Source organism: Aeromonas rivuli (assembly GCF_000820045.1).
Lineage (GTDB): Bacteria > Pseudomonadota > Gammaproteobacteria > Enterobacterales > Aeromonadaceae > Aeromonas > Aeromonas rivuli.
The window spans coordinates 56458-114128 of sequence record NZ_CDBJ01000062.1; the positions used below are offsets into that span (position 1 = coordinate 56458).

A 57671-nucleotide genomic window follows, 5' to 3' on the forward strand; every position below is an offset into this window, starting at 1 on the left:
ACCCCGTCCGGCGACCTCTGTATAGTGCTCCTCCTTGCCTGATGTTCCCTCGTAGTTCAGTCGGTAGAACGGCGGACTGTTAATCCGTATGTCACTGGTTCAAGTCCAGTCGAGGGAGCCAATTCCTCACCATCTCGGTGCAAGTTATCCACTTTAGTGCCCCTCGCTACCAAATTTAATGCACAAGCTGCCACGGCTTGACAGCACTCCCCTTTATTCGCCCTCACTCCCCCTTCAGCACTTTGTGCTGTTGCTGCTAACCATTTGATTTTTATGCAAACAATTATTTGCCGGTATTTTTTGAACAGGCCTTGCAACCCAGTATTGGCAAGGCCTGGCGGCCTGTTTTCAATTTTCACACACAGGGTTATCCACAGAATCTGTGGGTAAGTCGCGCCAGCCCAGACCCAGCCTGGGTTTGGCTCATTCAGCCCCCATTTATCTTGGCCCCCCAGGGCAAACCCGATTTTATGCTGTTTTGCCACGTCTCCTTGAACCGGATTTTTTTGGCGTCTGAAGGATCTTTTTTAATACAGGATTCCCCACCCCAGATGCAGTGGGTCAGCGGTGCATTTGACACCAGTCCAGGATCCTGATGTTGGGAAGCGCCGTGCCAAACCGGCAGCAGCTTGCTCTGTAATCACCCCCATTTTTTACGGGGCACAGGATTCTATAAATGCCGAGGGGCATCCGGTTGTCTGCTGGGACAGACAGCATGAATCACTAATTGACAGCGGTTCACGCAGACAGAAAAACCCATCCTTTCCCCCCAGCGCGATGGGTCGCCTGGGCATTGCCGCCCAATATGCAGCTTTGTCCCAACCGGCGCTTCTTTATTGGCGGGGGATGCGGCACAATATCGGCCCCACTTTTTTCTCGGTTTGTCCGGGCATGACCATAGATTTCGTGACACTGCTACACCAAAGCGACTCCCTGCTGCTGTTCGTGGTACTGGCCTTCGGCCTGCTACTTGGCAAGGTGCGGGTCGGCAACTTCCAGATTGGCAACACCATCGGCGTGCTGTTCACCGCCCTGCTGTTCGGTCAGATGGGGTTTCAATTCTCCGCCACCACGGAAAACGTCGGCTTCATGCTGTTCATCTTCTGTGTCGGCATAGAGGCGGGACCGCATTTTTTCAGCGTCTTCCTGCGCGATGGCATCCACTACATCACCCTCACCCTGGTGATATTGCTCACGGCGCTGCTGTTGACGGTGGGCCTAGCCAAGTTCTTCAACCTGGGGCCCGGCATGGCGGCGGGCATACTGGCAGGCTCGCTCACCTCGACCCCGGCCCTGGTAGGTGCCCAGGATGCCCTGCGCAGCGGCCTGCTCAACCTGCCCCATGGCACCGACATGCAGCCCGTGCTCGACAACATGGGCATCGGCTATGCGCTCACCTATCTGGTGGGGCTGGTCGGCTTGATGCTGGTGGTGCGCTATCTGCCCGCCCTGGCCCGCCTCGATCTCAGCACAGAGGCCCAGAAGATAGCCCGCGAACGGGGCCTGTCTGACAATGAGAACCGCAAGACCTATCTGCCCATCATCCGCGCCTACCGGGTCGGCCCGGAGCTGGCCGCCTGGATAGGGGGCCGCACCCTGCGTGAGACCGGCATCTATCCCCACACCGGCTGCTATGTGGAGCGGATCCGCCGCAACGGCATACTGGCAAGCCCCGATGGTGACGCCGTCATTCAGGAAGGGGACGAGATCGCCCTGGTCGGGTATCCCGAGAGCCACGAGAAGCTGGATGTCAACTATCGCAACGGCAAGGAGGTGTTCGACAGAAACCTGCTTGATCTGCAGATCGTCACCGAAGAGATAGTGGTCAAGAATGATTCCGTGGTGGGCCGCCATCTGGTGGAGCTCAATCTCACCGAAAAAGGCTGCTTCTTGAACCGGGTGGTGCGCTCCCAGATAGAGATGCCGTTCGATCGCAACATCATGCTGCAAAAGGGTGATGTGCTGCAGATCAGCGGCGAGAAGATCAGGGTCAAGCATCTTGCCAACAAGATTGGCTTCATCAGCATTCACAGTCAGACCACGGATCTGGTGGCCTTCACCACCTTCTTCGTGCTCGGCTTGCTGATAGGCTCCGTCTCCCTGGTATTCGGTCAGCTCGAATTTGGCCTTGGCAACGCCGTCGGTCTGCTGCTGGCGGGGATCCTGATGGGTTACCTGCGCGCCAACCACCCGACGGTCGGCTATGTGCCGCCGGGTGCCCTGCGTCTGGCCAAGGATCTGGGCCTGGCCGTCTTCATGGTGAGCACAGGCCTCAAGGCCGGTGGCGGCATTCTGGATCATCTCAGCGAGGTGGGGGTGGTGGTGCTCTTCTCCGGCATGCTGGTCACCACCTTGCCGGTGCTGGTGGGCTACCTGTTCGGGGTCTGGGTGCTCAAGATGAACCCGGCCCTGCTGCTCGGCGCCATCACCGGGGCCCGGACCTGCGCCCCCGCCATGGACGTGGTCAACGAGGCGGCCAACAGCTCGATCCCGGCGCTCGGCTATGCGGGCACCTACGCGGTGGCCAACGTCATGCTCACCCTGGCCGGATCCTTTATCATCGGCTTCTGGTTCTAAGCCGCGTTTGAACAGGGGGCATCATCTGCCCCCTGTTCAATCCCCTCGGCCAGGGTGCAGCCTCTGCCCCCACTTTCTGACTTGCCTTTCTTGCGCTCTTCTCCCCGCCCCTCTGTCCGGCCCCTCGGCGCTCTTTTCGGGATATTTCCCTCGTAGCTGAACCCAGGCTGTCTGATCCCGGCAACTGCCATTGACAGTCATTCCCATCTCCACAAAGCTGGCCCGCGCTTTAATGTGACGCAATTCTCATTCTCTTTTTCTTTTTCTCAGCCGGAGGCCACCATGCTCCCTCACTCCTATTCTCGTCTCGCGATCGCCCTGACCCTCGGTATCCTGCTCGGCGGCTGTGGCCAAGCGGGGTCCGACGCCAAGACCATCGCCTCCCCCATATCAGTGCAGACCCTTACCCTGACTCCCCAGCCCCTGAGTCAGGATATCAGCCTGCCGGGACGCACCTCGGCCTCCCGGATCGCCGAGGTCCGCCCCCAGGTGTCCGGCATCATCCTCCACCGTCTGTTTGAAGAGGGGGCCAACGTCAAGGCGGGGGATCCCCTCTACCAGATAGACCCCGCCAGCTATCAAGCCGCCTTCAACAGTGCCAGTGCCCAGCTGGCCAAGAGCAAGGCCGATGCCGAGGTGGGCTACAAGACCTATGTTCGCTACCAGGCGCTCGTCAAGCGCGGCCTCATCAGCCGTGAACAGTTCGATCAGGCCGAAGCGACCTGGCAGCAGGCCAAGGCGCAGACAGGTATCGACCAGGCCAGCCTGGAACAGGCGAAGATCCAACTCGGCTATACCCAGGTACGAGCCCCCATCTCGGGGCGGATCGGCATCTCTCAAGTCACCGAGGGGGCGCTGGTCACCACCAATCAGACCAACAGCCTGGCCACCATACAGCAGCTGGATCCCATCTATCTGGACATGACCCAGGCGGTGAACACCCTGGGAGACGTGAGCGATAGCTTGCGCCCGGGGGCGGCGCCGAAAAAAGTCAGCCTGCAGACCCAGACCGGGAAATCCTATCCCCAGAGCGGCAGCCTCGCGTTTGCCGATGTGAGCGTCAATGAGTCCACCGGCAGCCTGACCCTACGCGCCATCATCCCCAATCCCCAGCAGAGCCTGCTGCCGGGCATGTTCCTGCGTGCCACCATTGCCGATGACAAGCCCGGCACCGGACTGCTACTACCCCAGACCAGCGTGACCCAGCTGCCTGGTGGCAAGGGCGCAGTGCTGCTGGTCAATGCCAACAACCAGGTAGAGCCGCGTCAGGTCAGTCTGGGCGCGAGTCGGGGGGATCAGTGGGTGATTGCAGGTGGCCTCAAGGCGGGGGAGAGGGTCATCGTCTCCGGCCAGGTCAAACTGCGTCCGGGCATGGCGGTCAGGGCCACGGCCGCCATGCCAGTTTCCACTCAGGCGGCGGGGTAAGTCATGTCACGTTTCTTCATCGATAGACCCGTCTTCGCCTGGGTGCTCGCCATCCTCGTCATGTTGGGCGGGGTACTTGCCATCATGGGCCTGCCCATCGCCCAATATCCGACCATAGCCCCCCCCGCCATCCAGGTGAACGCCGTCTACCCCGGGGCCTCGGCCTCGACCGTGGAAAACAGCGTGACCCAGATCCTCGAACAGAACATGAAAGGGCTCGACCACCTGCTCTATATGTCCGCCACCAGCGACTCTGCCGGCAACGTCTCCGTCACCCTCACCTTCCAGGCGGGTACGGATCCGGATATCGCCCAGGTCCAGGTGCAAAACCGCTTGCAGCAGGCCAATAGCCAGTTGCCCGCCGAGGTGCAGCAGCAAGGGATCAGCGTGCGCAAGAGCTCCTCGAGCTTTATGAGCCTCATCGCCTTCAAGTCCGACGATGGCAGCATGAACTCCCAGGACATCGCCGACTATGTCGGCTCCCACCTGCTCGATCCCATCAGCCGCCTGGAAGGGGTCGGTGACGTCACCCAGTTCGGTACCCAATACGCCATGCGCGTCTGGCTCGATCCCAGCAAGCTGACCAGCTACCAGCTCACCCCCCTGGACATCTCCAACGCCATCAAGGCCCAGAACAGCGAAGTGACCGTGGGGCAGATTGGCGGCACCCCGGCCATCCAGGGCCAGATGATCAATGCCACCATCACCGCCCGCAACCGCCTCGAAAGCCTGGCGCAGTTTCGCAACATCTTGCTCAAGGTCAACCAGGATGGATCCCAGGTTCGCTTGAGCGATGTGGCGCGCCTCGAACTTGGCGGCGAAAGCTATGACAAGATCGCCCGTCTCGATGGGGACAACGCCTCGGCCATGGGCATCAAGCTGGCCACCGGCGCCAATGCCCTGGATACCCAGAAGGCGGTCGATGCCAAGCTGGCCACGCTCTCGCAAAGCTTCCCGCCTGGCCTCAAGATGGTGAAGGCGATGGAGACGGTGCCTTTCATCAAGATCTCCATCGAGGAGGTGATCAAGACCCTGCTCGAGGCCATAGTGCTGGTCTTCCTGGTGATGTACCTCTTCTTGCAGAACCTGCGGGCGACCCTGATCCCCACCATCGCCGTGCCCGTGGTACTGCTGGGTACCTTCGGCATCATGTCGGCCCTGGGGTTCACCATCAATACCCTGACCATGTTCGGCCTGGTGCTCGCCATCGGTCTGCTGGTCGATGACGCCATCGTGGTGGTGGAGAACGTCGAGCGCATCATGCAAGAGGAGGGGCTGAGCCCCCTGGAGGCGACGCGCAAGTCCATGACCCAGATCAGCGGCGCCCTGATTGGCGTCGCCCTGGTGCTCTCGGCGGTGTTCGTGCCCATGGCCTTCATGCAAGGGTCAACCGGCGCCATTTATCGCCAGTTCTCCCTGACCATCGTCTCGGCCATGGCGCTCTCTGTGCTGACCGCGATGATTCTGACCCCGGCCCTGTGCGCCACCCTGCTCAAGGGGGATCACCAGCCTCACCAGCACGGCTTCTTCGCCTGGTTCAACCGCCGCTTCGAGTGGCTCGCCCATCGCTATGAAGGGGGCGTCAGCCGGATATTGCAGCGCTCGGGCCGCAGCCTGATCCTCTATGTGGCACTGCTGATCACCCTGGGCTGGATGTTCCATCTGCTCCCCTCCTCCTTCCTGCCGGAAGAGGATCAGGGCAACTTCATGGTGATGGTGCAGCTCCCCGCCGGCGCCAGTCAGCAGCGTACCGAGGCGACGGTGGCCAAGGTGCAGCACTATTTCGCCACCCATGAGCAAGCGACGGTGCAAACGGTGCTCGGCATCACCGGCTTTAGCTATTCGGGCAACGCCCAGAATGCGGGCATGGCTTTTGTCTCTCTCAAACCCTGGGATCAACGCCAACAACCGGGGCAGGATGTCAACGCCATCATAGGCCGCGCCATGAAGACCTTCAGCAAGATTGACGATGCCATGGTGTTCGCCGTCAACCCGCCCTCCATCCGTGAACTGGGCCACGCCACCGGCTTTGATTTCTATCTCGAAGACAATGGCGGTCTGGGGCATGAGCGGCTGATCGCCGCCCGCAACCAGCTGCTCAAGGCCGCGAGTCAGGATCCTGCTCTGCAGAAGGTGCGACCCAGCGGCCTCAATGACAACGCCCAGTTCTTCATCGACATCGACTACGAGAAAGCGATGGCCCTGGGGCTGAACGTCGATGAGATCAACCGCACCCTCTCCATCGCCTGGGGCTCCTCCTACGTCAACCAGTTCGTCGACCATGGTCGCACCAAGAAGGTCTATCTGCAGGCGGATGCCCCCGATCGGATGTCAGCCCAGGATCTCGACAAGTGGTTCGTGCGCAACACCAAGGGGGACATGGTGCCTTTCAACGCCTTCAGCAGCACCCATTGGGGTTATGGGGCGCCGCAGCTGGCGCGCTATAACGGCAACCCTGCCGTTGAGATAGTCGGTGAGGCGGCCCCGGGGCACAGCACGGGGGAAGCCATGGCCGCCATCGAGCGGATGGCCAGCACCCTGCCCCACGGGGTCAGCATCAGCTGGACCGGCATGTCCTACCAGGAGCGCCAGGCTGGCAACCAGGCGCCCATGCTCTATGGCATCTCCATCCTGATCGTCTTCCTCTGCCTGGCGGCGCTCTATGAGAGCTGGAGCGTGCCGCTCTCGGTGATCCTGGCCGTGCCGCTCGGGGTGCTGGGCGCCGTGCTGGCCACCAGTCTGCGGGGCCTGGAGAACGACGTCTACTTCCAGGTGGGCCTGCTCACCACCATGGGGCTCACCGCCAAGAATGCCATCCTCATCGTCGAGTTCGCCAAGGAGCTGCACGAACGAGGCATGGACTTGCTCGAGGCGACCATGACCGCCTGCCGCCAGCGGCTCAGGCCCATCATCATGACCTCCCTCGCCTTCATGCTCGGGGTCTTGCCCCTGGTGCTCAGCAGTGGCGCCGGGGCCAATGCCCGTCACGCCATCGGCACCTCGGTGCTGGGCGGCATGCTCAGCGCCACCCTGCTGGCGATCTTCTTCATTCCACTGTTCTTCTTGCTGGTGTTCAAGCTCAGCCATCGCAAGCCGACACTCTGACGCCGGGACAGCCATCACCACAAGGGGGAGCCTCAGCTCCCCCTTGTTCTCTTCATGATGTGAACGGCCAATCACCCACTGGCCTCAACTCTCGCGCACTATGTTGCGATCCTTGGGCCATTGATCCCCGAGCTCGGCATATTTTTGCTCGAGCAGATGACGACGGATCTTCATGGTCGGGGTCAGCACGCCGTTCTCGATATTCCAGGGGGCCTTGACCACCAAGATGCCCCGCAGCCTGGCATGGGATTCGAGCTTGTCGTTGACCCGCTGACGGGCGGCCTCCAGCTCGGCATCTATCTGGGCACTGTTCCCCTTCATGGCCTGCTCCGAGAGCTGCACCAGGGCGATGGGCTGCGGCATGCCATAACCGATCACGCACAGCTGCTCGATGATGGACTCCTGACCGAGCAGCCCCTCGATGGGCACAGGGGCCACATACTTGCCCTTGGCGGTCTTGAACACATCCTTCATCCGCCCCGTGATGGTGAGATAGCCTTCGCTGTCGAGCTTGCCCATGTCTCCGGTGCGCAGCCAGCCTTCGGTATCGATGGCTTCGCTGCTGTGTTCCGGATCCTTGTAGTAGCCCAGCATCATGCCCTCGCAGCGGCAGAGGATCTCCCCCTCCGGCGAGATCTGGATGCGCACCCCGGGCCCCGCCTTGCCGACCGTGCCTATCTTGTCGGCCCGGAAGGGGTAGTTGAGGGTGGCGTAAGCATGGTTCTCCGTCATGCCCCAGGCCTCGGTGATATTGAGGCCGATGCTGTGATACCAGGCGAGCAGCGCCGGAGCCACCGGGGCTGAGCCGCAGCCCAGCACCCGTGCCTGATCCAGCCCCAGACCCTGTTGCAGCTTGCGTTTGATAAGCGTGCTGACAAAGGGGATCTTGAGCAGCAGGGCCAGCTTCTTCTGGGGCAGTTTTTCGTGGATCTTGATGCGGAACATGGCCCAGAGCCGGGGCACAGAGATAAATACGGTAGGACGGCAGCGTTTGACGTCCTCGATAAAGGTATCCAGGGATTCGGGGAAGCTTATCTCGGCGCCGCTAAACAGGCTGCCACCATAGATGTAGACCCGCTCGGTGATGTGGGCGAGCGGCAGGTAGGAGAAGCCGCGATCGGCCTCCCGCAGCCCCACGGCCTCGACCAGCTTCTCGCAAGACCAGGCGTAACGCTCGACGCTGAGCATGGCTCCCTTCGGCTTGCCGGTGCTGCCGGAGGTGTAGACCAGGCTGAGCAGATCCTCGCCCCGTTGCGGGGCCAGATCCCGGGCCGGTTCGTGGCTGGCCAGCAGGGCATCCCACTGGTGCTGGGCCGGCATGGTGTCATAGGGCATGGCGATGCGGGGCAGCTCCGCGGGCAGACCCGCTTCCTGGCTATGCCAGTCATCGAGTTTGCCGACGAATACCGCCTTGGCCTCGCTGTGGCGCAGCACATACTCAATGGTGTCTATGTTGGCGGTGGGATAGATGGGGACGCTCACATATTGCCCCATCTGCAGCGCCAGATCGGCGATGAACCACTGGGCGCAGTTCTTGGAGAGCAGGGCTATCTTGTCCCCGGGCTCAAACCCCAGGGCGCGCAGGGCTGTCACCAGACGGCGCGCCTCGTCGGCGACCCTGGCCCAGCTGAAATCTTGATACTGACGATTGATGGTCTGACGAAGATAGACTCGATCCGGGCACTGTTGTTCCCACTGATAGAGCATCTCGAGCGGCAGCCGTTGGGCTATGGTAGAGGCGCTGGTCATGGTGCTTTCCCTGAAACAAATGAGGTAGTTTATTATTAACCTTTTGTTAACCTTCGGGAAAGCACAACCTTAAACTTGTGTTTGAAATGTGTCTGGGATCAAGCTTCTGCCTGCAGTTGCAGTCGCTTCCACATGGCCTGTACCAGGGTCTCATCCTGCTCCGACAACTCCCCCTGCAAGATGGCGTCGTTGAGGCTGCGCAGCACGTAGCTCTTCACATCCCGGATCAGCGTCTTGCCCTCCAGCTCGGCCCTGGCCACCGCCAGGGAGATATGGCCCCGCAGATAACCCCCGGCAAACAGCTCATCTTCGGTCGCCGTGGTCACCATGCTGTCTATCAGTGCCAACAATTTGTGTTCAAATTCATGAATCGTCATTTAACGCAGCCTCATTCGCCGGGATTGCCGGCAAGATAACTTGGGGTTGGAACCCTGATCCGGTTGATCGGGCTCCACAGGGCATGCCGCATCCTTGCAGTGCTATTGTGGGTTGGCCACCGGATAGATGACCTGATCCCTATATCCTGTCGTGATCCTTTGATAACCGCACAGCGCGCGATCCAGCGCCTCGTCACCGGTATCCACCAGCAGAGGGCGCCCTTCCAACGCCGCCAGTTTGCGCTTGCTCGCCACCACCAGGATGTTGTCCAGACCGACCGCCCGGATCACCTCCGGGCTGAGCTGCTGGTTGCCGCGACCAAACAGGTGCCCCTGTCCGCCTATCAGGGTAATGATCAGTCGGCAGTGGCGGCCACGAGTCCGGGTCAGGATCTCGTGAGCGCCCAGATCCTGCCCGATCAGCTGACCATTTTCCACCAGATCCACACCGAGCAGACTATTTTCCAGACCCAGCCGGTCCATGCAGGCCGCAACGGTCCCCCCCGATCCCATCAGGTAGAGGGTATCGGGCTCCATCTGCTCCATCACTTCGGCCGCTATCTCGTCGAGCACCAGCTCTTCACTCTCCCGGCCCCCCTGCTTGACCGACTGCACGTAGCGCAGATCGTTCGGAACCTTGAGCTGACCATAATGGCGGGCTCGCACCCGCCCCTCGCGAAAGGCGACCTCGTCGATGTCCATCACCTCCCCCTCCATCAGGCTGAGCAGCTCACCTGCGATCATCCGGGCCACAACCCGGCCGCTCGCCTGAGGGGTCACGCCATAGACCCCAGAGTGAATTTTGCAGCCAGCCGGGATACCGAGCACGTGCAGCTGCTCTCCCACCTCGGCGCAGATATCCCGGGCCGTGCCATCACCGCCGGCAAACAGCAGCAGATCGACGCCAGCGTGCATCATCAAACGTGCCGCGGCCCTGGTGTCTTCCGGTGTCGTCTGGAGCGAAACGGGGTCATAGATCACCCTATGGGGCAGGCCAAGCTCATCCGCCAGGCGCCCTCCCATCTCACCGGCCACCGTCACTATCTCAAAAGAGTGAGCCAACCCAATCAACGGTTGCAGCGCCTGGCGGGTACGCTCATTGGCCCTGGGCACGGCGCCCCGGGCCAGTGCCTCGTCCAGCATGCCGTCACTGCCCTTGAGGGCGACCTGGCCGCCTATGCCGGCGACCGGATTGATGATAAGTCCTAGCCGAAACATCGCTCTCCTCCCTGCATGCCTTCGCTATTGGCCGCTATTCTAACCGCCGCCCGCCGAGGGACAAGGGGCAGAGGCTGCATCATGGCCGGTTATCCATCCAGGATCTCACATTACGGCCCCCAGATAGGCCAGCGGCTGGTTCCCGATGACAAGAAGGGCGCCACAGGCGCCCTTCTCTTGCATCACACTCCCGCGCATCATGCGCTCACCGTCACCGGCTTACTGGTTGGGGATCACGATGGAGACCCGACGATTCTGGGCCCTGCCTTCACGGGTCTTGTTGTCGGCGATGGGTTCAACCTCGCCTCGCCCCTGAATGATCAGGTTGGCCGGAACCATGCCGGCCAGGACCATGACATCGGCCACCGACTGGGCACGGGTCAGAGAGAGCCGCTGGTTATAATCGGCCGGGCCGTTGGTGTCGGTATGACCTTCGATCCGCACCCGGTTCAAACCGACCAGTTGCAAATTGTCGGCCAATGTACGCACAGCCCCTTGAGTCTGCTCGCTGAGTCGGCCCACATCGTTGGCAAACAATACCCGATTGGAGAGATCCAGGGTCCAGCCCTCTTCGGTCAATCGGAATCCCTGCTCCTTGAGCATGGCGAGCTGTTCGGCGCTCAGGCCCGTCTGGGTGGCGCAGCCACCAAGCAGCGTCAGCAGCAGCCCGGTCAGGGCGACACGAATAACCATCTTCATTACCTACTTTCCTCTTTGGGTGTGTGAACCTCTGACTCCCTGGCCCGCTGCGCCTTGTCTTGCCGCTTGGCAAGATACATGGCGTGATCGGCGTGCTGCAACAGGGCCTCGGCGCTGTCGCCATCGGTGGGGAAATGGGCCGCCCCTATGCTGAGGGTGCAATCGAGCCGACTGCCATCGGCCAGGGCAATGGATTCGGCCATGGCCTTGCCGATGCGATTGATGATATCGACCACATCCCGATCGGCCGAGATGGGGCTGAGCAGTACCACGAACTCATCGCCCCCCAGGCGCGCCACCAAGTCTTGTGGCCTGAGCTGATGCTGGACACGCCGAGCGATGGCCACCAGCACCTCATCCCCGGTGCCATGGCCCAGGTTGTCGTTGATCTGCTTGAAGTTGTCACAATCGAGGTAGAGCAGGGAGAAGCGCTCGGCGCGGGCCCGGCCATTGTTCATCGCCTGTTGCAATCGAGCCTCAAACAGCGCCCGATTGGGCAATTCGGTGAGGTTGTCGTGGGTGGCCAGGTGCAGCAGGCTGGCATTTTCGCGCTCTTGATGAGCCTGCCAGGCCTCGAGTTCATCGAGCAGCGAATTGAAATCCTGGCCCAGGGTATTGAGTTCGGTGATGCTCGCTTCGGGCACCCGCAGTTTCAGGGAACGCTCGCGGCTGACCCCATGGGCCACCTGTGCCAGGGATCTCAGCGGTGTGGTGATGGATCGTTGCATCAGGCGGGCAATATAGAGCGCCCCCAGGGTACTGAGCAGCATGCAGACCAGCATGGCCGCCAGCACCTGTACCAGGAAGCTGAGCAGATACTGGCCATGACCAACCAGCTTGATGCGGGCAACCTCGTGGCCATTGTGGATCATGGGCAGTTCGATGGGCCCGGGCAGCACCAATTCGGCCAACTGCCGCTCCAGGGCGAACCAGGGCAAGGAGGCGGGTCTGGACCAATAGGCCAGCAACTTCCCCGAGGCGAGCACTATGCTCACCTCGGCCACATCCTCATGGGAGGCAATATTTTGCAGCGCCTCCCGGGCCGCCTCCCCATCCTGAAACACCACCGCGGCTTCCGTGGTATAGCCGATGGCGCGCGCCACCAGGTCAAGATTGTGATCCGTGTAAAAACGCAGCGAGAGCATGGCCATGGCGGTGAGCAAGCCCCCCACCAGGCAGACCGCCGTCAGGGAGACCATCAGGTGGGTGCGATCCAGGCTCTGCCGCAGGGTCAGCCGTTTTTTGCCAAGGCGGATGAAGGAGATCATGGTCGCGCCTCGTCAGCCCGGCCCAGCTTGAGCACGGCGGGATGCACCTTGACCCCGCTCAGGGCCAGGGCATCGAGATTGACGTTGAAGCGCACTCGCTCATCCCCCACCTGCAGGCAGAAGACACTGCTGGTGCTGCAAGGGCCATCCTTCTCACTGATGCTGAGTACGGCATGGCCTTGCAAATGGGCAAACAGCGCCAGCCGTTCGGCCTCGGTGACATCCCCCAGATAGATCACATCGCAATGCCCCGGGATCAGGGGATCGCCAACACTGTAGCGGCTGACCGTGACCCGGCGGCCATTGGCTTGCTGGCGAAGATGAAAGAGGCTATCGGCATACTCGGTCGGCCCCAGCACACAGAGTCGCAATACAGGGGGTTCCACAGGCCAGCGGGTATAGCTGAGGATATCGAGCACCGTCTGGCGCACGTGTTCCACGCGCAACTCGGCCTGGGTGCCAGAACGGCCAGGGGTCTGGATATCGGCCAGAGCCAGGGAGCTTGCCAGCAGGAAGAAACCAGCAAACAGATGAAGCAGATACGATAAGTGCATAGGTTTGATCATAGAGATAGCCGAACAGATCCTAACATGTCCCTGAACCACAGGGTTAGCCCGACAGTGCCGTGCCACGGCGCTTCCTGTCAACCGCCAGCGCCAGCATAACGCCGTTATCCACAGCGCTGGCCTCCAAGGCCATGATAGATCAAAACAGGTTCTGGCCTTTTTCCATAGAAAAAGAGGCCAAACGGCCCCTTTGCATCGGCTGAAGAGCGGGTCTGTTACTTCTTGCCGATGCCATATTCCCGCAGCTTGTTGGCGATGGCGGTGTGGGAGACCCCGAGGCGCTTGGCAAGCTGGCGGGTCGAGGGGAAGGCCGGGTAGAGACGCGCCAGCAAGCGGCTCTCGAAGCGCTTGACCGCCTCGTCCAGTGCCCCTTCGAACCACTCGTCGATGAGCGGCATGGCATCGGGGGCGACCGGCAGGTCTATCTGTTCGGGGCCAATCTCGTCCCCTTCCAGCAGCGTCATGGCGCGGTAGAGGCAGTTGCGCAGCTGACGCACGTTGCCCGGCCAGCGGTAGGCGGTCAGGTATTCGGCCATGTTACGGGTGAAGCGTGGGCGCGGGCGCTGCAACTCGCTGGCGAAACGGGCGACGAACTGCTGGGCCAGGGCCATGATATCCGCCTTGCGCTCGCGCAGGGGGGGCAGCGCCAGACTCAGCACGTTGAGACGGTAGTAGAGATCTTCGCGAAACTTGCCCTCGGCCACCAGATCCAGCAACTGCTTCTGGGTGGTGCAGATGAAGCGCACATTGACCTTCACCTCCTGCTCGTCGCCGACCCGGCGAAACACCCCGTCTTGCAGCACGCGCAGGAACTTGGTCTGCAGGTGCGCGGACATGTCCCCTATCTCATCGAGCATCAGGGTGCCACCGCTGGCGAGCTCGAGTACACCGCGCTTGCCCTCGGTGTTATTGCCAAAGGCGCCGGGGGCATAGCCAAACAGCTCGCTCTCGGCCACGTTGTCGGGCATGGCGGCACAGTTGAGGGCCATAAAGGGGTGGCTGGAGCGCAGGCTGGCCCCATGACAGGCGCGGGCCAGCAGCTCCTTGCCGGTGCCGGTTTCGCCGACGATGAGCAAGGGAGCATCCTGCATCGCCAACTTGCTGGCCTCAGTCAGAACCTGTCTCATCTTGGGGCTCTCTGCCTGCAGATGCTCGAAACCGCCCACCTCGATGGCATGCAGGGCGCTGAAATGCAGACCGACCCGGCGGGCAGACTTGAGCACCACCACGGCGCCCGCCAGAGCTTGCTTGCCCTTCTCTTCGGCCACGAACAGCGGCATCAGATCCGCCAGGTACTCCTCACCGCCCAGGCTCAGCTTGCAGGTCTGCGGCTTGATGTCGCTCGACTCGAGCCAACGGGTGAAGGCGAAGCCCTTGATCAGGGAGCCGAGGGCTACCCCCTTGACCTCCTCCTGTGGCAGGTTGAGGGTGGTCAGGGCCGACTGGTTGACCTGGGTGATGCGACCGCGACTGTCGAGGGAGAACACCAGATCCGGCAGCGCCTTGAGCAGGGCGCGGATCTCGTGATGCTCCCGCTCGGAGGGCAGGTAGGGGATGGTCTTGACGTCATGTACCCCGGGGATGCGGCGGATCTCGGGCATCAGGTGCTGGAAGTCGCGAAACTCCAGCTCGGGGAAATTGAGGTAGATGATGCCTGTGGTATCGATTTCGATGCCGCGCAGATCGATATTGTGCTCCACCAGACGATCGAGCAATTCCCGGGTCAGACCCAGGCGGTCTTCACAGCTGACTTCAAGACGCATTCGAGGCAGGCTTCCTGGCTAACTTCATGATGGGCGTGATAATAACGTCTCCCCCCCGCCAGTGCGAGACTTGCCCGGTAAAAATGAGGGCCCGCCCCGGTTTGCACCGGGCAGGCCCACGACGCCGTCACTACCGTCCCCCTAGAGAGGGCTGGCGTGCACTATTTGAACAAGCTGTCGGTGCGCGCCGCCATGATGAAGTCATTGCGGTGCAGGCCGTGGATCTTGTGGGTCCACCAGGTCACCGTCACCTTGCCCCACTCGGTCAGGATCCCCGGGTGATGAAACTCCGCCTCGGCCAGTTCGCCGAGCCGGTTGGTGAAGGCGAGCGCCTCCTTGAAGTTGCGAAAGGTGAATTCACGGCGCAGTTGCAGTGCGCCCTGTTCACTCACCGGCTGCCAGTCGGGAAGGGCGCGCATCAGCTCGGCCAATTCATGCTCGCTCACCCTGGGGGCATCGGCCCGGCAGGCCTCACAACGCTGGGTTGCCAGTTCAGACATGTTTTTCTCCTTCTCTAACGAAAGCGGGATGTCAGGCACCAGGCCTGGATGATCGGGTTCAACTTGCGGCCTGGATCTGCCTGGGGGGATAGAGGGGCTCGAACAGACCCAATTCCCTGGCCCTGGTCAATTGCGCCAGTATCTCCTCCCGGGTCAGGGTATAGAGGCTGTCCAGGCTCGGCAGCACATAATAGAGGGGCTGCATGATGTCGATGCGATAGGGGGTGCGCAGCACATCTTGCAGCGCGAAAGGGGCGCGGCGCGGCGTGTCGGACAGGGCATAGGCGGTCTCGCCGATGGAGGAGAGGATGCCGCCGCCATAGATGCGCAACCCCTGCTCGGTTTGCAGCAAACCAAACTCCACGGTGAACCAGTAGAGCCGGGCCAGGAAGACCCTCTCCTCCTTGTTGGCACTGAGTCCCAGCTGGCCATAGGTGTGGGTGAAATCGGCGAAGGCCGGATTGGTCAACATGGCGCAGTGGCCGAAGATCTCGTGGAAGATGTCCGGCTCTTGCAGATAATCGAGCTCATCACGGCGGCGGATGAAGGTGGCCACCGGGAACTGGCGATGGGCGAGCAATTCGAAGAAACGGTCGAAGGATATGAGCGCCGGCACCGCCACCACCGACCAGCCGGTGCAGGGCGCGAGCACGGCATTGATCTCCCCCAGCTGAGGAATGCGATCCCGGGGCAGCTCGAGCAGGTCCAGCCCGGCCTGATACTCGGCGCAGGCCCGCCCGGCCAGACAAGGCAACTGACGCTCGATCAATATCTGCCAGGTAGCATGTTCATCGTCGCTGTAGTCGATGAATCCCTGGCTATCCGCTTGGCGGGCACTGTAGTGATTTCCCATGCTGGCATCCTGCGACATCGGTGGCGATAGCGAGTCGGTCGCCATGTCCGTGAGCCACTCCCATTGGCTCAGAAGAGGTTATCTTGCCCAACCACTGACAGCAGGGCCTGATGGGATCACTGTAACGATTTCTCCCCTAAAAAAGCAGCCGACCCAGGGTCGGCTGCGCATTGATGAATGTAAAGAAAATGTGACAGGCGGGCTCATCCCCGACTACCCCTTGCTCAGGTAGCCCGCTATCTTGCGCACCAGCCCCTTGCGCATCTCGGAGAGTCTGGGCTTCTCGTCCGCGCACCAGGGCAGCGGGCGGCACGCCTCTATGGTGCGCAGGCCAAGCCGGGCAGTGAGCAGACCGGCCCCCACCCCTTGCGCCGCCCGGGCCGAGAGCTTGGCGGTCAATTCCGCCCCCAGCAGATCCATGCCCACCTCGGTCACCAGCTCGGTCGCGCCGGCATAGAGCATGTTGCGAAATACCTGACGGATCAGGTGAATGCGGCTCCAGTAGCCGAGCTCGATGGCATAGACATCGGCGATATCTTCAATCATGCGCAGGTTGCGCCACAGCATCAGCATCATGTCGACGGCGGCGAGGGGGCTCAGTGCCACCAGCACCGCCGCCTCCCCCGACCACTTGGCCACCCGGGCCTGGGCTAGCTTGTCGCGCTCGGTCAGCACCAGCTGGCTGTAGAGGGTCAGCACCTCGCGATCGCTGTGGCTCTCGTCGAGCTGGGCGAGCCAGTGCTGATAGCCCTCCCGCCCCTTGTCGCCACTTTTTACCGCCAGCCCTTCGCAAAAGGCTTGCCCCTGCCCCACCCCCTGATGGGCCAGCAGATCCTCGGCCTTGGAGCGTACATCCTGGCGCCGCTTGAGTTTGCGCAGCCGCAGCCACTCACGCCCGACCACGGTCGCGGTGCCGACCAGCACCAGGCCGGAGGCGACAAGCCAGGCTCCACCCCAGAATGGCGAGGCGAGGAAGCTCTCATAGAGAAAGCCGACAAACTGCCCCAGGGAGAGCAGACCGACCGCCCCCAGGCCCCAGGCCAGCAATCGGTGCCGGCGTCGGGGGCGCACCGTCAAGGCGGGTTCAACCTCGGTCAGTTCATCCAGGGCTTCCAGCCGCTCGAAGCTCTCATCCTCCAGCACCTGAGCCTTGGCAAGGGGGGCGGGCTCCGGGGGAGTGAGCGGCTCTTCCAGCACGACTCTGCCCTGCAACCTGGGCTCCTGTTTTAGCTCATTCATGCCGCTCTCCTCTCTCCCAACCTCTGAGCTGGGAGTTATTCAATGGATCCCTAGACCCGGGATCACAACACTGTGTGTCCCGAGCCGGGCCAATTTATTCCAACCGCTCCCCAGCAGACATGCCGGGGAGCATAGAGACATATCATGCAAGGCCATGGCGTTCTGCCCTGATGGACCCCAATGGCCGCTATTCCAGCTTGTCGCCCAGCAAGAACTCCAGGGCGGCATCGAGGCGAATATGGGGCATCGCCTGATGGGGGCTCATGGGCAGAGGACGGAAGGCCTGGAAGTCGAATTGCTGACCCTGCCACCAGGCGGCAGACGGGATCTGGGCCGGCACTTCCCCCGGGAATATCAGCAGTGGCTCACCGGCGAGACTGGTGCCCTTGATGGCCGGAAACTCGCGCCCGCCCGCCATGCCCTTGCCCGCGTCGGTCGCCTTGATGGAGGCCAGCGCCAGACACTCGGTCGCGATGCCTTCGAAGCGCGCCTGACCCCGTCCGCTCTGCACCAGATGCTGCAGCAAGGAGACCAGGGGAGCATGTTGATCCGGAGTGACGTGATCGGCCTTGCTCGCCACAAACAGCAGCTTGTCGATGCGCGGCGCAAACAAGCGGCGCCACCAGCTGCTCTTGCCATAGGCAAAGCTCTCCATGATGCGGGCGATGGATTGCTGCATGTCGCCGAAGCTCTCGGCCCCGGCGTTGAGGGGTTGCAGACAGTCCACCAGCACTATCTGGCGATCGAAACCGGCGAAATGTTGCTCGTAGAAGCCTTGCACCAGATGCTGCTTGTACTGCTCGAAGCGCCGCTTGAGGGTGAGATACAGGCTCTCTTCCCCCAGGGTTCCCGCGGGGCTCTCCCAGACCCAGGGCACGAACTGCAACATGGGGGCCCCCTGATATTCCCCCGGCAGCACGAAACGACCGGGTTGAATGAGGTGCAGCCCCAGCTCGCGCTTGCAGGCATGCAGATAGTCGGTGTAACGCTCGGCGAGACGCGCCACCTCCCCCTCATCAAATGCTTGTTCCGCTCGCCAAGGCTGACCCTGCTCGGTCAGCTGCCAGGACGCGGCCAGGGCTTGCAAGGCGGGGCGTTTGAGCTGCTCGCGCACCTGCTCGCTCCACTGCTCGTAGCTCAGTTCAAGCAGCGGCAGATCCAGCAACCACTCCCCCGGGTAATCCACCAAGTCCAGATAGAGGGTCGATACCTCCCCCAAGTGGCGACGCAGAGGGTGGCGGGTGCGATAACGCAGCTCGAGGCGAACCTCGGCCACGCCACGGGTCGCCTCGGGCCAGGCGGGGGGATCGGCGAAGAGGCTGCCCAGCCCCCGTTCATAGGGAAAGGTGGGAATGTGCAGATTCTGCTGAGGCACGCGGCGCGCGCCCAGCAGACGCCCCTGACGGGCGGCATCCCAGAGGGGCAGGCGGCCATCGATGGCGGCATGCTCGAGCTGATGGACCAGGGCGGTGATGAAGGCGGTCTTGCCGCTGCGCGACAAGCCGGTCACCGCCAGACGCAGGTGCCTGTCACGCACCCGATTCACCGCGTCCTCGGCCTTGTGCTGCAAGGCCGAGAGCTTTCTCTCCAGAGTGCGTATCAAAGTTTGTTGAATTCTCGCTGCAGGGTGAACTCCTTGGAGGTCACCAGTTTCTCGATCCGCTGCACCCTGGGCTCCAGGGCGGCCAGCTCGCGGCTCACCTTGTCCAGGGCCTGCAACGGCGTCATGCCCGCCTGCCAGCTATGGGCCTTCATCCGGCTCTCCGCAGGAGTCGGCGAGTCGGGCGTCAGCAACACCGGCTTCTTGTCGAGCAGGAACCAGGCCGCGATATAGGCGGTGAAGGTGATGAAACCGGCGAAGATGAGGCCACTGATGGCCAGCAATCGCACTATCCAGGTCTCGACCCCAAAGTACTCGGCGAGACCGGCACAGATACCGGCGATACGCCCCTTCTGGGGATCGCGGTAGAGATTGCGGCGGCTCTCTTGTCCAAAGGATTCACTCATGCCTTGTTCCTCCAGCCAGGTACCACGGCGTTCTGCCTGGATGCCGAGGCCCCGGACATACCCATCCAGGATTCATCGTTCAGGATAGAGAGGCTCATACCTTGTTCCTCCAGCCAGGTACCTCGGCGTCCTGCCTGGATACCGAGACTCCGAACATACCCATACGGGGCTCATCATTCAGGATAGAGAGGCTCATACCTTGTTCCTCCAGCCAGGTACCTCGGCGTCCAGAATGGACTCGAGGGCCCCGACCCGCTCCTGCATCTTGTCGGCTTTTTGCAAGAGGCCCTGCAACTGATCCCGTTCGTTATCGGCCAGACCGACCCCGATCCGCCCCTTGGCCCTGTAGTGCAGCACCAACCAGATGGGGGCGACCACCACCATGAAGACCATGATGGGTGCCACGAATATGCCAAGAATGTCTTCCATGCATTACTCTCCCTGTTTGCCGTCGCTGGCCTGACCCATCTTCTGGCGCAGGGCATCCAGCTCGCGGCTGATCTGATCGTCGACTTCCAGCTCGGCAAACTGGCTCGCCAGGGTCTTGTCGGACTGCCCCAGATCGGCGCGGGCCTCCATCTCGTCAATACGGCGCTCCATGCGTTCAAACTTGTCGACCACCCCTTGGCTGCCGCCACGGGCGACCTGGCTCTGCACATTCAAGCGGCTGCTGGCCGCCTCGGTGCGGATGACCATGGCCTTCTGACGGGCGCGAGCATCTTCGAGCTTGGCTTCGAGCTGGCGGATCTCGTCACCCAGCTTGTCGATGCCTGCGTCCACGGCCTGGCGCTCACGCGCCAGGTTATCGCCAAGCTCAGCCTGCTTCTTCTTCTCGATGAGGGCGGCGCGCGCCAAATCTTCACGCCCCTTGGAGAGGGCCAGCTCGGCCTTGCTCTGCCACTCGTCGACCCGCTCCTGATGGCGGGCGACCTGGCGACCAATCTCTTTCTGATCGGCCAGGAAGCGAGCCAGGTTGGAGCGCTCCTTGACCAACTCATCTTCCATCTCCTGAATGATCAGGCGCACCATTTTTTGCGGATCTTCCGCCTTGTCCAGCAGCGCCGTCAGGTTGGAGTTGATGATGTCGGCTAACCGGGAAAAAATGCTCATGATGAGACTCCTTTGATTGCATGAGTGATTTACCATTCGAGTATTGCAACCACCATGCCAAATATTTAAATATCGCTAACCCAATGATTTATCTAGGAACACCATGCCACATGACTCGAATGAAGAATAGTGGGGTGATAAAAATAACCAACTCTTGGTAATATTGACCAGCTTTTACCAACCACAGGGAACATCATGGCCACGGAAAGCCTGCTTGGCGTGTCGAACGCCTTCCTCGAGATAGTTGAACAGACCTCACGACTGGCGCCACTGCGCAAACCCGTGCTCATCATCGGCGAGCGGGGCACCGGCAAGGAGCTGATCGCCCATCGCCTACATTATCTCTCGCCGCGTTGGGATCAAAGCTTTGTCACCATCAACTGCGCCACCTTGAGTGAGAGCCTGCTGGAAACCGAGCTGTTTGGCCACGAGGCGGGATCCTTCACCGGCGCCGCCAAGCGCCATCAGGGCCGTTTCGAGCGCGCCGATGGGGGCACCCTCTTCCTCGACGAGCTGGCCACCACCAGCGCCCGGGTTCAGGAGAAGCTGCTGCGGGTCATCGAATACGGCGAGTTCGAACGGGTTGGCGGTGCCAAGGCGCTCTGCGTGGATGTGCGGCTGGTGTGCGCCACCAATGAAGACTTGCCTGCCCTGGCCGAACGTGGCGGCTTTCGCCATGACCTGCTCGACAGGCTGGCCTTCGATGTCATCACCCTGCCCCCCCTGCGTGAGCGGCGCGACGACATCCTGTTGCTGGCGGAGCATTTTGCCCACGGCATGACCCGAGAGCTGGGTTACGATCTGTTCGCCGGTTTCTCCCGGGAGGCGAAGGCGCTGTTGCACGACTACGACTGGCCCGGTAATGTGCGCGAACTCAAGAACGTGATTGAACGCAGCATCTATCGTCAGGCCAATCCCAGGCTGGCCCTCGGCGAACTGGTGATAAACCCCTTCGACTCTCCCTGGCGTCCCGGGGCGCGGCGCACCGCGTCCACCACCGGCATCGAGCCGGTCCGAGGATCCACGGGGCAAGAGGCGGATACAGCTGATACAAATGAGGCTTTTTCAATCTCTTTGCCGACCCTGCCTTGCGATCTGAAAACCCAGGTGGCGAGCGTCGAGATAGATTTACTCAAGCAAGCGATGCGACAATCCCAGTATAATCAGCGCAAAGCCGCCCAACTGCTGACCCTGAGTTACCACCAGTTTCGCGGGATGTTACGCAAATATCAGCTGCTGGACGGGGACAATGACCCCGTCTGAAAGGTGGAGCGTCCTGTGACAGGTCGCCACCGTGGGGGCCATCGGCTTCGCCAACTTGCTAACGACATGGTTTCATAATGAGAATGCTCACACCACTGCTGCTCGCCAGTCTCGTACTGCTTGGCGGCTGTCAGAAACAGACGGAAGCCTCCACAACGGGGCTCATCTACTGCAGCGAAGGGGCGCCCCAGACCTTCAATCCCCAGTTGGCCAATTCGGGGGCAACCCTGGATGCCAGCGCCCGCCCCCTCTACGATCGCCTGCTGGAATCGGATCCCTATACCCTGGCGCTGCACGGCAGTCTGGCCCGCGACTGGCAGGTGAGCGAGGATGGGCTCATCTACACCCTGAACCTGCGTCAGGATGTGTTGTTCCATCACACCGCCTGGTTCTCCCCCAGTCGCCCCCTCAACGCCGACGATGTGCTGTTCACCTGGCAGCGGCTGCTCGACAGCGCGAACCCCTATCACCATGTTTCTGGCGGCCACTACCCCTATTTCACCAGCCTGGGGCTGGATAATCTGCTGCACAGTGTGCGCAAGACGGGCCCCTATCAGGTGGTATTCGAGCTCAATCGCCCCGATGCCTCCTTCCTCGCCACCCTGGCGAGTGACTATGCGGTGGTGCTCTCCGCCGAGTATGGCCAGGCCATGCTGGCCGCCGGTACCCCCGCCCTGCTCGACAGCCACCCCATAGGGACTGGCCCTTTTCGCTTCAAGGAGTATCGCCACAACGAGTTCATCCGCTTCGAGCGCCATCCCGGTTACTGGCGCGGCCCGGCCCCCCTCGAACAGCTGGTCTATGACATCACCCCCAAATCCTCCAAGCGGCTCGCCAAGCTGCTCACCGGTGAATGTGACGTGATGAGCTACCCCTCCGCCAGTCAGCTGTCGGTGATCCAGCAGCATGATGATCTCACCCTGGCGGTGCAGCCCGGCATGAACGTGGCCTTCCTCGCCCTCAATACCCGCAAGGCGCCCTTCAACAAGGTGCAGGTACGCCAGGCCATCGCCAGTGCCATCAATGTGCCCAATCTGTTGCAAGCGGTCTATTTCGGGACTGGCCAGAGTGCCAACAGCCTGCTGCCGCCGCGCTCCTGGGGTTATGATCCCAGCTCGCCGAGTCGCAAGCAGGATCTCGACCGGGCGCGGGCGCAGCTCAAGGAGGCGGGACTGCCCCAGGGCTTCGAGATGCAGGTGCTGGTGCCGCCGGGTTCGCACCCCTACAACCCGGACGCCTTGAAGACGGCTCAGCTCATCCGCAACGATCTCGCCGAGGTGGGCATACGGCTGCGCATCGTGCAACAGGAGGCTCCCGTCATAGAGCAGCGTCTGAGCAAGGGGAATTACGACAGCCTGTTATCGGGCTGGATGGCCGACAACGCCGATCCGGACAACTTCTTCCGCCAGCTGCTGAGCTGCAACGCCGTAGCCCAGGGCAACAACGACAGCCGCTGGTGCAACCCGGCCTTCGATCAGTTGCTCGACGATGCGGTGGGCAGCGGCAAGCTCTCGTTCCGGCTGCGCAACTACTATTATGCCCAGCGCATGCTCAACGAGCAGCTGCCCCTGATCCCCCTGGCGCATGCCCTGCGTATCCAGGCCAGTCGCAAGGACGTGCTGGGGTTGGAGTTGATGCCCTTCGGTGGCACCTCCTTCAATCAGGTCCACCGCAAATGAGCATGCCAATCCGGACATCATCCCTGCCATCGCTAGCCTCCGACCAGCCTGCTGACAGCGCTGGCCTGCTCATTCGTCCCCAGGGGGACGCCCTCTTCATCCCGTCGCAGAGGCACTAGCATGCTGTTTTACATATTGCGTCGTATCAATCTGCTGCTCATCACCCTGCTGGCATTGACGGTGGTCGCGTATCTGCTCGATTACCGTCTGCTCGGCCAGCAACCGAGCTTCTGGAGCGGCTACCCCGATTTCCTGCGCCATATCTTCGAGGGAGACCTGGGGGTCTCCAGCGTCTCGGGGCGCCCCGTGCTCGATGAGATCCGCCACTACTTCCCGGCCACCTTGAGCCTGTGCGTCGCCGCCTTTGCCATCTCCTTGTGTATCGGCATTCCGCTGGGCACCCTGGCGGCCCTCTATCAGGGCCGTGGCCTGGATATGGGCATCATGACCGCCGGCCTCATCGGCTACGCGGTGCCCGTGTTCTGGCTGGCGCTGCTGGTGGTGATGTTCTTCTCCCTGGATCTCGGCTGGCTGCCCGCCTCCGGCCAGCTCAGTCTGCTCTATGACGTGCCATCGATCACCGGGGTCGCCCTGGTCGATGTGCTGCTGAGCGAGGAGCCCTGGCGTGATGCCGCGCTGCACGATGCCCTGCGCCACATGATACTGCCCTCTCTGGTCCTGGCCGTGGTGCCCACCACAGAGGTGATCCGCCATGTGCGCAGTTCCCTCATCGACGTGATGAAGCAGAACTACATCAAGGCTGCCGCCAGTCGCGGCCTCTCCCGCCGCCAGATTGTCTGGCGCCATGGCCTGAAGAATGCCCTGCCCCCGGTGCTGCCCCTGCTCGGCCTGCAGCTCGGCAGTGTACTCACCTCCGCCATGATCACCGAAGTGGTGTTCGAGTGGCATGGCATAGGACGCTGGCTCATCAACAGCATCGCCCTGCAGGACTATGCCGCCATCCGTGGCGCCACCCTGGTGGTCGCCGGTTTCGTCATCTTCATCAGTGTCAGTACCGACCTGCTGACCACGCTCATCTATCCGGCGCGGCGCAAGGAGTTGTATGCAAGACAAGGATAATCTCTACCCCGAGCTGCGGATCCTCTCCCCCCTGGAGCAGACCTGGGCGGCCTATCGGCGTAATCCACTGGCCATGGCCGGGCTCTGGTGCTTTGTTGCCCTGCTGCTGCTGACCCTAGTTGGCCCGTTGCTGGTCCCTTATGGCATAGATGAGCAGCACAGCGAGCATCTGCTGCTGGCTCCCTCCTGGGCCAACAGCGGCAATATCGACTACTTCCTCGGCACCGATGATCTGGGCCGCGACATGCTGTCGCGACTGGTGGTCGGCGCCCGGCTCACCTTCGGCTATGCCCTGGGGGTGGTGGCGATCGCCATGGTGATCGGCACCCTGATCGGCATGCTGGCCGGCATGAGCCGAGGGCTGAAATCGAGCGTACTGCACCATCTGCTCGATACCCTGCTCTCCATTCCGTCCTTGTTGATGGTTATCATCATGGTCGCCATCCTGGGCCCCGGTCTTGGCAATACCCTGATCGCCATCACCCTCGCGCTGATCCCGCCCTTCATCCGCGCCACCTATAACGCCGTCCATACCGAGATGCAGAAGGAGTACATCATCGCCAGCCGCCTCGACGGTTCGCCCCCCTGGCGCATCATGCGGCTGGCCGTGCTGCCCAACATCGTCGAGACCCTGGTGGCCCAGACCACCCGCACCCTGTCGGCTGCCATACTGGATATATCGGCGGTGGGCTTCCTCGGCCTCGGTGCCCAGTCTCCCCAACCTGAGTGGGGAACCATGCTGGCCGACTCGAGCGACCTCATCTATCTGGCGCCCTGGACAGTCACTCTGCCAGGGATGGCCATCCTGTTTAGCGTGCTGGTCACCAACCTGGTCGGTGAAGGAATAAGAGAAGCACTCAAAGAGGGAAATGACTGATGCGGGTGAACCATGATATTCGCAGCCCGGGCATCTCCACCCCTCTCACAGGAAGGATCGCCTGATGCCGCTGCTTGATATACGCAACCTCACCATCGAAATCGACACGCCCCAGGGCAAGGTCAAGGCCGTCGACAAGGTGAGCCTGACCCTGAGCGAGGGCGAGATCCGCGGTCTGGTGGGGGAATCCGGCTCGGGCAAGAGTCTGGTGGCCAAGGTGATTGTCGGTATCCAGAAGGATAACTGGACGGTGCGGGCCGATCGGATGCGCTTCAATGACATGGACTTGCTCACCATGGAGCCCAGGGAGCGACGCCGCATCATGGGTCGCGAGATAGCCATGATCTTCCAGGATCCCACCAGCTGCCTGGATCCCTCGGAGGTGATAGGCACCCAGTTGGAGGCAGCCATCCCCACCACCGCCTTCAAGGGCAAGCTCTGGCAGAGTTTCCAATGGCGCAAGAAGCAGGCCATCGCCCTGCTGCACAGAGTCGGCGTGAAAGATCACCGCAAGGTGATGCGGGCCTATCCCCATGAGCTGTCGGACGGCATGTGTCAGAAGGTGATGATCGCCATGGCCATTGCCAACCAGCCGCGATTGCTGGTGGCGGACGAGCCCACCAGCGCCATGGAGTCCACCACGCAATCCCAGATATTGCGTCTGCTCGACAAGATGAACAAGCTGGGCAACACCACCATCCTCATCATCAGCAACGACATCGCCGCCATCGCCAACCTGACCGACAACATCAATGTCATGTACTGCGGCCAGATGGTGGAAGTGGGCACGCGGGAGCAGATCCTGGGATCGCCCCATCACCCCTATACCCATGCCCTGCTCCAGTCGATCCCGGATTTTGACAAGCTGGTGCGTCACAAGTCCAGACTCGAGACCCTGCCCGGGGTGATCCCCCCCCTGCAGCACTTGCCGATCGGCTGTCGACTCGGGCCCCGTTGCCCCCACGCCCAGAAGCTCTGCGTGCAGACCCCCTTGATGAGCAAGATCAAGGGCCACCAGTTCAGCTGTCACTTCCCCCTGAACATGGAGGAGCCCAAGAAATGATGGCCAGCCTCCCGTTGCGTACCGCAATGCCTGAGCGCATTCACCCCAGGGCGCGAGTTGATCTTCCCGCCGTTACGCTGATCCCGGAGTCATACCTGTGTTGAACGAACCCACGTTTCCCCCCTCCCTGCTCCAGGTCAGGTCGCTCAGCAAGACCTATCAGAACCGTACCGGCCTGTTTCGATCCCGCGCCGTACAGGCCGTCAAGCCGCTCTCCTTCGATCTCGAGGTGGGCCAGACCCTGGCGATTGTTGGCGAGGCGGGTTCCGGCAAGAGCACCCTCGCGCGGATCCTGGCGGGCATGATTGAACCGTCCAGCGGCGAGATCCACATCGAGGGGCAGTTGATGCGCCATGGGGATTATCAGGCCCGCTGCAAGCTGCTGCGAATGATCTTCCAGGACCCCAACTCCTCCCTCAATCGCAAGATCCGGGTGGGCCAGATCCTGGAGACGCCACTGCGCCTCAATACCGAGCTGAGTGAAGAGGAGCGGGAGGAGAAGGTGATGCAGACTCTGCGCATGGTGGGCATGCTCGCGGATCACGCCTTCTTCTACCCCCAGATGCTGTCGGCGGGCCAGCAACAGCGGGTTGCCCTGGCCCGGGCACTGATCCTCAATCCCAAGATAGTGGTCGCCGACGAGGCCCTGTCGACCCTGGATATCTCGGTACGCTCCCAGATCATCAACCTGCTGCTGGAGATGCAGGAGACCATGGGGCTCAGCTACGTGCTGGTGGCCAACGATCTGGGGGTGGTGAGCCACATCAGCGACGAGGTACTGGTGATGCATGATGGCCAGGTGGTCGAGCGTGGCAAGACCCTCAAGGTCTTTGCCGATCCCCAGCATGGGGTGACCAAGAAACTTATCCAGAACTACAACAACGAATATCGCCGCTAAGCTTGCCGCCGCCCGTCTCGGCTGGCGGCATAGCCGCTCTTCCCTCCCCCTTGTTTTCCCCATAAAAAAACCCGGCACTGTGGCCGGGAATTGCGCTCAAACATGACACTTGCGTCGCTTGTGTTCAGGAACCCTTGCAAGGATAGGTGCCCCTACTGGGTGCAGCCACTGTCAGATCTGACAGGGGGACCGCTGTGGAAGCGGAACTGTTCATCGGGCGTGAGGATGAGACTCGCCTCCAGGGCGCCGAAGAAGGCGACACGCTCGCTGATATCCTCACCGGCATACTGCTCGGCCAGCGCCAGATAATCCTGATAGTGACGGGCCTCAGAGCGCAGCAAAGAGGTATAGAAACGACTCAGCTCCTCATCCAGATGCGGTGCCAACTTGGCGAAGCGCTCACAGGAACGCGCCTCGATATAAGCGCCGATGATCATCTTGTCGACGACGGCGGCAGGCTCATAGGTGCGCACATGTTGCAGCAGGCTGCGCGCGTAGCGGGAAGCGTTCACGGCGCCGTAATGAATGCCGCGCGCCGCCATCAGTTCAAGTACCTGTTCGAAATGGTGCAACTCCTCCTGGATGAGACGCACCATCTTTACCAGCAGTTCGTTGCGCTCCAGCTCGTCAAAGACCGTCCTGGCCTCCTCCCCCATGGTGCGTTTGCCCAGGATCTGCGCCTTCTCAGGCAAGGCATCCAGCTCCCGGTAAAAATCGAGCTTGGGCAATAGGTGGCGCTTGCCCTTGGGCAGACAGTAACGACGCACCAGACTGTGAGCGGTGAGCGCGGCCTTGTTCTCGCAGTTGGCATGGTCGATGAGCAGTGTGGGCAGATTGGCAGGATCCCGCGCAACCTCAATCCATTCATCCGGGGTGTCACAGTGCAGAAATTGGCGAACTGGCGCGAGCAAGGCGTCCATCGAATGACCTCGATACGGGATGGGGGCGCCATGTTACCGGATCTTGGCGGGGAACTCGAGTCCAGCCCCCGCCTTGACGACCAGGAGATCATTAACAATAACTAATGGCAGGGCAAACCAGCCGCGGTTCGCCATATTTAGGGGTAATATCATGATCCTGAACCATATATGGGGGCTTTACGCCCACCCGAAAGATGAGTGGCACGACATAGACGACCACCAGGAAACCGTCGGCCACAGCCTCACCCATGTCGCGCTGATGGCGCTGATCCCCGCCGTCTGCTGTTACTTCTCCGCCGTGCACATTGGCTGGCAAGTGGGCCGCGGCGATCCCATCATGCTGACCATGAGTAGCGGCGTCTGGATGGCGAGCGCCATGTATCTGGCGCTCATGGTCGCCGTCGTCCTGTTGGCAGTACTGGCACTCTGGATGGCCCGCACCTTCGGCGCCAACCCCAATATGTCCCAGACGCTGGAGCTGGCCGCCTACACGGCAACCCCGCTGTTCATGACCGGCTTTGCCGCCCTCTATCCCGTGATGTGGTTCATCATGCTGGTGGGCTTGGTGGGGCTGGCCTGGTCCATCTACCTGCTCTACACCGGCATCCCCATCTTGATGCATATCCCCGAGGAGCAAGGCTTCATCTATGCCAGCTCCATGGTGACCTGCGGCCTGGTGTTGCTGGTCTGCCTGATGGCGGGGACTGTGCTCGTCTGGGATTGGGGGCTGGGGCCCGTCTTTACCAGCTAGCCGGAATGCGGCTAATGCCCATGAAAAACGGAGGCCATTGGCCTCCGTTGTCTTGCATGCTGTCTCACACAACCTGGAAAACGTTTAACTGCCTTCGTTAAAAATTTCCAGATTGTTGGTCTCTTCCTGCCACTCACGCACCGCCTTGTTGTCGTCGTTGCGCAGGGAGTTGAGGTGATCCAGATAAGCCTGATCCACATCCGCAGTCACGTAGTTACCGTTGAACACCGAGGTCTCGAAGTGACGCAGTTCCGGGTTCAGCTCACGCACCGCCTCTTCCAGATCTTCCAGATCCTGGAATATCAGCCCGTCGGCACCGATAAGCGCACACACCTCTTCCACTTCACGACCATGGGCGATCAGCTCGTTGGCGGTTGGCATGTCGATGCCATAGACGTTGGGGAAGCGGATCTCGGGGGCGGCCGAGGCGAAGTAGACCTTGGCGGCGCCAGCTTCCCGGGCCATCTGGATGATCTGCTCTGAGGTGGTGCCGCGGACGATGGAGTCATCCACCAACAACACCTTCTTGCCCTTGAACTCGGAGCCGATGGCATTGAGCTTGCGGCGCACCGATTTCTTGCGCTGGGTCTGGCCCGGCATGATGAAGGTCCGGCCTATGTAGCGGTTCTTCACGAAGCCCTGGCGGTAAGGCAGCCCCAGGGTGTGGGCGATTTCCAGCGCCACATCACAGGAGGTTTCCGGGATGGGAATGACCACATCCACGTCCAGATCGTCCCAGTCACGGGCGATCTTCTTGCCCAGCTTGCGACCCATGTTGAGACGCGCGGCATAGACGGAGACCTTGTCGATGCACGAGTCCGGGCGAGCGAAGTAGACATATTCGAAGATGCAGGGGTTTATCTGCGGCGCATCGCTGCACTGCTCGGAGAAGAGCTGGCCCTGCTCGGTGATGTAGATGGCCTCGCCCGGGGCGACGTCACGTACCGTCTCGAACCCGATGGCATCGAGTGCCACGCTCTCGGAGGCGAGCATGTATTCGAGCTGGCCCTGCTCATCGATACGGCGACCCAGGATCAGCGGGCGTATGCCGTTGGGATCACGGAAGCCGATGAGGCCATGGCCTATCACCAGGGAGACCACGGCGTAAGCACCACGGATCTGCTGATGGGTCTTGCGCACGGCCTGGAAGATATCTTCCGGACGCAGCGCCATCTTGTCGCACAGATCCAGCTCGTGGGCCAGCACGTTCAGCAGCACTTCGGAGTCCGAGGTGGTGTTGATGTGGCGGCGAGCGACCTTGAACTGCTGCTCTTTCAGATCTTTGGCGTTGGTGAGGTTGCCGTTATGGGCCAGCACCATGCCATAGGGGGAGTTGACGTAAAAAGGCTGGGCTTCCGCGGCGCTGGAGCTGCCGGCGGTGGGATATCGGACATGTCCAATGCCGATATGCCCTTTCAGTCGCTGCATGTGACGCACTTCAAACACGTCCTTCACCAGGCCGTTGGCCTTGCGTTGCCGGAAGTTTCCACTATCAATGGTCACGATCCCGGCGGCGTCCTGGCCCCTGTGCTGCAACACCGTCAAGGCGTCGTAGAGGGCCTGATTGACGGGGGTGGTGCCAACTATACCGACAATACCACACATGTCCTTGCTACCTCGAAGTCACTGTACCTGTTTAAGAAAACTCGATGAGTTCTGCATGAAATCAAAGAACCACTGGATGACCAGCCCGAATTCGGGGATCAACCGGGATCCCTGCCACCAATCCGCCTGAGGCAGGCTGGTGAAGGTATCCATAAAAAACAGCAGGGCGCTGACGATGAGCGCACCACGCAGGGCACCGAAGCAGATGCCGAGTACCCGATCCGTACCCGATAGCCCCGTCTTGTTGACCAGCTCCCCCACCACATAGTTGACGATGGCGCCAAGGATCAGGGTTGCGACGAAGAGGGCCGCGATGGCCAAGCCATTGCGCAGCAGCTGATCGGTGATGGAGGTGAAGAAGGCGGCGAGATCGGGGTAGAAGTTACTGGCGATAAAGAAGGCGACAAACCAGGTAACGAGGGACATGGCTTCCTTGACGAAACCACGCACCAGGCTTATCAGGGCTGAGAGGGCAACGATGCCCAAAATTGTGTAATCAATCCAAACCATGAGTCGTTCGTGTGTCTTGCAAAATTGCGGCGAATTCTAACAAAAACGATTGCGGATTGCTTGGGAAACTTCTTCCCTTCCCCGCCAAAAATGAAGGGGCGCCCAGTTGGCGCCCCTGATGACTTAGCCCTGTGCCGGGTAGAAAGTGGCGGCGCCCGGGCCGACCGGCAGCCCCAGCACAAACACCCAGGCATAGAACAGCAGGCTCCAGCCCAGCAGGAATACCAGGGTATAGGGCAGCATGGTCGCAATGAGCGTGCCTATCCCTAAGGATTTCTGGTAACGCACCGCCACCGCCAGGATCAAGCCGAAGTAGCTCATCATGGGGGTGATGATGTTGGTCACTGAATCCCCGATCCGGTATGCCGCCTGGATGACCTCAGGGGAGTAACCAATCAGCATCAGCATGGGCACGAAGATGGGCGCCGTGACCGCCCACTGGGCCGATGCTGAACCAATCATCAGGTTGATGACGGCGCACATCAGTATGAAACCAAAGAAGAGACCAGGACCGGTCAGGCCCAGAGCCTGCAGGGCCCCTGCCCCCTTGACCGCAAACACTGTCCCGAAGTTGGTCCAGGAGAAGTAGGCAACGAACTGGGCCGCGAAGAACACCAGGACGATGTACATGCCCATGGTACTCATGCTGGTGGACATCGCCTTGATCACGTCCTTGTCGCTCTTCATGGTGCCCACGACCTTGCCGTAGACAAAACCTGGTACGGCGAAGAAGACGAAGATGAAGGCGACAATGCCGTGCAGGAAGGGAGAGCCCGCAATGGCCCCCGTCTCCGGATGGCGCAATATGCCATCCGCTGGTACCACGGTCAGCGCCAGCAGGCCGCTGACCACCAGCACGGCCACCAGGGCCGACCAGAGGCCACGCTTCTCCCGGGCAGTCAGGGACTCTGCCTGTTGATCCAGAGAGACACTCGCCTCGCTCGGGTCATATTTACCGAGCTTGGGTTCGACTATCTTCTCGGTCACCCAGGCGCCCAGGCCGGTGATGAGGAAGGTACTGACGAACATGAAGTACCAGTTCACCTCGGGGCCGACCACATAACCGGGATCGATGATGCGGGCCGCTATCTGGGTGATGCCTGCGAGCAGGGGATCCACGGTGCCAAGCAGCAGATTGGCAGAGTAGCCACCGGAGACACCGGCAAAGGCCGCCGCCAGACCCGCCAGAGGATGGCGACCCAGGGAGTGGAAGATCATGGCCGCCAGGGGGATCAGCACCACGTAGCCAAGCTCGGCCGCCGTGTTGGACATGATCCCGGCAAAGACGATGGTCAGCGTGACCATGCGGCGGGAGGCGCTCATCACCATGCCCCGCATGGCGGCGCTGAGCAGGCCGGAGTGTTCGGCAATGCCCACCCCGAGCAGCGCCACCAGCACAGTGCCCAGCGGTGCGAAGCCGGTGAAGTTGGTCACCAGGTTGGAGACGATGCGTTGCAAGCCTTCGGCACTGAGCAGGCTGACCACGGTGATCATGCCGTCGACGCTGCGGCCGGGCGCCCCTTCCGGGCGCGGATCCACCACGCTGACGCCCAGCCAGGCGGCGATGCCGGAGGCCACAATCAGAGTGAGGGAGAAGAGGGCAAATAGTGTGATGGGATGTGGTAGCAGATTACCAAGCCATTCGACCCCGTTCAAAAAGCGGTTGAACAGGCCGGGGCGCGCGGGCGCCAATGGTGTCGTCCTCGACGTCATCAATTACTCCTTATTCATTTGAAACATGCAATCGGCCGGTGCAGCCGATACGCCTGCGTTTCTAGTGAACCTGAGCAAGGACGAAGTGCGCACCCTGATCACCGAGCCGAATCAATCCGCGATGAATTGACCGCGAGCCTTTTACCCCCGGTGCACTGAATAGAAGATGAATAAGGGATTCAAAAACAAAAAAGCCATGGAAATCCATGGCTTATGACATTCAAATGGGGCTGGTTAACCGATGTGGGTCAGGCCGCCCATGTAGGACTGCAAGGCCGCCGGAATAGCGATACGGCCATCTTCCTGCTGGTAGTTCTCGATCACCGCCACCAGGGTACGACCCACCGCCAGGCCGGAGCCGTTGAGGGTATGGATCAGCTGGGGCTTGCCATCGATGCGCACCCGCGCCTGCATGCGGCGCGCCTGGAAATCGCCACAGTTGGAGACGGACGAGATCTCGCGGTAGGTGTCCTGGGCTGGCAGCCACACTTCCAGATCGTAGGTCTTGGCGGCGGCGAAGCCCATATCACCGGTGCACAACGCCATCACGCGATACGGCAGCTCCAGCAGTTGCAACACCTTCTCCGCATGACCGACCATCTCTTCCAGCGCATCCCAGGATTGCTCCGGGTGTACCAGCTGGACCATCTCGACCTTGTCGAACTGGTGCATGCGGATCAGGCCCTTGGTATCGCGACCGTAGGAGCCGGCCTCGGAGCGGAAGCAGGGGCTGTGCGCCGTCATCTTGATGGGCAGCTCCTGCTCATCGAAGATCTCGTCACGGGCCATGTTGGTGAGCGGCACCTCCGAGGTCGGGATCAGGGAGAGCTTGCGCTCCTTGCTGCCCTCTTCGGCGTCGGAGACGATACCGGTGTTGAACAGATCTTCGGAAAACTTCGGCAGCTGGGTGGTGCCATAGAGGCTGTCCGGATTGACCAGATAGGGCACGTAGCACTCGGTGTAGCCATGCTGCTGGGTATGCAAGTCCAGCATGAACTGCGCCAGGGCGCGGTGCAGGCGGGCAATCTGCCCCTTCATCACCACGAAGCGCGAACCCGACAGCTTGACGCCGTTCTTGAAGTCCAGCCCCTTGAGGCCCTCGCCCACTTCCACATGATCCCGCGGCTGGAAATCAAATGCACGGACGGTACCCCAACGGCGTACTTCGACGTTGTCATTCTCGTCGCGACCGACCGGGGTGCTGTCGCTTGGCAGGTTCGGCATGCCATCGGCGATGGCTTTGATATCGCGCAGCAGGGCCTCGAGTTCGACCTTGCTGGTTTCCAGCTCGTCGTTGATCTGGGTCACGATGGCCTTGAGCGGCGCCACATCTTCACCACGGCGAGCCGCCTCACCGATGGACTTGGAGCGGGCGTTGCGCTCGGCCTGCAGCTCCTGGGTGCGGGACTGCAGATCCTTGCGTTTCTCTTCCAGAGCATTGACCGCCGCTACGTCCAGAACGTAGCCACGTGTCGCCAGACGCGTGGCAGCATCGATGATATCGCTGCGCAGATATTTGGGATCCAGCATGGTTTACCTACTTTTTCAGATGGGATCTGGGCCTGGGTTATCAAACCTGGCGAGAGAACAGATCCGGAAGTTAACATCGGTTGGCGCACCCCGGGTCTTCAGAGTCGAGCCTGCAAAATCAGGCGTTCGACATCAAGAAGATGGCGCAAGGCCGAGACAAACGGGGTCAGAGGGGCAGTGTAGCAGACCGCCCCCCTGCCCGAACAGGGACTATTGCTGTCGTTTTTGCCAAGTTTGAGGGCACAAGGCGGCCAATATTCGCCGATCCTGTCGATTGGCGTGCCAATCTCCAGACCGGTCCCCTACTTCTCTCTTCGGCGGGGACTCTGCCCATCCAGCTCACGCAGATAATCGAGTTTCTGGGCTATCTGTTTCTCAAGCCCGCGATCCGTCGGCTGGTAGTATTGCGTACCGGCCAGTTCAGGCGGGAAGTAGCTCTCGCCGGCGGCATAGGCACCGGGTTCGTCATGGGCATAGCGATATTCGGCGCCATAACCCAGATCGCTCATCAGCTTGGTCGGAGCGTTGCGCAGGTGCGGTGGCACCTCGAAATCCGCTTGCTCCTTGGCATCTCGCAGCGCCGCCTTCCAGGCGGTGTAGACCGCATTGCTCTTGGGGGCGCAGGCGAGATAGACGATGGCCTGGGCGATGGCCCGCTCCCCTTCTGCCGGGCCGATGCGGTGGAAGCAATCCCAGGCCGACAGCGCCACCTGCATGGCACGGGGATCGGCGTTGCCGACATCTTCCGAGGCGATGGCCAGCAGCCGGCGAGCGATATAGAGCGGATCGCAGCCCGCGCTCACCATGCGGGCATACCAGTAGAGCGCCGCATCGGGGGCCGAGCCGCGAATGGACTTGTGCACCGCCGAGATGAGGTCATAGAAGTGATCGCCCCCCTTGTCGAAACGCGCCACGTGCTCCCCCGCTACGGCGGCGAGCAGGGCGCTGTCGATCACTCTCTCCCCCTCCCCGTTCGCCTCGGCCATGTCTCCCAGCAGCTCCAGATAGTTGAGGGACTTGCGCCCGTCCCCATCCACCGCCTTGGCCAGCGCCTCCTTCACCCCGGGGGCGAAGGTGAGGGTCGGATCATTGAGGCCCCGTGGGTCGGTCAGGGCCTGACTGATCATGGCGAGGATATCTTGCTCTTCCAGCCGTTTGAGCAGATAGACCCGGGCCCGGGAGAGCAGTGCGTTGTTGAGTTCGAACGAAGGGTTTTCGGTGGTGGCGCCGATGAAGGTGATGGTGCCATCTTCGATGTGGGGCAGGAACACATCCTGCTGACTCTTGTTGAAGCGGTGCACCTCATCCACGAACAGTATGGTACGCACTCCGCGCCAGCTGTTCTCCTTGGCCTTGTCGATGGCGGCGCGGATCTCCTTGATGCCGGAAGTGACCGCGGAGAGCCGCTCCACCTCGGCCTGGCAGTAGTGGGCAACGAGTTCGGCGAGGGTGGTCTTGCCGGTGCCGGGGGGGCCCCACAGGATCATGGAGTGGCAGTGCCCTGCCAGGATGGCTTTGCGCAGGGGCTTGTCCGGTCCCAGGATATGTTGTTGGCCTATGTACTGGTCAAGAGTCTGCGGCCGCATCCGTGCGGCCAGTGGACGAAAGTCCGATGAGAAGTCCAAAGAGAGATTGCTCATCAGCGTTGGTCGTCCAGCGCGACCCCCTTGGGCGTCTTGAACACGAACTCGTTGCCCTTGAGCGCCGGCTTGCGATTGAAGCCGCTCAGGGTGAACTCGCTCCACTGACCCTGGGCCTCTTTCACGTCGAAGCGGCTGATGTTCTCCTGCCGGTCGAAGGTAATTCTGAAGGAGGCGATCAGTTCGTCCTGATTGCGGCTGGTGACGGTGAACACATCATCCTGCTCGGTCACGTCGTAGTTTTTCCAGTACTTGTCATCGCTGCTGGCGATCAGGATGAAAGGGGTATTGACCACGGCATCTTGCAACTTGAGGGCGGTGACCTGTTCGACGAAGGGATCGTAGATCCAGACATCCTTGCCATCGGCCACGATCAGGCTCTCGTCCGGTGAGGTGGTGTGCCAGTTGAAGCGATTAGGGCGCGACACCAGCAGATCGCCGCTCGCTTTTTGCAGCTCTTTGCCCTTGCTGTCAAAGACGGTCTGCTGGAACTGGGCGGAGAAGAGGTTGACGGCTGCCAGCTTCTGCTTGAGATCACTGGCCGCATCGGCCCACACCTGGCTGCTGGCGATGAGCAGCACGGTTCCCATCAATAACTGTTTTTTCATAAGGTCTCTCGCTAAAAGGCCACACCCGCTAAGGGCATGGCCAGGACACACACGCTATCAATCACGTACCGGAGGCGGTGCCAGCACATCCCGTTGGCCGTTGCCACCGGGGCTGCTGACGATGCCCTGGTTCTCCATCTGTTCGATGAGGCGGGCCGCTCTGTTGTAGCCAATCTTGAATTTGCGCTGCACGCTGGAGGTTGAACCACGACGGGATTCCACCACGAAGGCCACCGCCTCGTCGAACAGCGGGTCCAGCTCTTCATCACCACTGCTGCCATAATCGCCGCTGCCGCCCTCCTCCGACTCACCGGAGAGGATCTCCTGGATGTAGTTGGGCTCACCGCGCAGCTTCCAATCCGCCACCACCTTGTGCACCTCGTGGTCATCGACGAAGGCGCCGTGGACCCGGGTCGGGTTGGAGGTGCCGGCCGGCATGTAGAGCATGTCCCCCATGCCGAGCAGGGATTCGGCGCCGCCCTGATCCAGGATGGTGCGGGAATCTATCTTGCTCGACACCTGGAAGGAGATCCGGGTCGGGATGTTGGCCTTGATGAGGCCCGTTATCACATCCACCGAGGGACGCTGGGTCGCCAAGATCAGGTGAATACCGGCGGCCCGCGCCTTCTGGGCGATACGGGCGATCAGCTCTTCCACCTTCTTGCCGACGATCATCATCATGTCGGCAAACTCGTCAACCACCACCACGATGTGCGGCAGCTTCTCGAGCTCGGGGGCCATCTGATCCATGGAGTCCCCCGGGCGCCACAGCGGATCGCGCATGGGGTTGCCCGCATCAGATGCCATCTGCACCTTGGTGTTATAGCCCTTGAGGTTGCGCACCCCGACCGCCGACATCAGCTTGTAGCGACGCTCCATCTCGCCCACGCACCAGCGCAGGGCATTGGCGGCGTCCTTCATGTCGGTCACCACCTCGGTAAGCAGATGCGGTATCCCCTCGTAGACCGAGAGTTCCAGCATCTTGGGATCGATCATGATGAAGCGCAGATCGTCCGGGCTCGCCTTGTAGAGCATGGAGACGATCATGGTGTTCACCCCGACCGACTTGCCCGAGCCGGTGGTACCGGCCACCAGCAGGTGGGGCATCTTGGCGAGGTTCACCACCACGGGCTCACCGGCGATATCCTGGCCGAGCACCATGGTCAGAGGGCTCTCGCTGTTGTGGAAATCTTCGCAATCCACCACTTCGCGCATGTAGACCGTCTGGCGAACCCGGTTGGGCAGTTCGATGCCGATGAAGGTCTTGCCGGGGATCACCTCCACCACCCGCACGCTGCTGGCAGAGAGCGAGCGTGCCAGATCCCGCGACAGGTTGGTTATCTTGCTCGCCTTCATGCCTGGGGCAAGGTCGAGCTCGAAGCGGGTGATGACAGGGCCCGGGTAGACGCCGACCACCTTGGCCTGCACGTTATAATCGGCAAGCTTGGCCTCCACCAGACGCGCCATGCGCTCCAGCTCCTCCGGGCTCATCGACTGGGTCTTGGCCGGGGGGCGGTCGAGCAAGTCCAGGCTCGGCAGCGGCGCCATGTTGGCCATGGCGGTGCGTTTGGAGACAGGATGGCGGGCCGCGGCAGGGCTTGGTGCATCGTCACCATTGTCAGCCCAAGGCAGGTCCATCTCCTCTTCGCTGGCCTTTACCACCGGCTGACGGGGACGCTGGCCACGTTTGACGGGGGCCGGAGCGGGCGCGTCATCCTCATCATCGAAATCCGGATCGAACTGGAAGGTATCTTCGTCCAGCTCAGGCAACCACTCCTCGGATTTGGCCGCCCTCTTCCCCTTGCCGCCTTGGGGCCCCTTGGCACCGCGCAGCCAGCCACTGTGAGGCTCATCGTCCTCATCATCCAGGGCCAGGGTACCGGCACTGCCTTCCAGCAGCGGATCCGGCCCGTCATAACGGGGTTGACGCCAACCGCCACTGAGCCAGTGTCCCAGGGTCGTGGGCAGGTGGTAGATAGCAGACACCGACCCCGTGCAGGCGCTGCCGATCCGCTCGACGATGGTGAGCCAGGACCAGCCGGTGAACAGCGTGATGCCTGTTGCCACGAAACAGAGCAGCATCAGGTTGGCACCGACGCCACCAAACAGCGGGATCACGGCCGAGGCAATCACATCGCCGACCAGACCACCGGCCGAGAAGTTCTGCATGTCGTTGAAGTTCATGCTGGCGATGGCCGACATGCCAAGCACCGTTAGGATGAAGCCTACGATGCGCACCGACAGGGTCAGGTAATCGACTTCCAGCAAGCGGCTCGGTCGCCAGAACAGACTCCAACCCAGCAGTACCAACAAGGGCGGCACCAAGTAGGAGAAGGCCCCGAAGGTGAACATGGTGATATCGGCTATCCAGGCACCGGCGCTCCCCGCCAGATTCTTCACATCTCCTTCCCAGGATGTCTGGGACCAGCCGGGATCGGCGGGGTGGTATGTGAGCAGGGCAAGCAAGAGGTAGGCAGCCAACAGTGTGATGGCGATCAAGACGGCTTCGAAGATCCGTTGGGTGCCTGATAAAGGAGTAAACAGCTTTTTCTCGGCCAAACTCCGGCTCCTTTCTGAAAACAAAATAACGCGTGGGACAAGGGGGCCCAGTATCCCTGAAAAACCTATCGTTTGTCAGCCTGTCTGCCCATTGACGCGACAGACTCGACAAGCAGAAACGAGCGGACTGGCCGCTCGTTTCTCATTTTTATGATGCATCAATTGCGTGACACATCACAGAACAAAATACTCTATCGAGTACTAATTACCAGTCGACTACTCTGTTTTACTTCTTCCATCACCACATAGGTGCGCGTGTCGTTGACGCCGGGCAGTCGCAACAGGGTTTCCCCAAGCAGGCGGCGGTAGGCAGACATGTCGCTGACGCGGGTCTTGAGCAGGTAATCGAAATCACCGGAGACCAGATGACATTCCTGGATCTCTTCGAGTACTTGAACGGCTTTGTTGAACTGTTCAAACACGTCCGGGGCGCCCCGGTTCAGGGTGATTTCCACAAACACCAGCAGAGAAGCATCCAGATAATGAGGGTTCAGAATAGCGGCATATCCTTCGATATAGCCTTGTCGCTCCAGGCGACGAACCCGTTCCAGACAGGGTGTGGGACTCAGGCCAACTCGTTTGGACAACTCAACATTCGAAATCCTGCCATCCTTTTGCAGTTCATTAAGAATGTTGCGATCAATCCTGTCCAAATCCTTTAGCCGACTCTTAGCTTCCATCATTTTATTCCATCCTTTGGCTATTTTTTGGTAAGAATCACCAGTCATTTTATAATTATGGTCACAAATCCTGTCAATACCTGAATATACTAGGCGCAAATGTTGCTTAACAATATGGCAACATAAAACACCAATCTATAGACGAGGGATAGCATGATTATCGGTGTACCTAAAGAAATAAAAAACCATGAATATCGCGTAGGCATGGTTCCAGCCAGTGTACGTGAACTGACAGCACGAAACCATACTGTTTTCGTCCAAAGCGGGGCGGGAACTGGCATCGGCTTCACCGACGCAGATTATCAAGCTGCTGGTGCCGAAATGTTGACCTCTGCTGCCGATGTTTTTGCAAAGTCACAGATGATAGTCAAGGTCAAAGAACCCCAGGCCGCCGAGCGCGCCATGCTGCGCCCCGACCAGGTGTTGTTTACCTATCTGCACCTGGCGCCAGACCTGCCCCAGACCCAAGAGTTGATCAGCAGCGGCGCCATCTGCATCGCCTATGAAACCGTCACCGATGACCGTGGCGGCTTGCCCCTGCTGGCCCCCATGTCCGAAGTTGCCGGTCGCATGTCTATTCAAGCCGGCGCCCAGGCGCTGGAGAAATCCCGTGGCGGCAGCGGTATGTTGCTCGGCGGCGTACCCGGGGTCGAGCCGGCCAAGGTGGTGATACTGGGTGGCGGAGTGGTCGGTTCCAATGCGGCCCGCATGGCCGTTGGCATGCGGGCCGATGTCACCATCCTGGATCGCAGTGTTGATGCCCTGCGTCGCCTCGACAGCGAGTTTCAGGGCGCCGCCAAGGTGATCTACTCCACCAGCGAAGCCATAGAGCGCCACGTGTTAAGCGCCGATCTGGTGATTGGTGGTGTGCTGATCCCAGGCGCCGCTGCGCCGAAACTTGTCACTCGTGACCATATTGCCCGCATGAAGCCAGGTTCGGCCATTGTCGATGTCGCCATCGATCAGGGTGGCTGCGTCGAGACATCTCATGCCACCACACACCAGGATCCCACTTATATCGTCGATGAGGTGGTGCACTACTGCGTGGCCAACATGCCCGGAGCCGTGGCGCGTACCTCCACCTTCGCCCTCAACAATGCCACCCTGCCCTTCATCATCCGTCTGGCAGATCAAGGCTACAAAGCCGCTCTGCTTGCCGACAAGCACCTGCTGAACGGCCTCAACGTGATGGCGGGCAAATTGACCTGCGCCGAGGTCGCCGAGGCCCATGGCCTTGCCTTCACCGACCCCCTGACCCTGTTGAGCTGATCTCCCTTGCCAGCAAGTCGAGATGAGTGAAAATCCGCCCGCGATGGGCGGTTTTTTATGGCTGATATTCAGGGCGGGCGATTAACACAATCGACGCACTGCCCTTTGACCCCGGATCACGAATTCCCTACAATCGCGCAAACTCATTACGTCTCGGAAATCACACCATGAGCGAAGTCATTCACAGCAAGCTGCTGATCCTGGGCTCAGGCCCGGCAGGCTACACGGCCGCCGTCTACGCCGCCCGTGCCAACCTCAATCCCCTGCTGGTCACCGGCATGCAGCAAGGTGGCCAGTTGACCACCACCACGGAAGTGGAGAACTGGCCCGGTGATGCAGAAGGGCTGACCGGTCCGGCGCTGATGGAGCGAATGAAAGAACATGCGGAGAAGTTCGATACCCGCATCCTGTTCGATCACATCAACGAAGTGTCCCTGAACCAGCGTCCGTTCCGCCTCAAGGGTGACAGCGGTGAGTACAGCTGTGATGCCCTGATCATCGCTACCGGCGCCTCTGCCAAGTATCTGGGTCTGCCATCTGAAGAGGCCTTCAAGGGGCGCGGCGTCTCCGCCTGTGCCACCTGTGATGGCTTCTTCTATCGCAACCAGGAAGTGGCCGTGGTCGGCGGCGGCAACACCGCCGTGGAAGAGGCACTCTACCTGGCGAACATCGCCAAGAAGGTGCACCTGGTTCATCGTCGCGACGAGTTCAGGGCCGAAAAAATCCTGATCAAGCGCCTGCACGACAAGGTCGCCAGTGGCAACATAGTGCTGCACACCTACCAGACCCTGGACGAGGTGCTGGGCGACGAAATGGGCGTGACCGGCATCCGCCTGCGCAGCACCAAGGATGACAGCACCTCTGAGCTGCCGCTGATGGGGGTCTTTATCGCCATCGGTCACCAGCCGAATACCCAGATCTTCGAAGGCCAGCTGGCCATGGAGAATGGCTATCTGCTGGTCCGCGGCGGTCTGCAAGGCTTCGCCACCCAGACCAGCATTGAAGGCGTGTTCGCCGCCGGCGACGTGGCCGACCACAACTACCGTCAGGCCATCACCTCGGCCGGTACTGGTTGCATGGCCGCCCTGGATGCCGAGCGTTTCCTCGACGCGCAATAAGCGCCTCTCGCCCTGTGCAGGGCCAGATGCTGTCAATGACAAAGGCATGCCTCGGTATGCCTTTATTGTATCCAGACCCCGCATCACGTCTTTGGTCTGTTCTCGATTTGTGGCCAATACCGCCTCTTCTCTGCCACTCGGGTCAGCGACAGAGGCTGACGACACGGGTGAGACCTTGTGCTAGCCATGACTCAATATGTCTTGTCGACCCGCACCCCATCATCAAAATAGAGGATCCGCACCTTGTCGCCCTGGGCGAAGACCATGGCCGGATCGAAGTCCTGGATCACATTGACCAGCGCGTCCTGATCGTTGCGAATGAGCAGCTCCACCAACTTGTTCTCCACCACCTCAGTGCCGGACTGGTAATACTGCGCCGCACCGGCGCCCGCCAAGGCCCCCACTGCGGTGGCTATCTCCCGGCCATGGCCGCCGCCAAACTGGTTGCCGATCAGCCCCCCGATAAGGGCGCCACCCAACGTCTTCCAGCCAGATTGCTGCGACTCAATCACCTGACGCTGGGTAATGTTGCGCATCGTCTCGACCTGACCAAACACCACCTGGTTGACCGGGCGCGCCGTATTGCGTTGATAGACCTCGGCACTGGCCTGCATCGTGACAAAGCACAGCAGGCTGGATACTATCAGGATAATGGCCTTCATCTATGAAACCTCTCGATGCTATGTCTTGCTACCTGACCCAACTGGATGATGAGCCGACCCGGTTCCCCCACCCCAAACACGCGCTGGATGAGCCCAATGGCCTGCTTGCGATTGGAGGCGATCTCTCGCCTCCTCGTCTGCTCGCAGCTTACCACAACGGGATCTTTCCATGGAATGAACCCCACCAGGCCCTGCTATGGTGGTCACCGGATCCCCGTGGGGTAATAGTCCCCTCCCGCCTGCATGTGGGACGCAGCCTGAAAAAGTTTTTGCGCCGTCATTCATTCGATATTTCCATCAATCGCGCCTTTAATCAGGTTATCACCGCCTGCGCCGCCCCCAGGCCCACCGCCAGTGGCACCTGGATCAGCGACGAGATGATAGCGGCCTATCAGGCACTGCATCGTCTGGGTCACGCTCACTCCATCGAAGTGTGGCAAGACGGGCAGTTACAGGCAGGGCTCTATGGTATCGCCGTCGGTCGCCTCTTCTGTGGCGAGTCCATGTTCAGCCGTATCGATAACGGCGCCAAAGTGGCCATGTGGGCCCTCTGTCGTCATTTCGAATGCCACGACGGTGCCCTCATCGACTGCCAGATGCAAAACAGCTTCCTGGCGACCCTGGGTATCGAAGAGTGGCCCCGTAGCCAGTTTTTAGCGGCGCTGGCGACACTGCGGCAGCAACCACTGCGTGAGGGGTGCTGGCAAACGAGGTCAATCAGCCTATGACAGAAGAAGTGATCCTCAAAGTCGGCCTGACCCCCAAACATGCCTGCAGCTATCTGGAACATCAACAGGAGCAGCTGCTGGTACTGATGGACAACGACCTGCTCAATGCTCACGGTTACGAACGCCTGTTGACTGCCGGTTTTCGCCGCAGCGGCAACGACATCTATCGCCCCCACTGTCCGAGCTGCAGCGCCTGTCAGTCTCTGCGTATCCACAGCGAGCAATTTGTGCCCAGTCGCAGCCAGAAGCGCATCCAGCAACAAAACCAGGATCTCTCCCTGGTGCTGAGCTATGACGACAAGCCCGAGTATTACCAGCTTTATGAGCGCTATATCCGCCAGCGACACCGGGACGGCAGCATGTACCCTCCCAGCCGCAGCCAGTACAAGGGCTTTCTGCACTGCGACTGGATGCCGCCGCTCTATCTCGAGATCCATCAGAATAACCGGCTGATCGGTGTGGCCGTCACGGACCTCTTGCCTCACGCCTTGAGCGCCATGTACACCTTCTTCGATCCCGCCTTTGCCGATCGATCCATCGGGACCTTTGCCATCTTGAGCCAGCTGGATCTGGGGCGGCGGACTGGTCGTCAGTGGCTCTATTTGGGCTATCAGGTTGAGGAGTGTCGCAAGATGAAATACAAGAGCCGCTTCCTGCCCCATGAGCGACTTATTAAGGGTGAATGGAAAAATATCGTCACCAAGCCCGAGTAAACTTTACACATTGGCTTAAATCCGGCATGATCCAGCGGATTTTTGTTGTGGCTTATCAAGAGGATTCAATGGCTAAAGAAGACAGTATTGAGATGCAGGGCACTATCTTGGAAACCCTGCCCAATACCATGTTCCGTGTGGAACTGGAGAATGGTCACGTGGTTATCGCTCACATTTCCGGCAAGATGCGTAAAAACTACATTCGTATCCTGACTGGCGACAAGGTGACAGTCGCTCTGACTCCCTACGATCTCTCCAAGGGTCGTATTGTTTTCCGCTCTCGCTAAGCCAGGAATTCAGCAAAAAACCCCAACCTGATGGTTGGGGTTTTTTGTCGTTTCGTGGTTTCTAGTTAGTGAGGCACGGCTTCAACATCGACCTGAAAATCGAAGCTGAGGCTATCATTTACTACTTCAACCTTGACGATACCCCCATCGACCAGTGAGCCAAACAGGATCTCATTGGCCAGGGGTTTCTTGAGGTGTTCCTGAATGACCCGTCCCATGGGTCTAGCCCCCATAGCCCTGTCATAGCCCTTCTTGGCCAACCAGTGACGGGCATCTTCCGATATCTCGAGGGATACTCCCTTGGCATCCAGCTGTACCTGCAGTTCGACGATGAACTTGTCGACCACTTGATAGATCACCGCCATATCCAGGTGATTAAACCAGATGGTGTGATCGAGCCGGTTACGGAACTCAGGGCTGAACGTCTTGTTGATCACTTCCATAGCATCGTGGCTGAGATCTTGCTGCTGGAAGCCAATGGACTTGCGCTGCGTCTCCTGTACACCCGCATTAGTGGTCATCACCAAGATGATGTTACGAAAATCCGCCTTGCGACCGTTATTATCGGTGAGCGTCCCGTTATCCATGACCTGCAGCAGCAGGTTGAACACATCCGGGTGTGCCTTCTCGATCTCATCGAGCAGCAACACGGCGTGGGGGTGCTTGATCACCGCATCGGTCAACAGGCCACCTTGTTCAAAGCCAACATAACCGGGCGGGGCACCAATCAGTCGAGAGACCGTATGACGCTCCATGTATTCCGACATGTCAAAGCGCAGCATCTCGACCCCAAGGGCCTTACCGAGCTGCTGGGTGACTTCTGTCTTGCCCACCCCGGTTGGGCCAGCAAACAGGAAGCAACCGACCGGGCGTCGCTCGTTCCCCAACCCTGAACGAGAAAGACGAATGGCATCGGTCAGCACCGAAATCGCCTTATCCTGGCCAAACACCACCATCTTGAGGTTACGTTCCAGATTCTTGAGCACTTCCTTGTCGGAGGAGGAGACAGATTTTTCCGGAATACGCGCTATCTTGGCCACAATGGACTCAATCTCGGCCACATTGATCACTTTCTTGCGCTTGCTCACTGGCAACATACGCTGCCCTGCCCCGGCTTCATCGATCACGTCAATGGCCTTGTCTGGCAGATGGCGATCATTGATGTACTTTGCTGAGAGCTCGGCCGCGGCCCGAATAGCCTTGGCGGTGTAGCGCACACTGTGATGCGCCTCGTAGCGGCTCTTGAGGCCCATCAGGATGCGAGTCGTATCATCTATGGTCGGTTCTACGATATCGATCTTCTGGAAGCGGCGCGCCAAGGCACGATCTTTCTCGAAGATCTGGGCATATTCCTGATAAGTGGTGGAACCCACGCAGCGCAGCAAGCCATTGGAGAGCAGAGGCTTGATAAGGTTTGCCGCATCCAGCTGGCCACCAGACGCCGCCCCTGCACCTATGATGGTGTGAATTTCATCGATAAACAGAATGGCCCCTTCCTGGCGCTCGATCTGTTTGAGCAGCACCTTGAGACGCTTTTCGAAATCACCACGATATTTGGTACCGGCCAGTAATGACCCCATGTCCAGGGAGTAGATGGTACTGCCGGCAATGACCTCAGGCACATCGCCCTTGACGATGCGATAAGCCAAGCCTTCGGCGATCGCGGTCTTGCCCACTCCCGCTTCCCCAACAAACAAGGGGTTGTTTTTACGGCGGCGGCACAATACCTGTATGGTGCGGCTCAGCTCCTGATCGCGACCGATCAAGGGATCAATGCGGCCCTCAAGCACCAGCTGATTCAGGTTAGTGGCAAAGCTCTCTATTTGGGCGGCTGAGACATCATCGTCAGCATCGGTATTGTTTTGCGGGGTGTCTGGCTTGTTGTCTTTGCGCACACCATGGGAGAGGAAGTTGACCACATCCAGTCGACTGATATCGGATTTCTTCAGGAAATAAGCGGCTTGGGACTCTTGCTCGCTGAAGATGGCCACCAGCACATTGGCGCCACTGACTTCGGTATGGCCCGAGGACTGCACGTGGAATACTGCGCGTTGCAGCACACGCTGGAAACCTAGCGTAGGCTGGGTCTCTCTGTCTTCGTCATCGACGGCAATCAACGGCGTGGTCTGATTGATGAAGGCCGCAATCTCCTTGCGCATCAACTCCACATCCGCACCACATGAACTCAAGGCCTCATGGGCTGAGCTGTTATCCAGCAGGGCCAACAACAGGTGCTCAACGGTCATGAATTCGTGACGCTCATCGCGAGCGAGCTTGAAAGCCTCGTTCAGCGTCTTTTCTAACTCTTTGTTCAACATAGGCACCTCCCCTAAGTACAGCAACAATGTGGTGTCATTCTGTCATCACGTCATGTCGTTTAGGCCTTTTCCATCGTACATAGCAGTGGATGTTCGTTATTACGTGAATAGGTATTGACCTGGACCACCTTGGTCTCCGCTATCTCGGCGGTGAAGGTGCCGCAGACTCCTTTACCACTATAATGCACACTCAGCATGATCTGGGTAGCCTTATCCAGATCCATCCGGAAGAACCGCTGCAAGACTTCAACCACAAACTCCATTGGGGTGTAGTCGTCATTATTGAGCAGCACCTTGTACATGGATGGCGGCTGCAGCTTGGTCTTCTCGGACTGCGCAATCTCTTCATTAACAAAGAGTTCTTTTTGCTTACTCATGATTGTGCTTGGGTACCTCTAGATTACTACCGCCAGGCGTCAGGCTGTCAATAGACTTGTTAACTGGATCACATGACTTGTTAACAACTTCTTGACTCGACCATCAGTTGGACTAAATTGGTTACTTGCTAATCGGCGCCCTACCATTATTAGGTTGATATCACTAGTTATAATGGGCTGGCGCAGGTTACTCAACGACTTTAGGGTAATCAATAAAAGGATGTAGATGTATGGCAACCGGAACAGTCAAGTGGTTCAACAACGCAAAAGGATTTGGGTTTATCTGTCCGGAAGGGGGCGGTGACGATATCTTCGCCCACTACTCCACCATTCAAATGGAAGGTTACAGAACCCTGAAAGCGGGTCAAGCCGTTCAGTTTGAATTGCAGCAGGGTCCGAAGGGAAATCATGCCGCTGTTATTGTGCCGAATGAAGCACAAAACATCTGAGCCAAGGTTGGATAAATAAAAAATCCGGCCTCATTTAGGCCGGATTTTTTATTTATCACTGCCCACAATCGCCCTCCTCACACTCAGCCAGGCGTCATAGAGGGAAGATTCGCTGCTGCTTTCTAGCCTCAACATGAGACAGAGTGACGAATGTTGGCAAACAGCAGACAGCAAAAAGCCCGACCTGAGTCGGGCTTTTCAATATGGCGGTGAGGGAGGGATTCGAACCCTCGATACGTTGCCGTATACACACTTTCCAGGCGTGCTCCTTCAGCCACTCGGACACCTCACCAAATTTTTTACTGCTTTTAAGTGGCTTGCGGAGCACGCGTTGCGTGCTTCACTTCCGACTTCGTCGGTGGGCAGCCACTCGGACAGCGCACCAAATTTTTACTCATCATTTAATGTGTTTGAGTGCCACAGATGTTGGCGACCAATGCCGCGACAACGGGGCGTAATTTAGGGGAAAGCCGCTCGCCCGTCAACGGCTTTCTCTGCCTCCCGCGTTCGACTGCCGGATTAATGCACAGATCCCGGTTCAACCACCACATCAACCAGGTTTAGGAAGCCCAGACGCTCACACTCGGCAACCACGTCATGGGTCGCGGCTATGGTGCTTTGCACAAACAGAATGAATTGCTCAACCGTGAGGCCCGCCTTGGTAAACACCGTATGACCGACCACCAGCCGTGGCAGATTGTCATCAATGATGTCGAGAAACACCTTGAGCGAGGGATACTGCATGTTAAGCCGGCCCAGTTCGGCCACCATGGGCAACAGCGCCGCAGGGCGAATTTCCAGCTCGGAGGAGAACAGCAGTCCTTCCTCTTCGACAAAGACGCGGCTCTCCTGAATGCCTTCCACCGATTGCAGGGAGACGATATGGATGCCATGACACTGATCGCAGACATAGTGCTCGATACGAGCCTGTTGCAACCAACGCATTATCATTTCGGAGCTGGGTGTATTCATCATGACGTTATGGGACTCTTGAAAGCGAGGGGCGCAGTCTAAACCAATTTGTGGCCAACCTAAAGCAGAGGCCCCTGCCCGCCTCTGTTTGCGCTTCTTTTTGACACTGACAGTCCATATACTCAGCCCACCTGCGCGCAGCCCTCAGCCGAGTATCGATGACCATCCAAGAGAAATATCGCCTGCACCTCAAGTCCCTTTCCGATGAATTGCTGGTGCTGCAAAAGCCGATCCGCATTCTGGATGCCATCAAATGGCCCCATCATATCCGCCATGACTTCTTGGCAAAGGGGGGCCGTGAACTCCCCGCCATCGATGCCAACTTCTATCAGGGCTTGGATCTGGGCTTCGATCCGCGCAACAAGTACCTGGAGCTCAAGGAGCTCAGGGACAGGATCCGCCGCAAACTGGGCCCCCATGACGATCTGGGCCGCATACTGCAGGCCAACGTCGACCAATATATGGTGGTGATCGAGATGCTGCGCCAACGCGGTCAGCCGGACTTTCTGCGTTACAGCCAGCGTCTCTATGGCTCGGCCCGGGATCATCTGCGTGGCGATCGCAAGACACTGCGCGAGCTGGGAGAGCGGTTGTGCGACATCTTCTCCCTGCCTGGCGCCCGCCATCTGGTGCGCCCCTATCCCAAGGAGTTTGAGGGGCAGGCAGCGGTCGACCGGCTGCAGGACAAACTATCCAGTTACTTTCGCGACGGTCAGGTGCAGGTAAAGCTGAGCGATGGCATCGTCTCGGATGCCGCAGCCGGCGGTGACTATATCAAGCTTAGCAGTCATGCCCGCTTCTCCGAGCTGGATCTGCAGGTGTTGGAAGTCCATGAGGGCTGGGTTCATGTCGGCACCACCCTTAATGGCCGACAGCAACCTTATGCGACCTGGCTCAGTGCCGGCTCACCACGCATCACCGCCTGCCAGGAGGGGTTGGCTGTGCTGATAGAGACTCTGACCTTCAGCTCTTTCCCGGACCGGGCTAAACGCATCTCGGACAGGGTGATGGCCATCGACATGGCCGAGAATGGCGCGGACTTCATCGAACTCTATCGCCATTTTCTGGACAAGGGCGCGAGCGAGCATGATGCCTACAAGATCACCCAACGCGTATTCCGGGGCGGCATGGTAGAGGGGGGCGCCTGCTTTACCAAGGATCTCTCCTACGTAAAGGGCTATGTGGAGACGGTCAACTTCATCCGCAGCGCCGTGTTGGAGGGCGTACCCGAAATATTGCCCATGCTGTTTGTGGGCAAGGTGACCCTGGATGACATTCCTGTGCTCTATCAGCACTATCTGGAGGGGTTGATCGCCGCCCCCAAGTACCTGCCCCCCATGTTCCGTGACCTGACCGGTCTCTATGTCTGGTTCGGTTTCGCCTCCGGCATGTCCCTTGTCGATATAGGCCGGGTTCAGCAGCATTTTCGTCAGCTGTTTCATCGCCTGCCGGTGGCCGACCCCATCATTACTCCGGTCGACAGCGAATTCGATTAAGCTCCCCGCCTCCCCTGCCTGAGCCACTTCCCATGGCTGCACCCACCATCAGAAAAGGGCCCGACCGGGCCCTTTTCATCCTAATTCAAGCCTGCACTAGCTGAACTTAACGAAATGCCCGGCCAGCCAGATAGTGCTTGCGGCACAGGGAGACATAACGGGCATTGCCCCCTATCTCCACCTGAGCGCCATCCCGCACCACCTGACCATCGGCATTGACCCTGGCATTCATGTGCGCCTTGTTGCCACACCAGCAGATGCTCTTGAGCTCTTCCACCTTGTCGGCCAGACAGAGCAGATGGTAGGAGCCCGGGAACAGCTCGGCACGAAAATCAATCTTGAGGCCATAGGCAATCACGGGAATACCCGCCTCATCCACCACCCGGGCCAGCTGATAGACCTGCTCCTTGGTGAGAAATTGCGCCTCATCGACGATGAACACATCGATGGCCTGCTCCGCATGGCGAGCCTTGACCATCTCGAACAGATCGCAGCTGTCGCTAAACACCTCCACCTTTAACGTCAACCCGACCCTGGCGCTGATCACCCCGAGTCCGGATCTGTCATCAATGGCTGGCGTCATGGCCAGAGGGTGCATGCCCCGCTCGAGATAGTTGAAGTGTGCCTGGATCAACTGGGTGGATTTGCCCGAATTCATCGCGGCGAATTTGTAATGTAGTGAGGCCATGCCTGCTCCGATACCAATTTATGGCGCGCATGCTAACGCAGCATGGCGTCAAAAACAAAGGGGCCCGCAGGCCCCTCATCATTCATCAGGCGGTGGCTGCCGCCTTCTGATTGGCTCTCAGGTAGAAGAGTGTCACCCCAAGGAACCAGACGCCGCTGGTGACAAAACCTGCGCCGACCGAGTGGGTCAGCCCCAGCACCAGGTAGCCGAAGGCAGCGCCGATGGCGATGGTCAGCGCATAGGGCAGCTGCGTCATCACGTGGTCGATATGATGGCAACCGGCCCCCGTGGAGGAGAGGATGGTGGTGTCCGATATCGGTGAACAGTGATCGCCAAATACGGCCCCGGCCAGCACCGCAGAAAGCATCGGCAACATCATGCTTATCTCGCTGGCAGCAGCCATATCACCGGCCAGAGGCAGCATGATACCGAAGGTACCCCAGCTGGTGCCGGTGGCAAACGCCATGGCGCCGGAGAGGCAGAACATCACCACGGGCAGCAACTCGATGGGGAGCCCGCTCTGGGCCAGGGAAGCCAGATATTTACCGGTCTCCACATCGCGGATGACAGCACCGATGGCCCAGGCAAACACCAGAATATAGATGGCGGGCAGCATGGCCATGACGCCGTGCTTGATGACCTCGAGCCAGGTGCGCAGGCTCAGTCCCATGCGCAGAGTCAGCACCACGGCCACCCCAAGCCCGCACAGGCCGCCATTGACCAGAGAGGCACCCACATCGGTATTCTCGAACGCGCCCAGCACCCCGAACGGCAGTCCTTTCTCGGCCAGGGCTACAGCCCCTGTGGCCATCATGAAATAGACGGTGGACGCGGTCAGGGTCAGGATAGGCAACACCAGATCGATGACCCGGCCGCGACTGGAGACCGGCAGATCGCCGCTGCTGCCGGGGGGCACACCCTTGGCCGGATCCCACAACTGCCCTTTGAGGGCGCGCTGCTCATGCTCACGCATGGGACCGATGTCGAGCTGGAACACTATCACCACCAATACCATGGCCAGGGTGAACAGGGCATAGAAGTTCATGGGGATCATCTGCACGAAGGCAGAAATGGGACTCTGATCCTGGATACCATGGGCCGTCAAGATGCCGCCGATGAGGGCGATGATATAAGCCCCCCAGGAGGAGATCGGCATCAACACACAGACAGGGGCGGCGGTTGAATCAAGCAGATAGGCCAGCTTGGCCCGGGAGATATTGAAGCGATCGGTCAGCGGACGGCAGATGGTGCCCACCGACAGACTGTGAAAATAGTCATCGATGAAGAACAGGAACACCAGCAGGCCGGTCAGCAGCTTGGCCCCCCGTCGGTCCTGGATACGCTGCGCCGCCCATTCTGCAAATGCCAGGGTCGCGCCCGACACCGTCAGCAGACTGATGATGCCGCCCAGTAGCAGCAGGAATATCAGTATATTGACGTTCCAGCCATTCAAGGCGCCGTCAGCCCAGAATATCCCCTTGGCCACCTGGCCGAGATACTCGGCACTGGCCAGGGGGGCAAACTGATTTACCAGCAAGCAGCCCAGCACGATGCCGACGCCGAGGGAGAGCAGCACCTTGCGGGTCGTGACGGCCAGTATGACTGCCGCCAAAGGGGGAATGAGGGACCACGCCGAATCGGCGTAATGGGTAATGTCCATGATCTCTTGACACCTACAACATAAGGTGGAGATCTACCGAGAGGATAAAGAAGAAAATGAGCCCGCGAAGGGTTACTCCTCAGCCCCTTCAGTAGCGCTCCATAGTGATTGACTATGGCAGTACTGCACCTGTTCGATGCAGTCCCAGCGACCCTGCATGATGGCATGATCACTTCGGCGCTGGCTCCTTTCCTCATGCTTCACAGGCATCACCCTCCGCATGAGTAGTTATAGGCAGCGCGCCTCTACTTAAAAGGTATTCGGCGGGCATTTTATCGTGCTGACATTTTATATCAAGTTTTTTGATTTAATACTCATTCGAATCAAATTTTTCCGCGCAATGGCAGTGAGAGATATCACGGAGGAAAGATCTGACGAGATTTTAACCTGACACCCACCTTGATGAGGTTTCTCACCCTAATTAACCCGTCGACAGGGATTAAAAAATAATGATCTTAATTTCAGGCAATTATTTATTAATTCTCTCGACTTGACTTAATGTCGTCCTGACGTATAAATTACCAGAAAATAGTTATCCAATATTTATCCCTTTCTTGCTCGCATGGTAACCACTATGACTGAATTTCTGAAAGTACTGCTGAATATCCGTAGCCTGCGTGCCGCTTGCCGTGAGCTGACTCTGGAACAACTGGAAGAAGGGCTGGAGAAATTCTCCGCCATCGTTGCTGAACGTCAGCAAGATGAAGCCGTCGATCGTCAAGCTCGCGAAGAGCGTCAGCGTAAAATCAATGAATATACCGAAATGCTGAAAGCCGCGGGGATTGACCCGGCTGAATTGGTTAGCACGGCTCCTTCCGCCGAACCGGCTAAAGGCAGCAAGCGCGCTCCGCGTCCGCCGAAATACCGTTATGATGATAACGGTGTCGAGAAAACTTGGACCGGTCAGGGTCGTATGCCTTCCGCTATCGCCAAGGCCGTTGAAGCAGGTAAATCCCTGGCAGATTTCGCTATCTGATTTATCCAGGCATTCCCTAAAAAAAACCTCGCATGGCGAGGTTTTTTTTTGCTCCAGACAAGGCTGCTCACTCTGTCGTCAGAACCATCTGGGTATTTACCTGTCTGCCGCTTTAATCCAATGCACTTCCGGCTTGCCCTCTTGGCAGACCAGGTAGCGAGCCAGGGTAAAGAACCAGTCGCTGAGCCGGTTGACGTAGGGGATGACGGCAGGGTTGATCTGCTCCTGTTCAGCCAGGACAAGCAGCTGTCGCTCACAGCGCCGCGTCAGTGTCCGTACCACATGGGCCAGGGCAGCCGCTTCAGATCCGCCGGGTAGAATAAACTGGCGCAGCGGCGCTAATTGTTCAGTGTAATGATCGATCTGGGATTCCAGTCGCGTCGTCCACTCCTCCCTGACCTGCCAAATAGCACTCGACTGCGCCTCACTCGAAAATGCCAATTCACCTCCTAGGTCAAACAACTCCTGCTGAATGAGGGTCAGCTCGGCTAATACCTGAGGTTGCTGATCGGTTATTTTCGCAGCAAGAAGACCTATATGAGAATTTAATTCATCTATGTCGCCATAACTGGCCACTCTCTGATGACTTTTGGCAATGCGGCTACCATCTGCCAATCGGGTCATCCCCTTGTCGCCTTGCCGGGTATATATTCTCATACTGATATCCTATCGATGATGGGTAGTATCATGGACTCGAGCCCATTTAATTTTATCTCATACGCCAATGCCAGTGATTGCCCCAGAGAGCCAGCCGGAAATCCACTCCGCGCCATCCACACCAGATAAGGTTCAGGCAAATCGATGAGCCTGCGCCCCCGATATTTGCCATAAGGCATTGGCGTGGCCAGAGTCAGCAATATCTGTTCGTCAGGCAAGCCGGTCATTTAATCGATTTCCAGATATTTATGAGTCTGGATAGAGAGGCGCCAATTACGTTCAATACAGACCGCCATGGCAAGCTGGGTTGCCCTGGGTTTCTGGCTGATGGGTTGCAGCGCGATCACCACATCCTCGCGCAGCTGGGCGCCGGCGAGCAGGGTATCCAGCTCCTCGACATGTCGCATCATGGCCACAGGATGCTTGATTTCATTGGCCCTGGCCAAGGCGTTGGGCAACACAGTCAAGCCGCCAGCCATCCCTATTTTAGGGGATACGGTGACCCAGGTCGCCGGATGGGTCAGCACCTCGCTGGTACCGCTCGTTTCTATCTGCAGCTGATAACCGGCCTGGTGCAGGGTCTCGCTGAGCTCGTTCAGATCATAGAGGCAGGGTTCCCCTCCGGTGATCACCACGTGCTTGGCCCGATAACCCAGCTCGGCAAAACTGGCCAATATCTGGGCGCCGCTCATCGGGCTCCAACCATCGGATTCGTTAGAGCAATCCAGCACCTGGCTGACCGGCACCTGGCGCGCCGGATCCACCACCCAGGTATGACGGGTGTCACACCAGGGGCAGCCGACGGGACAGCCCTGCAGGCGCACGAAGATAGCGGGCAGGCCAGTGAACACCCCCTCCCCCTGTATGGTCTGAAAAATTTCGTTAATCGGGTAGAGCATCATAAAACTACTGGTTACCAATCACTGTGACCCCGTGCGGGGTGAATAAGGCTAGCGCCCCTGTTTGTGTTGCAGACGCAGGCTGACGCCTGCCCGATCAGCCAGATACTGATCCAGACCACGGCGGCGCAGTATGCAGGCGGGACAAGTCCCACAGCCATCGCCAATCAGGCCGTTGTAGCACGTCAATGTTTGTTCGCGCACCAGGTTCAGCTGGCCGAACGTATCGGCGAGCGCCCAGGTCTCGGCCTTGTCGAGCCACATCAAGGGCGTCTCGAAACGCAAGCCACGATCCAGTCCCAGCGCCACCGCATGGTTAAGCGCCTTGACGAACTCATCGCGGCAATCGGGATAACCGGAGAAATCCGTCTCGCAGACCCCAGTGATCACCGCCTCCGCGCCCACTTGATAGGCATAGATGGCCGCCAGGGTCAGGAAGAGTATGTTACGGCCCGGCACGAAGGTGTTGGGCAAGCCATTGTCCTGCAACTCGCCGCTGACCGGAATATCGTCCCGGGTCAGGGCCGATATGGCCAACTCCCCCAGCAAGGTGACATCCATCACCTTGTGGGCAGCCACGCCCAGCACCTTGGATAGGGTGCGGGCCGTCTCAATTTCCGCCAGATGGCGCTGGCCATAGTCGAAGGTAATGGCGTGAACCTCGTCATATTGCGCCTTGGCCTGTACCAGACAGGTGGTACTGTCCTGACCGCCACTGAACACCACAACTGCTTTTCTCACTTGATAGATCCTCTTAAGGGCGCAGGGCCGCTGGCTTGCGCGTCGAATAGGAGAGCCACTGCTCGTTGAGACGATGGAACAGGCTCGGCAAGGGGGCATATTTGGCCGGGTCGCCCTCCCATTGCGATAACAGATGATAGCCCGCCTCCAGGGTCGACAAGGCCGTGGCAAAAGGCTTTTTGCGGATAAGGTACTGGCCTTGGGCGGTGGCGAGGGCAATGCGCGGCAAGGCGGCCAGCGCCGGGTTCAGACAGAGCATTTTATAAGCCTTGCGCCAGGTGCCATCGAGCAGCAGGAAGCAAGGCTCTCCCTGGGCTGAGGTCGGGGGCAAGGCACGCAACTCGGCCAGAGGCCGGGCCTGTTCATCGGGCCAGAGCAGATAGCAGGGACGAGTGGCCAGCAACTGCATCAGTGCCGGGTGCTCGCTGAACGTCTCCCCGACCCAGATCTGGGCCTCGGTCAGGCTGGCGGCCAGCAGGGACGCGGTACCCTTGGGATGCCCCACCTCACTCGGGTGTTGCAAAATGACCAGGGGGTCCGATTCACCACGGGATGAATATATTCGCATAGACAGGCTTTGAGGGCGCGGACGCAGCGTGTACAGTAGCGACTGTTTTCTTCGTTGGGCCCTTTCATGTTGTCAGTCAAATCCGGGCTATTCTGGCTCATCACGCTTTCACTCGCCTGCCTGATCCTCTTCTTTACCGTGCCAAACGATCTCATCGCCTTCAACCGGACGCTGATAGCTCAGGGAGAAGGGTGGCGCATCATAACAGGCAATCTGGCTCACACCAATCTGTGGCACCTGCTGCTCAACCTCGCCGGCCTGCTGGTGCTCTACGCCTTGTTCTGTGATTACCTGCAGGGCTGGGTCTTGCCGCGGCTGCTGGCAGTGCTCAGTCTCGCCGTGGGCCTGGGCCTGTGGTATGGCTATCCGCACACCCAATGGTACATGGGTCTGTCCGGCATGCTGCATGGGCTCTTCGTTTGGGGGGCCATTCAAGACATTCGCCACCGCCGTCATTCGGGCTGGCTCATGCTGCTGGGGATTGCCATCAAACTGGGACTGGATCACTACTCCGGGGGGGATGGTCCGGCCGCCATGCTGATCGGGGCCAAGGTACACATAGGGTCACATCTGGTCGGTGCGGGAGCAGGCCTGGTACTTGGCCTGCTCACGCTCTTGCTCAGCGGCTGGCGAGATCGTCGTTGATTTCTGCAAGGGTCAGGGCCGGATCGGCCGATTGGGTGATCGGACGCCCAATCACCAGATAGTCCGCCCCCGCAGCCACTGCCTCACGGGGCGTCATCACCCGGCGCTGATCGCCCTGTGCCGCGCCCAGAGGGCGTATTCCTGGCGTCACCAAGGTAAAATCATCCCCCAGCTCGGCCTTCAACTCCCTCGCTTCATTGGCAGAACAGACCACTCCATCGAGCCCGGATGCCCTGGCGAGGCGAGCCAGGCGCAGCACCTGTTCGGCCGGGCTGATATCCAGACCAATGCCCTGCAAATCCTCTTGTTCCATGCTGGTCAGTACCGTCACGCCAATGAGCAACGGCGCTTTATCGCCATAAGGCACGAGGGCTGCTTTGGCGGCCCGCATCATGCGCTCTCCCCCGCTGGCATGCACGTTCACCATCCAGACACCCAGTTCGGCACTGGCCGCAACGGCCTTGGCAACCGTATTGGGGATGTCGTGAAACTTCAGATCCAGGAAGACGTCGAAGCCCTTGGCAACCAGCTGACGCACGAACTGGGGGCCAAACAGCGTGAACATCTCCTTGCCCACCTTGAGGCGGCACTGGGTCGGTGAGACCCGTTCAACGAA

The 57671-nt window shown here is 59.8% G+C and carries 53 protein-coding genes, 2 tRNA genes, 1 pseudogene and 1 riboswitch (1 of these 57 running past the window's edge); of the genes and pseudogenes, 20 read left to right on the forward strand and 36 right to left on the reverse strand.

All coding sequences use genetic code 11. The annotated features are described in order from the left end of the window. Positions 1–45: 45 nt before the first annotated feature. The 4 genes from BN1130_RS14680 (at position 46) to BN1130_RS14695 (ending at position 7107) form a co-directional block, all read left to right on the forward strand. Positions 46–121 (forward strand) — tRNA-Asn (locus BN1130_RS14680). A gap of 770 nt (positions 122–891) precedes the next feature. Further along, positions 892–2577 carry an aspartate:alanine antiporter gene (locus BN1130_RS14685; protein WP_042042870.1) on the forward strand — a complete coding sequence of 562 codons (1686 nt, stop codon included), beginning with the start codon at positions 892–894 and terminating at the stop codon, positions 2575–2577. A 282-nt stretch (positions 2578–2859) separates the two neighbouring features. Next, positions 2860–4002: an efflux RND transporter periplasmic adaptor subunit gene (locus BN1130_RS14690; RefSeq protein ID WP_042042871.1), complete on the forward strand. Its 1143-nt coding sequence runs from the start codon at positions 2860–2862 to the stop codon at positions 4000–4002. Positions 4003–4005: 3 nt separating this feature from the next. Beyond that, complete coding sequence (locus BN1130_RS14695) at positions 4006–7107, forward strand: efflux RND transporter permease subunit (RefSeq protein WP_042042872.1); 3102 nt, start codon at positions 4006–4008, stop codon at positions 7105–7107. A gap of 84 nt (positions 7108–7191) precedes the next feature. Here BN1130_RS14695 and BN1130_RS14700 read toward each other — a convergent pair whose 3' ends face one another. The 14 genes from BN1130_RS14700 to pspA form a co-directional block, all read right to left on the reverse strand. Beyond that, positions 7192–8856, reverse strand: a complete 1665-nt coding sequence (locus tag BN1130_RS14700; protein ID WP_042042873.1) for an AMP-binding protein — start codon at positions 8854–8856, stop codon at positions 7192–7194. A gap of 98 nt (positions 8857–8954) precedes the next feature. Continuing rightward, positions 8955–9233, reverse strand: a complete 279-nt coding sequence (locus tag BN1130_RS14705) for a YfcL family protein (protein ID WP_042042874.1) — start codon at positions 9231–9233, stop codon at positions 8955–8957. 102 nt (positions 9234–9335) lie between these two features. Further along, on the reverse strand, positions 9336–10451 hold the full coding sequence (locus BN1130_RS14710; RefSeq protein ID WP_042042875.1) for an ATP-NAD kinase family protein: 1116 nt from the start codon (positions 10449–10451) through the stop codon (positions 9336–9338). A gap of 219 nt (positions 10452–10670) precedes the next feature. Then, complete coding sequence (gene yfiB, locus BN1130_RS14715; RefSeq protein WP_042042876.1) at positions 10671–11150, reverse strand: outer membrane lipoprotein YfiB; 480 nt, start codon at positions 11148–11150, stop codon at positions 10671–10673. Further along, positions 11150–12418, reverse strand: a complete 1269-nt coding sequence (dgcN, locus tag BN1130_RS14720) for a diguanylate cyclase DgcN/YfiN (protein WP_042042877.1) — start codon at positions 12416–12418, stop codon at positions 11150–11152. Before dgcN ends, yfiB begins: the two co-directional genes overlap by 1 nt. After that, positions 12415–12972 (reverse strand): regulatory sequestration protein YfiR, encoded by a 558-nt coding sequence (gene yfiR, locus BN1130_RS14725; RefSeq protein ID WP_042042878.1) that lies wholly within the window; start codon positions 12970–12972, stop codon positions 12415–12417. Before yfiR ends, dgcN begins: the two co-directional genes overlap by 4 nt. A gap of 227 nt (positions 12973–13199) precedes the next feature. Beyond that, on the reverse strand, positions 13200–14747 hold the full coding sequence (gene tyrR, locus BN1130_RS14730; RefSeq protein WP_042042879.1) for a transcriptional regulator TyrR: 1548 nt from the start codon (positions 14745–14747) through the stop codon (positions 13200–13202). Between the two features lie 161 nt (positions 14748–14908). Then, the gene (locus BN1130_RS14735; RefSeq protein WP_042042880.1) at positions 14909–15247 is read right to left on the reverse strand and encodes a 4a-hydroxytetrahydrobiopterin dehydratase; all 339 of its coding nucleotides are present in this window, start codon (positions 15245–15247) and stop codon (positions 14909–14911) included. A 58-nt stretch (positions 15248–15305) separates the two neighbouring features. Further along, entirely contained in the window at positions 15306–16100 is a 795-nt protein-coding gene (gene phhA, locus BN1130_RS14740) for a phenylalanine 4-monooxygenase (RefSeq protein ID WP_042042881.1), read from the reverse strand. 213 nt (positions 16101–16313) lie between these two features. Further along, positions 16314–17339: a YcjF family protein gene (locus tag BN1130_RS14745; RefSeq protein ID WP_042042882.1), complete on the reverse strand. Its 1026-nt coding sequence runs from the start codon at positions 17337–17339 to the stop codon at positions 16314–16316. A 187-nt stretch (positions 17340–17526) separates the two neighbouring features. After that, positions 17527–18942 (reverse strand): YcjX family GTP-binding protein, encoded by a 1416-nt coding sequence (locus tag BN1130_RS14750; RefSeq protein ID WP_042042883.1) that lies wholly within the window; start codon positions 18940–18942, stop codon positions 17527–17529. Then, on the reverse strand, positions 18939–19346 hold the full coding sequence (gene pspC / locus BN1130_RS14755; RefSeq protein WP_042042884.1) for an envelope stress response membrane protein PspC: 408 nt from the start codon (positions 19344–19346) through the stop codon (positions 18939–18941). The genes BN1130_RS14750 and pspC overlap by 4 nt, the downstream gene beginning before the upstream one ends. A gap of 192 nt (positions 19347–19538) precedes the next feature. Then, entirely contained in the window at positions 19539–19775 is a 237-nt protein-coding gene (gene pspB, locus BN1130_RS14760; RefSeq protein ID WP_005907556.1) for an envelope stress response membrane protein PspB, read from the reverse strand. Between the two features lie 3 nt (positions 19776–19778). Then, positions 19779–20456 (reverse strand): phage shock protein PspA, encoded by a 678-nt coding sequence (gene pspA / locus BN1130_RS14765; RefSeq protein ID WP_042042885.1) that lies wholly within the window; start codon positions 20454–20456, stop codon positions 19779–19781. Between the two features lie 195 nt (positions 20457–20651). Here pspA and pspF point away from each other — a divergent pair, with 195 nt between their 5' ends. From pspF to BN1130_RS14795, 6 genes are all read left to right on the forward strand, one after another. Further along, the gene (pspF, locus tag BN1130_RS14770) at positions 20652–21719 is read left to right on the forward strand and encodes a phage shock protein operon transcriptional activator (protein WP_042042886.1); all 1068 of its coding nucleotides are present in this window, start codon (positions 20652–20654) and stop codon (positions 21717–21719) included. 83 nt (positions 21720–21802) lie between these two features. After that, the gene (gene sapA / locus BN1130_RS14775) at positions 21803–23398 is read left to right on the forward strand and encodes an ABC transporter substrate-binding protein SapA (protein ID WP_042042887.1); all 1596 of its coding nucleotides are present in this window, start codon (positions 21803–21805) and stop codon (positions 23396–23398) included. Between the two features lie 120 nt (positions 23399–23518). Beyond that, positions 23519–24478: an ABC transporter permease gene (locus BN1130_RS14780; protein WP_042042888.1), complete on the forward strand. Its 960-nt coding sequence runs from the start codon at positions 23519–23521 to the stop codon at positions 24476–24478. Further along, positions 24462–25355, forward strand: coding sequence for an ABC transporter permease subunit (locus BN1130_RS14785; protein ID WP_042042889.1), 894 nt, complete (start codon positions 24462–24464; stop codon positions 25353–25355). The genes BN1130_RS14780 and BN1130_RS14785 overlap by 17 nt, the downstream gene beginning before the upstream one ends. 64 nt (positions 25356–25419) lie before the next feature. After that, on the forward strand, positions 25420–26418 hold the full coding sequence (locus tag BN1130_RS14790) for a peptide ABC transporter ATP-binding protein (protein ID WP_042042890.1): 999 nt from the start codon (positions 25420–25422) through the stop codon (positions 26416–26418). A gap of 97 nt (positions 26419–26515) precedes the next feature. Next, positions 26516–27316 carry a peptide ABC transporter ATP-binding protein gene (locus tag BN1130_RS14795; RefSeq protein ID WP_042042891.1) on the forward strand — a complete coding sequence of 267 codons (801 nt, stop codon included), beginning with the start codon at positions 26516–26518 and terminating at the stop codon, positions 27314–27316. Positions 27317–27468: 152 nt separating this feature from the next. Here the strand turns inward: BN1130_RS14795 and miaE are convergent, their stop codons facing one another. Beyond that, a complete protein-coding gene (miaE, locus tag BN1130_RS14800) occupies positions 27469–28236 on the reverse strand; it encodes a tRNA isopentenyl-2-thiomethyl-A-37 hydroxylase MiaE (protein ID WP_042042892.1) in 768 nt (255 codons plus the stop codon). A 151-nt stretch (positions 28237–28387) separates the two neighbouring features. On the opposite strand from miaE, the gene BN1130_RS14805 reads away from it, so the two are divergent. Then, entirely contained in the window at positions 28388–28987 is a 600-nt protein-coding gene (locus tag BN1130_RS14805; protein WP_042042893.1) for a Yip1 family protein, read from the forward strand. Between the two features lie 84 nt (positions 28988–29071). Here the strand turns inward: BN1130_RS14805 and purF are convergent, their stop codons facing one another. The 8 genes from purF to lrp all read right to left on the reverse strand — a co-directional run bounded on the left by purF (position 29072) and on the right by lrp (position 39835). Next, positions 29072–30592 carry an amidophosphoribosyltransferase gene (purF, locus tag BN1130_RS14810; protein ID WP_042042894.1) on the reverse strand — a complete coding sequence of 507 codons (1521 nt, stop codon included), beginning with the start codon at positions 30590–30592 and terminating at the stop codon, positions 29072–29074. A gap of 18 nt (positions 30593–30610) precedes the next feature. Further along, complete coding sequence (locus BN1130_RS14815; protein ID WP_042042895.1) at positions 30611–31102, reverse strand: CvpA family protein; 492 nt, start codon at positions 31100–31102, stop codon at positions 30611–30613. A gap of 123 nt (positions 31103–31225) precedes the next feature. Next, the gene (locus tag BN1130_RS14820) at positions 31226–32815 is read right to left on the reverse strand and encodes an AbgT family transporter (protein ID WP_042042896.1); all 1590 of its coding nucleotides are present in this window, start codon (positions 32813–32815) and stop codon (positions 31226–31228) included. Between the two features lie 234 nt (positions 32816–33049). Then, a complete protein-coding gene (gene serS, locus BN1130_RS14825) occupies positions 33050–34345 on the reverse strand; it encodes a serine--tRNA ligase (RefSeq protein ID WP_042042897.1) in 1296 nt (431 codons plus the stop codon). Between the two features lie 302 nt (positions 34346–34647). Further along, the gene (locus BN1130_RS14830) at positions 34648–35985 is read right to left on the reverse strand and encodes a replication-associated recombination protein A (protein ID WP_042042899.1); all 1338 of its coding nucleotides are present in this window, start codon (positions 35983–35985) and stop codon (positions 34648–34650) included. Beyond that, on the reverse strand, positions 35985–36593 hold the full coding sequence (lolA, locus tag BN1130_RS14835; RefSeq protein WP_042042900.1) for an outer membrane lipoprotein periplasmic chaperone LolA: 609 nt from the start codon (positions 36591–36593) through the stop codon (positions 35985–35987). The genes BN1130_RS14830 and lolA overlap by 1 nt, the downstream gene beginning before the upstream one ends. Positions 36594–36650: 57 nt before the next feature. Continuing rightward, positions 36651–39152, reverse strand: a complete 2502-nt coding sequence (locus BN1130_RS14840; protein WP_042042901.1) for a DNA translocase FtsK — start codon at positions 39150–39152, stop codon at positions 36651–36653. Positions 39153–39343: 191 nt separating this feature from the next. Then, positions 39344–39835: a leucine-responsive transcriptional regulator Lrp gene (gene lrp, locus BN1130_RS14845; RefSeq protein ID WP_005300047.1), complete on the reverse strand. Its 492-nt coding sequence runs from the start codon at positions 39833–39835 to the stop codon at positions 39344–39346. Between the two features lie 150 nt (positions 39836–39985). Here lrp and ald point away from each other — a divergent pair, with 150 nt between their 5' ends. Then, positions 39986–41101: an alanine dehydrogenase gene (ald, locus tag BN1130_RS14850; protein WP_042042902.1), complete on the forward strand. Its 1116-nt coding sequence runs from the start codon at positions 39986–39988 to the stop codon at positions 41099–41101. A gap of 167 nt (positions 41102–41268) precedes the next feature. Beyond that, on the forward strand, positions 41269–42219 hold the full coding sequence (gene trxB / locus BN1130_RS14855) for a thioredoxin-disulfide reductase (protein WP_042042903.1): 951 nt from the start codon (positions 41269–41271) through the stop codon (positions 42217–42219). Between the two features lie 191 nt (positions 42220–42410). Here trxB and BN1130_RS14860 read toward each other — a convergent pair whose 3' ends face one another. Further along, positions 42411–42881, reverse strand: a complete 471-nt coding sequence (locus tag BN1130_RS14860) for an outer membrane lipoprotein (protein ID WP_042042904.1) — start codon at positions 42879–42881, stop codon at positions 42411–42413. 20 nt (positions 42882–42901) lie between these two features. On the opposite strand from BN1130_RS14860, the gene aat reads away from it, so the two are divergent. The 3 genes from aat to infA all read left to right on the forward strand — a co-directional run bounded on the left by aat (position 42902) and on the right by infA (position 44609). Then, positions 42902–43609, forward strand: a complete 708-nt coding sequence (gene aat, locus BN1130_RS14865) for a leucyl/phenylalanyl-tRNA--protein transferase (RefSeq protein ID WP_042042928.1) — start codon at positions 42902–42904, stop codon at positions 43607–43609. Beyond that, a complete protein-coding gene (locus BN1130_RS14870) occupies positions 43606–44322 on the forward strand; it encodes an arginyltransferase (protein ID WP_042042905.1) in 717 nt (238 codons plus the stop codon). The genes aat and BN1130_RS14870 overlap by 4 nt, the downstream gene beginning before the upstream one ends. A gap of 68 nt (positions 44323–44390) precedes the next feature. After that, a complete protein-coding gene (gene infA, locus BN1130_RS14875) occupies positions 44391–44609 on the forward strand; it encodes a translation initiation factor IF-1 (protein WP_005300033.1) in 219 nt (72 codons plus the stop codon). A gap of 65 nt (positions 44610–44674) precedes the next feature. Here the strand turns inward: infA and clpA are convergent, their stop codons facing one another. Beyond that, positions 44675–46927: an ATP-dependent Clp protease ATP-binding subunit ClpA gene (gene clpA / locus BN1130_RS14880; protein WP_042042906.1), complete on the reverse strand. Its 2253-nt coding sequence runs from the start codon at positions 46925–46927 to the stop codon at positions 44675–44677. A gap of 59 nt (positions 46928–46986) precedes the next feature. Further along, positions 46987–47304, reverse strand: coding sequence for an ATP-dependent Clp protease adapter ClpS (gene clpS, locus BN1130_RS14885; protein ID WP_005907683.1), 318 nt, complete (start codon positions 47302–47304; stop codon positions 46987–46989). Between the two features lie 230 nt (positions 47305–47534). On the opposite strand from clpS, the gene cspD reads away from it, so the two are divergent. Then, complete coding sequence (cspD, locus tag BN1130_RS14890) at positions 47535–47753, forward strand: cold shock-like protein CspD (RefSeq protein ID WP_005907684.1); 219 nt, start codon at positions 47535–47537, stop codon at positions 47751–47753. A gap of 204 nt (positions 47754–47957) precedes the next feature. Here the strand turns inward: cspD and BN1130_RS14895 are convergent. Then, positions 47958–48045 (reverse strand) — tRNA-Ser (locus tag BN1130_RS14895). A gap of 227 nt (positions 48046–48272) precedes the next feature. Next, positions 48273–48728, reverse strand: coding sequence for a type III secretion system chaperone family protein (locus BN1130_RS14900; protein ID WP_083940412.1), 456 nt, complete (start codon positions 48726–48728; stop codon positions 48273–48275). A gap of 155 nt (positions 48729–48883) precedes the next feature. Here BN1130_RS14900 and BN1130_RS14905 point away from each other — a divergent pair, with 155 nt between their 5' ends. Further along, a complete protein-coding gene (locus BN1130_RS14905) occupies positions 48884–50221 on the forward strand; it encodes a flavohemoglobin expression-modulating QEGLA motif protein (RefSeq protein WP_042042908.1) in 1338 nt (445 codons plus the stop codon). Positions 50222–50327: 106 nt separating this feature from the next. Here the strand turns inward: BN1130_RS14905 and BN1130_RS14910 are convergent, their stop codons facing one another. Both BN1130_RS14910 and BN1130_RS14915 read right to left on the reverse strand, forming a co-directional pair. After that, on the reverse strand, positions 50328–50909 hold the full coding sequence (locus tag BN1130_RS14910; protein WP_042042909.1) for a thymidine kinase: 582 nt from the start codon (positions 50907–50909) through the stop codon (positions 50328–50330). A gap of 85 nt (positions 50910–50994) precedes the next feature. Further along, entirely contained in the window at positions 50995–52569 is a 1575-nt protein-coding gene (locus BN1130_RS14915; RefSeq protein ID WP_042042910.1) for a Na+/H+ antiporter NhaC family protein, read from the reverse strand. 84 nt (positions 52570–52653) lie between these two features. Continuing rightward, a riboswitch (Lysine riboswitch) is annotated at positions 52654–52825 on the reverse strand. A gap of 318 nt (positions 52826–53143) precedes the next feature. On the opposite strand from BN1130_RS14915, the gene BN1130_RS14920 reads away from it, so the two are divergent. After that, positions 53144–53545, forward strand: coding sequence for an H-NS family histone-like protein (locus BN1130_RS14920; protein ID WP_042042911.1), 402 nt, complete (start codon positions 53144–53146; stop codon positions 53543–53545). Positions 53546–53641: 96 nt separating this feature from the next. Here the strand turns inward: BN1130_RS14920 and BN1130_RS14925 are convergent, their stop codons facing one another. From BN1130_RS14925 to BN1130_RS14945, 5 genes and pseudogenes are all read right to left on the reverse strand, one after another. Beyond that, a complete protein-coding gene (locus tag BN1130_RS14925) occupies positions 53642–54202 on the reverse strand; it encodes a cob(I)yrinic acid a,c-diamide adenosyltransferase (protein WP_042042912.1) in 561 nt (186 codons plus the stop codon). Continuing rightward, positions 54199–54429, reverse strand: a complete 231-nt coding sequence (locus tag BN1130_RS14930) for a DUF3820 family protein (protein ID WP_042042913.1) — start codon at positions 54427–54429, stop codon at positions 54199–54201. The genes BN1130_RS14925 and BN1130_RS14930 overlap by 4 nt, the downstream gene beginning before the upstream one ends. Further along, positions 54430–55101, reverse strand: coding sequence for a 7-carboxy-7-deazaguanine synthase QueE (gene queE / locus BN1130_RS14935; protein WP_042042929.1), 672 nt, complete (start codon positions 55099–55101; stop codon positions 54430–54432). It lies immediately after the preceding gene. Positions 55102–55152: 51 nt separating this feature from the next. After that, complete coding sequence (gene queC, locus BN1130_RS14940; protein WP_042042914.1) at positions 55153–55842, reverse strand: 7-cyano-7-deazaguanine synthase QueC; 690 nt, start codon at positions 55840–55842, stop codon at positions 55153–55155. Positions 55843–55855: 13 nt separating this feature from the next. Further along, positions 55856–56511: pseudogene (locus BN1130_RS14945) on the reverse strand (tRNA-uridine aminocarboxypropyltransferase). On the opposite strand from BN1130_RS14945, the gene rrtA reads away from it, so the two are divergent. Further along, the gene (gene rrtA, locus BN1130_RS14950) at positions 56477–57055 is read left to right on the forward strand and encodes a rhombosortase (RefSeq protein WP_042042915.1); all 579 of its coding nucleotides are present in this window, start codon (positions 56477–56479) and stop codon (positions 57053–57055) included. The pseudogene BN1130_RS14945 and the gene rrtA sit on opposite strands and share 35 nt — an antisense overlap. On the opposite strand, the gene pyrF is transcribed toward rrtA, so the two are convergent. Beyond that, positions 57030–57671, reverse strand: partial view of an orotidine-5'-phosphate decarboxylase gene (pyrF, locus tag BN1130_RS14955; RefSeq protein WP_042042917.1) — the 3' portion only. The gene runs 60 nt beyond the window's last position; the window shows 642 of its 702 coding nt (coding positions 61–702); its start codon lies beyond the right edge, outside the window; it ends in the stop codon at positions 57030–57032. The genes rrtA and pyrF overlap by 26 nt on opposite strands.

Excerpts from the sequence above, each read along its gene's own strand:
- cspD (WP_005907684.1), top strand. The coding sequence starts at position 47,535 with ATGGCAACCGGAACAGTCAAGTGGTTCAACAACGCAAAAGGATTTGGG.
- queE (WP_042042929.1), bottom strand. The coding sequence starts at position 55,101 with ATGCTCTACCCGATTAACGAAATTTTTCAGACCATACAGGGGGAGGGG.
- tyrR (WP_042042879.1), bottom strand. The coding sequence starts at position 14,747 with ATGCGTCTTGAAGTCAGCTGTGAAGACCGCCTGGGTCTGACCCGGGAA.
- infA (WP_005300033.1), top strand. The coding sequence starts at position 44,391 with ATGGCTAAAGAAGACAGTATTGAGATGCAGGGCACTATCTTGGAAACC.
- sapA (WP_042042887.1), top strand. The coding sequence starts at position 21,803 with ATGCTCACACCACTGCTGCTCGCCAGTCTCGTACTGCTTGGCGGCTGT.
- BN1130_RS14915 (WP_042042910.1), bottom strand. The coding sequence starts at position 52,569 with ATGGACATTACCCATTACGCCGATTCGGCGTGGTCCCTCATTCCCCCT.
- pspB (WP_005907556.1), bottom strand. The coding sequence starts at position 19,775 with ATGGAAGACATTCTTGGCATATTCGTGGCACCCATCATGGTCTTCATG.
- BN1130_RS14920 (WP_042042911.1), top strand. The coding sequence starts at position 53,144 with ATGACTGAATTTCTGAAAGTACTGCTGAATATCCGTAGCCTGCGTGCC.
- yfiR (WP_042042878.1), bottom strand. The coding sequence starts at position 12,972 with ATGCACTTATCGTATCTGCTTCATCTGTTTGCTGGTTTCTTCCTGCTG.
- phhA (WP_042042881.1), bottom strand. The coding sequence starts at position 16,100 with ATGGGAAATCACTACAGTGCCCGCCAAGCGGATAGCCAGGGATTCATC.
- BN1130_RS14900 (WP_083940412.1), bottom strand. The coding sequence starts at position 48,728 with ATGATGAATACACCCAGCTCCGAAATGATAATGCGTTGGTTGCAACAG.
- trxB (WP_042042903.1), top strand. The coding sequence starts at position 41,269 with ATGAGCGAAGTCATTCACAGCAAGCTGCTGATCCTGGGCTCAGGCCCG.
- purF (WP_042042894.1), bottom strand. The coding sequence starts at position 30,592 with ATGTGTGGTATTGTCGGTATAGTTGGCACCACCCCCGTCAATCAGGCC.
- BN1130_RS14870 (WP_042042905.1), top strand. The coding sequence starts at position 43,606 with ATGACAGAAGAAGTGATCCTCAAAGTCGGCCTGACCCCCAAACATGCC.
- BN1130_RS14925 (WP_042042912.1), bottom strand. The coding sequence starts at position 54,202 with ATGAGAATATATACCCGGCAAGGCGACAAGGGGATGACCCGATTGGCA.
- BN1130_RS14695 (WP_042042872.1), top strand. The coding sequence starts at position 4,006 with ATGTCACGTTTCTTCATCGATAGACCCGTCTTCGCCTGGGTGCTCGCC.
- BN1130_RS14735 (WP_042042880.1), bottom strand. The coding sequence starts at position 15,247 with ATGTCTGAACTGGCAACCCAGCGTTGTGAGGCCTGCCGGGCCGATGCC.
- lrp (WP_005300047.1), bottom strand. The coding sequence starts at position 39,835 with ATGATGGAAGCTAAGAGTCGGCTAAAGGATTTGGACAGGATTGATCGC.
- BN1130_RS14705 (WP_042042874.1), bottom strand. The coding sequence starts at position 9,233 with ATGACGATTCATGAATTTGAACACAAATTGTTGGCACTGATAGACAGC.
- BN1130_RS14805 (WP_042042893.1), top strand. The coding sequence starts at position 28,388 with ATGATCCTGAACCATATATGGGGGCTTTACGCCCACCCGAAAGATGAG.
- serS (WP_042042897.1), bottom strand. The coding sequence starts at position 34,345 with ATGCTGGATCCCAAATATCTGCGCAGCGATATCATCGATGCTGCCACG.
- BN1130_RS14785 (WP_042042889.1), top strand. The coding sequence starts at position 24,462 with ATGCAAGACAAGGATAATCTCTACCCCGAGCTGCGGATCCTCTCCCCC.
- BN1130_RS14905 (WP_042042908.1), top strand. The coding sequence starts at position 48,884 with ATGACCATCCAAGAGAAATATCGCCTGCACCTCAAGTCCCTTTCCGAT.
- ald (WP_042042902.1), top strand. The coding sequence starts at position 39,986 with ATGATTATCGGTGTACCTAAAGAAATAAAAAACCATGAATATCGCGTA.
- lolA (WP_042042900.1), bottom strand. The coding sequence starts at position 36,593 with ATGAAAAAACAGTTATTGATGGGAACCGTGCTGCTCATCGCCAGCAGC.
- BN1130_RS14710 (WP_042042875.1), bottom strand. The coding sequence starts at position 10,451 with ATGTTTCGGCTAGGACTTATCATCAATCCGGTCGCCGGCATAGGCGGC.
- dgcN (WP_042042877.1), bottom strand. The coding sequence starts at position 12,418 with ATGATCTCCTTCATCCGCCTTGGCAAAAAACGGCTGACCCTGCGGCAG.
- BN1130_RS14815 (WP_042042895.1), bottom strand. The coding sequence starts at position 31,102 with ATGGTTTGGATTGATTACACAATTTTGGGCATCGTTGCCCTCTCAGCC.
- pspF (WP_042042886.1), top strand. The coding sequence starts at position 20,652 with ATGGCCACGGAAAGCCTGCTTGGCGTGTCGAACGCCTTCCTCGAGATA.
- miaE (WP_042042892.1), bottom strand. The coding sequence starts at position 28,236 with ATGGACGCCTTGCTCGCGCCAGTTCGCCAATTTCTGCACTGTGACACC.
- BN1130_RS14820 (WP_042042896.1), bottom strand. The coding sequence starts at position 32,815 with ATGACGTCGAGGACGACACCATTGGCGCCCGCGCGCCCCGGCCTGTTC.
- BN1130_RS14685 (WP_042042870.1), top strand. The coding sequence starts at position 892 with ATGACCATAGATTTCGTGACACTGCTACACCAAAGCGACTCCCTGCTG.
- BN1130_RS14700 (WP_042042873.1), bottom strand. The coding sequence starts at position 8,856 with ATGACCAGCGCCTCTACCATAGCCCAACGGCTGCCGCTCGAGATGCTC.
- BN1130_RS14690 (WP_042042871.1), top strand. The coding sequence starts at position 2,860 with ATGCTCCCTCACTCCTATTCTCGTCTCGCGATCGCCCTGACCCTCGGT.
- BN1130_RS14930 (WP_042042913.1), bottom strand. The coding sequence starts at position 54,429 with ATGACCGGCTTGCCTGACGAACAGATATTGCTGACTCTGGCCACGCCA.
- yfiB (WP_042042876.1), bottom strand. The coding sequence starts at position 11,150 with ATGAAGATGGTTATTCGTGTCGCCCTGACCGGGCTGCTGCTGACGCTG.
- BN1130_RS14780 (WP_042042888.1), top strand. The coding sequence starts at position 23,519 with ATGCTGTTTTACATATTGCGTCGTATCAATCTGCTGCTCATCACCCTG.
- BN1130_RS14860 (WP_042042904.1), bottom strand. The coding sequence starts at position 42,881 with ATGAAGGCCATTATCCTGATAGTATCCAGCCTGCTGTGCTTTGTCACG.
- clpS (WP_005907683.1), bottom strand. The coding sequence starts at position 47,304 with ATGAGTAAGCAAAAAGAACTCTTTGTTAATGAAGAGATTGCGCAGTCC.
- clpA (WP_042042906.1), bottom strand. The coding sequence starts at position 46,927 with ATGTTGAACAAAGAGTTAGAAAAGACGCTGAACGAGGCTTTCAAGCTC.
- BN1130_RS14745 (WP_042042882.1), bottom strand. The coding sequence starts at position 17,339 with ATGAATGAGCTAAAACAGGAGCCCAGGTTGCAGGGCAGAGTCGTGCTG.
- aat (WP_042042928.1), top strand. The coding sequence starts at position 42,902 with ATGTCTTGCTACCTGACCCAACTGGATGATGAGCCGACCCGGTTCCCC.
- pspC (WP_042042884.1), bottom strand. The coding sequence starts at position 19,346 with ATGAGTGAATCCTTTGGACAAGAGAGCCGCCGCAATCTCTACCGCGAT.
- BN1130_RS14790 (WP_042042890.1), top strand. The coding sequence starts at position 25,420 with ATGCCGCTGCTTGATATACGCAACCTCACCATCGAAATCGACACGCCC.
- rrtA (WP_042042915.1), top strand. The coding sequence starts at position 56,477 with ATGTTGTCAGTCAAATCCGGGCTATTCTGGCTCATCACGCTTTCACTC.
- BN1130_RS14830 (WP_042042899.1), bottom strand. The coding sequence starts at position 35,985 with ATGAGCAATCTCTCTTTGGACTTCTCATCGGACTTTCGTCCACTGGCC.
- BN1130_RS14910 (WP_042042909.1), bottom strand. The coding sequence starts at position 50,909 with ATGGCCTCACTACATTACAAATTCGCCGCGATGAATTCGGGCAAATCC.
- pspA (WP_042042885.1), bottom strand. The coding sequence starts at position 20,456 with ATGAGCATTTTTTCCCGGTTAGCCGACATCATCAACTCCAACCTGACG.